This is a genomic window from Sedimentitalea sp. (assembly GCF_039973035.1).
GTDB lineage: Bacteria > Pseudomonadota > Alphaproteobacteria > Rhodobacterales > Rhodobacteraceae > Sedimentitalea.
On sequence record NZ_JBDWLR010000007.1, the window covers coordinates 1 to 56,415 of the forward strand.

General features: G+C 53.9%; 54 protein-coding genes and 5 pseudogenes (1 of these 59 only partly in view). 32 read left to right on the top strand and 27 right to left on the bottom strand.

Going from position 1 to position 56,415, the window contains the following annotated elements:
• The 3 genes and pseudogenes from ABJO75_RS00775 to ABJO75_RS00785 form a co-directional block, all read right to left on the bottom strand.
• Positions 1–664, bottom strand: a pseudogene (locus tag ABJO75_RS00775) (transposase); the annotation flags it as partial.
• A 976-nt stretch (positions 665–1,640) separates the two neighbouring features.
• On the bottom strand, positions 1,641–2,333 hold the full coding sequence (locus ABJO75_RS00780; protein WP_348432289.1) for an MOSC domain-containing protein: 693 nt from the start codon (positions 2,331–2,333) through the stop codon (positions 1,641–1,643).
• A complete protein-coding gene (locus ABJO75_RS00785) occupies positions 2,330–2,872 on the bottom strand; it encodes a MarR family transcriptional regulator (protein WP_348432290.1) in 543 nt (180 codons plus the stop codon). The genes ABJO75_RS00780 and ABJO75_RS00785 overlap by 4 nt, the downstream gene beginning before the upstream one ends.
• Before the next feature lie 85 nt (positions 2,873–2,957).
• Between ABJO75_RS00785 and ABJO75_RS00790 the strand changes: the two genes are divergently transcribed.
• Together ABJO75_RS00790 and ABJO75_RS00795 are read left to right on the top strand one after the other, a co-directional pair.
• Positions 2,958–3,719: a hypothetical protein gene (locus ABJO75_RS00790; protein WP_348432291.1), complete on the top strand. Its 762-nt coding sequence runs from the start codon at positions 2,958–2,960 to the stop codon at positions 3,717–3,719.
• Between the two features lie 88 nt (positions 3,720–3,807).
• Positions 3,808–4,338, top strand: a complete 531-nt coding sequence (locus ABJO75_RS00795) for a redoxin domain-containing protein (RefSeq protein ID WP_348432292.1) — start codon at positions 3,808–3,810, stop codon at positions 4,336–4,338.
• Here the strand turns inward: ABJO75_RS00795 and ABJO75_RS00800 are convergent.
• A complete protein-coding gene (locus ABJO75_RS00800; RefSeq protein WP_348432293.1) occupies positions 4,335–5,279 on the bottom strand; it encodes a LysR substrate-binding domain-containing protein in 945 nt (314 codons plus the stop codon). The genes ABJO75_RS00795 and ABJO75_RS00800 overlap by 4 nt on opposite strands.
• Positions 5,280–5,376: 97 nt before the next feature.
• Here ABJO75_RS00800 and ABJO75_RS00805 point away from each other — a divergent pair, with 97 nt between their 5' ends.
• Positions 5,377–6,834, top strand: coding sequence for a catalase (locus ABJO75_RS00805; protein WP_348432294.1), 1,458 nt, complete (start codon positions 5,377–5,379; stop codon positions 6,832–6,834).
• Between the two features lie 52 nt (positions 6,835–6,886).
• On the opposite strand, the gene ABJO75_RS00810 is transcribed toward ABJO75_RS00805, so the two are convergent.
• Positions 6,887–7,540 carry a GntR family transcriptional regulator gene (locus ABJO75_RS00810; protein ID WP_348286151.1) on the bottom strand — a complete coding sequence of 218 codons (654 nt, stop codon included), beginning with the start codon at positions 7,538–7,540 and terminating at the stop codon, positions 6,887–6,889.
• 142 nt (positions 7,541–7,682) lie between these two features.
• Here ABJO75_RS00810 and dctP point away from each other — a divergent pair, with 142 nt between their 5' ends.
• The 7 genes from dctP to ABJO75_RS00845 all read left to right on the top strand — a co-directional run bounded on the left by dctP (position 7,683) and on the right by ABJO75_RS00845 (position 15,408).
• On the top strand, positions 7,683–8,816 hold the full coding sequence (dctP, locus tag ABJO75_RS00815) for a TRAP transporter substrate-binding protein DctP (RefSeq protein ID WP_348432295.1): 1,134 nt from the start codon (positions 7,683–7,685) through the stop codon (positions 8,814–8,816).
• Between the two features lie 66 nt (positions 8,817–8,882).
• Positions 8,883–9,422 carry a TRAP transporter small permease subunit gene (locus tag ABJO75_RS00820; protein ID WP_348432296.1) on the top strand — a complete coding sequence of 180 codons (540 nt, stop codon included), beginning with the start codon at positions 8,883–8,885 and terminating at the stop codon, positions 9,420–9,422.
• Positions 9,419–10,729 carry a TRAP transporter large permease subunit gene (locus ABJO75_RS00825; RefSeq protein WP_348286145.1) on the top strand — a complete coding sequence of 437 codons (1,311 nt, stop codon included), beginning with the start codon at positions 9,419–9,421 and terminating at the stop codon, positions 10,727–10,729. Before ABJO75_RS00820 ends, ABJO75_RS00825 begins: the two co-directional genes overlap by 4 nt.
• Before the next feature lie 61 nt (positions 10,730–10,790).
• Positions 10,791–11,750, top strand: a complete 960-nt coding sequence (locus ABJO75_RS00830; RefSeq protein ID WP_348432297.1) for a dihydrodipicolinate synthase family protein — start codon at positions 10,791–10,793, stop codon at positions 11,748–11,750.
• Positions 11,741–12,661, top strand: coding sequence for a proline racemase family protein (locus ABJO75_RS00835; RefSeq protein WP_348432298.1), 921 nt, complete (start codon positions 11,741–11,743; stop codon positions 12,659–12,661). The genes ABJO75_RS00830 and ABJO75_RS00835 overlap by 10 nt, the downstream gene beginning before the upstream one ends.
• A 3-nt stretch (positions 12,662–12,664) precedes the next feature.
• Positions 12,665–13,936, top strand: a complete 1,272-nt coding sequence (locus ABJO75_RS00840) for an FAD-dependent oxidoreductase (RefSeq protein WP_348432299.1) — start codon at positions 12,665–12,667, stop codon at positions 13,934–13,936.
• A gap of 38 nt (positions 13,937–13,974) precedes the next feature.
• Positions 13,975–15,408 (top strand): aldehyde dehydrogenase (NADP(+)), encoded by a 1,434-nt coding sequence (locus ABJO75_RS00845; protein ID WP_348432300.1) that lies wholly within the window; start codon positions 13,975–13,977, stop codon positions 15,406–15,408.
• A gap of 250 nt (positions 15,409–15,658) precedes the next feature.
• On the opposite strand, the gene ABJO75_RS00850 is transcribed toward ABJO75_RS00845, so the two are convergent.
• The gene (locus tag ABJO75_RS00850) at positions 15,659–16,603 is read right to left on the bottom strand and encodes an alpha/beta hydrolase (RefSeq protein WP_348432301.1); all 945 of its coding nucleotides are present in this window, start codon (positions 16,601–16,603) and stop codon (positions 15,659–15,661) included.
• Positions 16,604–16,687: 84 nt separating this feature from the next.
• Between ABJO75_RS00850 and ABJO75_RS00855 the strand changes: the two genes are divergently transcribed.
• On the top strand, positions 16,688–17,401 hold the full coding sequence (locus ABJO75_RS00855) for a WYL domain-containing protein (protein WP_348432302.1): 714 nt from the start codon (positions 16,688–16,690) through the stop codon (positions 17,399–17,401).
• A gap of 295 nt (positions 17,402–17,696) precedes the next feature.
• Here the strand turns inward: ABJO75_RS00855 and ABJO75_RS00860 are convergent, their stop codons facing one another.
• Both ABJO75_RS00860 and ABJO75_RS00865 read right to left on the bottom strand, forming a co-directional pair.
• Complete coding sequence (locus tag ABJO75_RS00860) at positions 17,697–18,053, bottom strand: hypothetical protein (protein ID WP_348432303.1); 357 nt, start codon at positions 18,051–18,053, stop codon at positions 17,697–17,699.
• Positions 18,054–18,256: 203 nt separating this feature from the next.
• Positions 18,257–19,156 carry a LysR family transcriptional regulator gene (locus tag ABJO75_RS00865; RefSeq protein ID WP_348432355.1) on the bottom strand — a complete coding sequence of 300 codons (900 nt, stop codon included), beginning with the start codon at positions 19,154–19,156 and terminating at the stop codon, positions 18,257–18,259.
• Positions 19,157–19,245: 89 nt separating this feature from the next.
• Between ABJO75_RS00865 and ABJO75_RS00870 the strand changes: the two genes are divergently transcribed.
• The 4 genes and pseudogenes from ABJO75_RS00870 to ABJO75_RS00885 form a co-directional block, all read left to right on the top strand.
• A complete protein-coding gene (locus ABJO75_RS00870; RefSeq protein WP_348432304.1) occupies positions 19,246–19,962 on the top strand; it encodes a DUF4386 domain-containing protein in 717 nt (238 codons plus the stop codon).
• Between the two features lie 12 nt (positions 19,963–19,974).
• Positions 19,975–21,012: an NAD(P)-dependent alcohol dehydrogenase gene (locus ABJO75_RS00875; RefSeq protein WP_348432305.1), complete on the top strand. Its 1,038-nt coding sequence runs from the start codon at positions 19,975–19,977 to the stop codon at positions 21,010–21,012.
• Complete coding sequence (locus ABJO75_RS00880; RefSeq protein ID WP_348432306.1) at positions 21,005–21,442, top strand: ABA4-like family protein; 438 nt, start codon at positions 21,005–21,007, stop codon at positions 21,440–21,442. The genes ABJO75_RS00875 and ABJO75_RS00880 overlap by 8 nt, the downstream gene beginning before the upstream one ends.
• Before the next feature lie 166 nt (positions 21,443–21,608).
• Positions 21,609–21,746, top strand: a pseudogene (locus tag ABJO75_RS00885) (IS6 family transposase); the annotation flags it as partial.
• A gap of 167 nt (positions 21,747–21,913) precedes the next feature.
• Here ABJO75_RS00885 and ABJO75_RS00890 read toward each other — a convergent pair.
• Complete coding sequence (locus tag ABJO75_RS00890; protein WP_348432307.1) at positions 21,914–23,395, bottom strand: PLP-dependent aminotransferase family protein; 1,482 nt, start codon at positions 23,393–23,395, stop codon at positions 21,914–21,916.
• A gap of 158 nt (positions 23,396–23,553) precedes the next feature.
• Here ABJO75_RS00890 and ABJO75_RS00895 point away from each other — a divergent pair, with 158 nt between their 5' ends.
• The 11 genes and pseudogenes from ABJO75_RS00895 to ABJO75_RS00945 all read left to right on the top strand — a co-directional run.
• Positions 23,554–24,570 (top strand): TRAP transporter substrate-binding protein, encoded by a 1,017-nt coding sequence (locus ABJO75_RS00895; protein WP_348286121.1) that lies wholly within the window; start codon positions 23,554–23,556, stop codon positions 24,568–24,570.
• 63 nt (positions 24,571–24,633) lie between these two features.
• Entirely contained in the window at positions 24,634–25,200 is a 567-nt protein-coding gene (locus ABJO75_RS00900; RefSeq protein WP_348432308.1) for a TRAP transporter small permease, read from the top strand.
• Positions 25,200–26,540 (top strand): TRAP transporter large permease, encoded by a 1,341-nt coding sequence (locus ABJO75_RS00905; RefSeq protein ID WP_348286117.1) that lies wholly within the window; start codon positions 25,200–25,202, stop codon positions 26,538–26,540. Before ABJO75_RS00900 ends, ABJO75_RS00905 begins: the two co-directional genes overlap by 1 nt.
• Positions 26,541–26,564: 24 nt before the next feature.
• A complete protein-coding gene (locus tag ABJO75_RS00910) occupies positions 26,565–27,068 on the top strand; it encodes a universal stress protein (protein ID WP_348412861.1) in 504 nt (167 codons plus the stop codon).
• Positions 27,069–27,094: 26 nt separating this feature from the next.
• Entirely contained in the window at positions 27,095–27,481 is a 387-nt protein-coding gene (locus ABJO75_RS00915) for a nuclear transport factor 2 family protein (RefSeq protein WP_348286114.1), read from the top strand.
• 27 nt (positions 27,482–27,508) lie between these two features.
• The gene (locus tag ABJO75_RS00920) at positions 27,509–28,903 is read left to right on the top strand and encodes an FAD-binding oxidoreductase (protein ID WP_348432309.1); all 1,395 of its coding nucleotides are present in this window, start codon (positions 27,509–27,511) and stop codon (positions 28,901–28,903) included.
• Positions 28,904–28,927: 24 nt separating this feature from the next.
• Positions 28,928–30,709: a sulfoacetaldehyde acetyltransferase gene (gene xsc / locus ABJO75_RS00925; RefSeq protein ID WP_348432310.1), complete on the top strand. Its 1,782-nt coding sequence runs from the start codon at positions 28,928–28,930 to the stop codon at positions 30,707–30,709.
• 171 nt (positions 30,710–30,880) lie between these two features.
• Positions 30,881–31,888: a YeiH family protein gene (locus ABJO75_RS00930; RefSeq protein ID WP_348286232.1), complete on the top strand. Its 1,008-nt coding sequence runs from the start codon at positions 30,881–30,883 to the stop codon at positions 31,886–31,888.
• 18 nt (positions 31,889–31,906) lie between these two features.
• A complete protein-coding gene (locus ABJO75_RS00935) occupies positions 31,907–32,266 on the top strand; it encodes a cupin domain-containing protein (RefSeq protein WP_348432312.1) in 360 nt (119 codons plus the stop codon).
• Between the two features lie 30 nt (positions 32,267–32,296).
• A complete protein-coding gene (gene pta, locus ABJO75_RS00940; protein WP_348432313.1) occupies positions 32,297–33,295 on the top strand; it encodes a phosphate acetyltransferase in 999 nt (332 codons plus the stop codon).
• Between the two features lie 64 nt (positions 33,296–33,359).
• Positions 33,360–33,551 (top strand): annotated as a pseudogene (locus ABJO75_RS00945) (integrase core domain-containing protein); the annotation flags it as partial.
• 89 nt (positions 33,552–33,640) lie between these two features.
• Here the strand turns inward: ABJO75_RS00945 and ABJO75_RS00950 are convergent.
• The 5 genes from ABJO75_RS00950 to ABJO75_RS00970 all read right to left on the bottom strand — a co-directional run bounded on the left by ABJO75_RS00950 (position 33,641) and on the right by ABJO75_RS00970 (position 38,562).
• A complete protein-coding gene (locus ABJO75_RS00950) occupies positions 33,641–34,450 on the bottom strand; it encodes an ABC transporter permease (RefSeq protein ID WP_348432314.1) in 810 nt (269 codons plus the stop codon).
• Positions 34,447–35,268 carry an ABC transporter permease gene (locus tag ABJO75_RS00955; RefSeq protein ID WP_348432315.1) on the bottom strand — a complete coding sequence of 274 codons (822 nt, stop codon included), beginning with the start codon at positions 35,266–35,268 and terminating at the stop codon, positions 34,447–34,449. Before ABJO75_RS00955 ends, ABJO75_RS00950 begins: the two co-directional genes overlap by 4 nt.
• Positions 35,269–35,325: 57 nt before the next feature.
• Positions 35,326–36,441 (bottom strand): ABC transporter substrate-binding protein, encoded by a 1,116-nt coding sequence (locus tag ABJO75_RS00960; RefSeq protein ID WP_348432316.1) that lies wholly within the window; start codon positions 36,439–36,441, stop codon positions 35,326–35,328.
• Positions 36,442–36,498: 57 nt separating this feature from the next.
• On the bottom strand, positions 36,499–37,572 hold the full coding sequence (locus tag ABJO75_RS00965; RefSeq protein ID WP_348432317.1) for an ABC transporter ATP-binding protein: 1,074 nt from the start codon (positions 37,570–37,572) through the stop codon (positions 36,499–36,501).
• A gap of 99 nt (positions 37,573–37,671) precedes the next feature.
• Positions 37,672–38,562: a LysR substrate-binding domain-containing protein gene (locus ABJO75_RS00970; protein ID WP_348432319.1), complete on the bottom strand. Its 891-nt coding sequence runs from the start codon at positions 38,560–38,562 to the stop codon at positions 37,672–37,674.
• 144 nt (positions 38,563–38,706) lie between these two features.
• Here ABJO75_RS00970 and ABJO75_RS00975 point away from each other — a divergent pair, with 144 nt between their 5' ends.
• Positions 38,707–40,290: an amidohydrolase gene (locus ABJO75_RS00975; RefSeq protein ID WP_348412852.1), complete on the top strand. Its 1,584-nt coding sequence runs from the start codon at positions 38,707–38,709 to the stop codon at positions 40,288–40,290.
• A 17-nt stretch (positions 40,291–40,307) separates the two neighbouring features.
• Positions 40,308–41,231, top strand: a complete 924-nt coding sequence (locus ABJO75_RS00980; protein WP_348286092.1) for a dimethylarginine dimethylaminohydrolase family protein — start codon at positions 40,308–40,310, stop codon at positions 41,229–41,231.
• A 157-nt stretch (positions 41,232–41,388) separates the two neighbouring features.
• Here the strand turns inward: ABJO75_RS00980 and ABJO75_RS00985 are convergent, their stop codons facing one another.
• Positions 41,389–41,907, bottom strand: a complete 519-nt coding sequence (locus ABJO75_RS00985; protein WP_348432322.1) for a DDE-type integrase/transposase/recombinase — start codon at positions 41,905–41,907, stop codon at positions 41,389–41,391.
• On the opposite strand from ABJO75_RS00985, the pseudogene ABJO75_RS00990 reads away from it, so the two are divergent.
• Positions 41,855–42,144, top strand: a pseudogene (locus tag ABJO75_RS00990) (IS3 family transposase); the annotation flags it as partial. The gene ABJO75_RS00985 and the pseudogene ABJO75_RS00990 overlap by 53 nt on opposite strands.
• A gap of 45 nt (positions 42,145–42,189) precedes the next feature.
• On the opposite strand, the gene ABJO75_RS00995 reads toward ABJO75_RS00990, so the two are convergent.
• Together ABJO75_RS00995 and ABJO75_RS01000 are read right to left on the bottom strand one after the other, a co-directional pair.
• Positions 42,190–42,822 (bottom strand): SMC-Scp complex subunit ScpB, encoded by a 633-nt coding sequence (locus ABJO75_RS00995; RefSeq protein WP_348432323.1) that lies wholly within the window; start codon positions 42,820–42,822, stop codon positions 42,190–42,192.
• Complete coding sequence (locus ABJO75_RS01000) at positions 42,819–43,772, bottom strand: DUF1403 family protein (protein WP_348432324.1); 954 nt, start codon at positions 43,770–43,772, stop codon at positions 42,819–42,821. Before ABJO75_RS01000 ends, ABJO75_RS00995 begins: the two co-directional genes overlap by 4 nt.
• Positions 43,773–43,928: 156 nt before the next feature.
• Here ABJO75_RS01000 and ABJO75_RS01005 point away from each other — a divergent pair, with 156 nt between their 5' ends.
• The gene (locus ABJO75_RS01005) at positions 43,929–45,026 is read left to right on the top strand and encodes a tyrosine-type recombinase/integrase (protein ID WP_348432325.1); all 1,098 of its coding nucleotides are present in this window, start codon (positions 43,929–43,931) and stop codon (positions 45,024–45,026) included.
• 13 nt (positions 45,027–45,039) lie between these two features.
• On the opposite strand, the gene ABJO75_RS01010 is transcribed toward ABJO75_RS01005, so the two are convergent.
• The 5 genes from ABJO75_RS01010 to ABJO75_RS01030 form a co-directional block, all read right to left on the bottom strand.
• Positions 45,040–45,342 carry a HigA family addiction module antitoxin gene (locus ABJO75_RS01010; protein WP_348286084.1) on the bottom strand — a complete coding sequence of 101 codons (303 nt, stop codon included), beginning with the start codon at positions 45,340–45,342 and terminating at the stop codon, positions 45,040–45,042.
• Positions 45,332–45,622 (bottom strand): type II toxin-antitoxin system RelE/ParE family toxin, encoded by a 291-nt coding sequence (locus tag ABJO75_RS01015; protein WP_348286082.1) that lies wholly within the window; start codon positions 45,620–45,622, stop codon positions 45,332–45,334. Before ABJO75_RS01015 ends, ABJO75_RS01010 begins: the two co-directional genes overlap by 11 nt.
• Before the next feature lie 51 nt (positions 45,623–45,673).
• A complete protein-coding gene (repC, locus tag ABJO75_RS01020) occupies positions 45,674–46,984 on the bottom strand; it encodes a plasmid replication protein RepC (RefSeq protein ID WP_348432326.1) in 1,311 nt (436 codons plus the stop codon).
• A gap of 240 nt (positions 46,985–47,224) precedes the next feature.
• Positions 47,225–48,268, bottom strand: a complete 1,044-nt coding sequence (locus ABJO75_RS01025; RefSeq protein WP_348432327.1) for a replication protein — start codon at positions 48,266–48,268, stop codon at positions 47,225–47,227.
• The gene (locus ABJO75_RS01030; protein ID WP_348286076.1) at positions 48,265–49,620 is read right to left on the bottom strand and encodes an AAA family ATPase; all 1,356 of its coding nucleotides are present in this window, start codon (positions 49,618–49,620) and stop codon (positions 48,265–48,267) included. The genes ABJO75_RS01025 and ABJO75_RS01030 overlap by 4 nt, the downstream gene beginning before the upstream one ends.
• Before the next feature lie 528 nt (positions 49,621–50,148).
• On the opposite strand from ABJO75_RS01030, the pseudogene ABJO75_RS01035 reads away from it, so the two are divergent.
• Positions 50,149–50,296: pseudogene (locus tag ABJO75_RS01035) on the top strand (IS481 family transposase); the annotation flags it as partial.
• On the opposite strand, the gene ABJO75_RS01040 reads toward ABJO75_RS01035, so the two are convergent.
• From ABJO75_RS01040 to ABJO75_RS01060, 5 genes are read right to left on the bottom strand one after another with little or no spacing between them, the layout of a single operon-like run.
• A complete protein-coding gene (locus ABJO75_RS01040; protein ID WP_348286074.1) occupies positions 50,293–51,330 on the bottom strand; it encodes an aromatic ring-hydroxylating dioxygenase subunit alpha in 1,038 nt (345 codons plus the stop codon). The pseudogene ABJO75_RS01035 and the gene ABJO75_RS01040 overlap by 4 nt on opposite strands.
• Positions 51,331–51,333: 3 nt before the next feature.
• Entirely contained in the window at positions 51,334–51,885 is a 552-nt protein-coding gene (locus ABJO75_RS01045) for a hypothetical protein (protein WP_348412839.1), read from the bottom strand.
• Positions 51,878–54,766: an FAD-dependent oxidoreductase gene (locus tag ABJO75_RS01050; protein WP_348432328.1), complete on the bottom strand. Its 2,889-nt coding sequence runs from the start codon at positions 54,764–54,766 to the stop codon at positions 51,878–51,880. The genes ABJO75_RS01045 and ABJO75_RS01050 overlap by 8 nt, the downstream gene beginning before the upstream one ends.
• Positions 54,763–55,053, bottom strand: coding sequence for a sarcosine oxidase subunit delta (locus tag ABJO75_RS01055; protein WP_348432329.1), 291 nt, complete (start codon positions 55,051–55,053; stop codon positions 54,763–54,765). Before ABJO75_RS01055 ends, ABJO75_RS01050 begins: the two co-directional genes overlap by 4 nt.
• A complete protein-coding gene (locus ABJO75_RS01060) occupies positions 55,019–56,191 on the bottom strand; it encodes an FAD-dependent oxidoreductase (protein ID WP_348432330.1) in 1,173 nt (390 codons plus the stop codon). The genes ABJO75_RS01055 and ABJO75_RS01060 overlap by 35 nt, the downstream gene beginning before the upstream one ends.
• A 212-nt stretch (positions 56,192–56,403) precedes the next feature.
• Here ABJO75_RS01060 and ABJO75_RS01065 point away from each other — a divergent pair, with 212 nt between their 5' ends.
• On the top strand, positions 56,404–56,415 hold the 5' end (the start) of the coding sequence (locus ABJO75_RS01065; protein WP_348432331.1) for a hypothetical protein. It continues 1,071 nt past the right edge of the window; 12 of the gene's 1,083 nt are visible here — the first part of the coding sequence; it begins with the start codon at positions 56,404–56,406; its stop codon lies off the right edge, out of view.

The following is a 56,415-nucleotide window of genomic DNA, read 5'->3' on the forward strand; positions in this document are numbered from 1 at the left end:
CGGCAACCAAGCGTGGCTTCTTTTTCAGCATATTCGCAAGCCAAGGATCATCGCAACGACCTTTTCGCTCCGATGCACTGATCACCGACATGGCGCCGGTGACGAGTAACCGGCGTACGTCGCGCTGCCCCATTTTGGTGATCCTGCCAAAACGGTCTTTGCCACCCGTCGAATTTTGCCGGGGTACCAACCCGAGCCAGGCTGCAAAACCGCGGCCACTATCAAAATTATCTGCTGCCGGACAGAACGCCTGGATCGCAACTGCCGTTTGACGCAGATAGAGATCACGGCTCCGGAACATAACAGCCTGCGCCTGCTGTTCTTTTGTTTTTACGGCGACAAAGCTCATCGATGGACGGAGTGCGGCCTCAACGATCGCTTCGGCGTCCACAGCATCGTTCTTATGTCGCTTCACGAAAGGCTTCACATAATTTGGCGGGATCAAACGAACGATGTGACCTGCTTCTTGCGCCTCGCGCCCCCAATTGTGGGACGTCGCGCAAGCCTCCATGGCAATGGTGCAGCTCGGGATCTCAAACAGAAATTTTTTGAACTACAGGCGGCTGAGTTTCTTGCGAAACAAGACGTGCCCCGCCCTGTCCGATCCATGTACTTGGAAAACCCGCTTGGCCAGGTCCACGCCGATGATATGAAGTTCTTCCATTTCGCCCTCCTTTGTTTCCTGACTAGTCTTGGCCAGATCGGTTCAATTGTGAATCGACAGGAGGGGCATCCAATCCATCACTTATCGTTCGTTGGCTTGTGAAATTCGCGCGCGCACGAAAACGCAACAGTATTGCTCTTCAGGGCTGTTAGTGACTTTTTCCAGTCCCTAGAGCCTAAGTAGCCTGGCTAACGTTGATATCTACACGCCTGCCGCTTTTCCACCTCGGAACACGCTCGCCAGTATTCCATTCGTACATCCACCCAACGACTTCCTGTGTTTGTGGGTCACGGATGCTACCTATCATCTGCGCCTCAAGCCGCACGTAGGCCTCACAAATTGCTGGGATCGTTAGGTTCTGTTTCGCGCCGTCCGCCACATCAATGACCTCCTCTTGCTCACTCAGTTCACAGTTTTGGGAAGAATACCGCTCGTTTTCCGGCAAACTACCCGCTTTAGTTGAAACTGGGCCTTCGGAAAATGCACGATAAGGAACGAAGCCTAACGAAATACAACGCAACGAAAGAACTTAGATCGTTGATAAAGGAGGGAAAATACTTCCTGCATCCAAAAAGAGACGATCATGATTTCAAAGAACTGTTCAAGAAGTTAACGTCTGCTGGAGCGGGGCGACCTGTTGACAAAGATGGGTTCCCCCAAGGTGCATGGACGGCTGATCTTTTGGCTGAAGCGATAACGCGGATATTGTGATTTTGAGCCTGCAATGGTGCGGATTGTGCAATTGATCCATACAGGGAAAACGCTTGGCTTTAAGTATTGAGAGCGGGACAATATCGCCCTCGCTGTATCGGATACAGGGCTTAGCGCGGATCAAACGGCGGATCTTTTACGCGAGAAGCTGCAAGAGGTTGATCACCGGATGTCAGAGCTTACCCAACTCAGGGTGTTGCTGTCGGATATGTTGGATCAAGCTTGCCCCTTGCAAGGGTAGAACCCGCGCCGTCCTGCTGATTTTCTAACCCTTCAGCCGCGCATCGGTGTTTTCCTTTGTGTTACCTTCCGCCATGCGGGCAAACGCGTCACGCCACCCCTGCGCCAAGAGAGGCAACTCCGCCAAGATCGCAGCGTCTTCCCGTGAAACCCGGCGGGTCAAACGCGCCCGCGTCACCGTCTCAACGGTCCATTCCGGGCAAGGTCGCTCAAACAAAACAATCGGATCATCCGCCGAGACATGGCCGCCTTGCAGTACACGATAATACCACCCCGTTCGCCCCGTTTTTTGGAACAGATAGGCCATCTTCTCGTTTTCGGTATGCTCGCTTACCTTCCAACAGGGCTGTCTGCCTTGACTAACTTCAACCACAGCAGTCCCAAGGCGCAGTTTGTCACCAATACAAATATTGGTTTCTGTCATCCCTAACGTGGCAAGGTTTTCGCCAAAGGCCGCTGGGATTGTCCCTGTCGGAATATGCCCTTCGGCGATCCAATTGGGATAATGATCTGAGGGATAATGATGAATGGCCTTATCGCGCCCACCATGGTGTTCAAGGTCCGCCTGTGCATCTCCAAGGAAACCCATCTCGCCAATTTCCTGACGACCCAAGACAAGAGTTTTGCCAATGGCGGAGGGCGCTTTGCCCGCCCAACGATCCACGATTTCCCCAAAAAAGATGCCGTTAAGTGTGGTCGAAATGTCTGGTGCGCTCATGCTGGGTCCTGTTCATGGCAAATAAGATCTGTTTCTTGCGGGGTCAGGTGCTCTGACAGAAGTTGGCAAAATGATTGGCCTTCATTCTTTTGGAAATGTCGACAATCACGACACAGCCCAAAGGGCTTGCCGTCGTTTTGGTCCAAAATTGAGCGAAGTGTCTGCCTCAATGTGGTTTCAAGGCTGGTCAATTGCTGTCCGTCCAGGCCTTCGATCCCCCCTATCAGCCGAAGCGGTTGCGCGACCAAAGCCTCGCCCTTTTCGGTGATCTGATACTGAACAACCCGCTTGTCGGTCGAAGACCTTCGTTCGGTTACATAGCCCTTTGCCGACAACGACTTAAGCGTTTGGGACACGGTGCCACGGGTGCTGCCCAGATAATCAGCCACATGGGACGGGCTGCGCGAGAAGCGATTTGCTTGTGTCAGGTAATCCAACACGGATCGTTGGGCCGGGTTCACATCATCAGACCAGCTTTCGGTCGCATCAAGCCGCGCCAAGCGGGTCAGAAGTTCTCGGATACGGAGTTCTTGTGTCATGTTGATAAAGTAGCGAGTCGAAATAAAACTTGCAATAGTTTCGACTCGCTATTATTTGAATCACATCAAAAAGAAAGGATGAACCATGAACTATTCAATACCCCTCGTGCCCCTCGCACTGGTATTCACCGCGTCGGTTGCGGGTGCTGATGGCAACCACGCCTCCCACGCGGTCAATCAAGCAGGGGCAATCCTGTCCGAGGAGAGCGTGGACACAATTGCCGCCTTTGACATTTTAGCGGCCCATGCACACGGCACTGGAAACATCGTGACCTTTCATATGACGACCAATGGTTTGGCCGGTGACACCGTCCCGGCCGCCACGGGCGAGGTCGGCGGATCCGATGTTCTGTCCTACGTTTGGCCCACATCGCTGGACCCTTCCACTGTGGGTTTCGAAGGTGGCACAGGTATTCTCGCGCTGGCCGCAACCAGCCACCCCGACTTTGACGACACTCCGCTTTATGATGAAAACAACGATGGTGATCCGGCAAACGACGGGATCGTCTGGCATAGCCACTGGGTTGTGTTGACCCCAACCGAAACCTGTGGGCCCGGCGCATTGGCCGTCCGTGACATTCCCGAAGGTAGCACCCCACAACTGCCCGCGACGTGGCCTGGATTTCCAATCTTCCTCGACAGCCCCGGCTTTTCTCCGCTGTTTGACGGCCCCGAGATTTCCGTCACCGTAGCCTTTGACCGGGCGGTGCAGCTAGATGGGTTGTCTTACGACGGCGTCACCTCGGCTTTGAAAGTAAACGCCAATATCCACGCACCATTGCTGTGTGTTGTGGATGTCTTTGACGTGGCATCGGGCGACCTAAGCCTGCCGGGTACGCTTAACTAAATCGGGATGCGGCGGTTAGCGCCGCATTGTCCTGCCATTTCTCAATGACTGATCACAAAATGTAACCGATCATAGAAAGGACCGCGTAATGAAAGCCCCCGAACTACAGATTCAACAATGGTTCAACACCAAAGACAGCCCAACACTTGCAGCATTACGCGGCAAGGTTGTCGTGATCGAAGCTTTTCAAATGTTGTGTCCGGGCTGCGTGTCGCATGGGCTGCCGCTGGCCCAAAAAATCCACAACATGTTCCCTAAAGATAAAGTCGCCGTACTGGGTCTGCATACGGTGTTTGAACATCATGATGCGATGCAACCTGTATCCCTCGCCGCGTTCTTGCATGAATACCAGATCACATTTCCAGTCGCCGTCGATTTGCCCGGTACCGGAGCGATGCCAGAAACCATGCAGTCCTATCAAATGCGGGGCACTCCAAGCCTTATCCTGATCGACAAAGCAGGGGATATACGCGCCAATCACTTTGGTAACGTATCAGAGCTGATGCTGGGCGCTGAAATCGCAACTTTGATAGGCGCAGTCGCCCCTGATGACATTGAGCCGTCCACAGAAGGGTCTGCCCAACCAGGCTGCAACGAAGAAGGTTGTTCTTTGCCTTAAGGCAGCAGGGTCAAATGATCTTTCATCGGGGAGTTGGCCATTTTCTCTCCGATGAAAGCCCCAAAATCGGCGATGTACTCAGTCCGTGGATCGCTTTTGCGCCATACGAGACGAACCTGTCTGCCGATATTTTTTTCGCTGATGGGATGTAGCGTTGCTAGACCACCAAAACGATCTGGTGTTCCAACAGACAACACTGGAAACAACGCAGCCCCCTCCCCCAGCGCAACAAAGTGGCGCAACATTTCTAGACTGCTTGCCACCCTTTGCCCTTGCAAACCGGGTAGATTGCAAAGCGCAACGGTTTGGTCAGTCAAACAATGTTCTTGCGACAGTAAAACGAGCTTGGATTGCATTACCTCCACCATCTCAATGGGGCTGTCAGGTACTCGGTTCAGCTCAATCGGGCTTGCAAAGACGAAAGGTTCAAAGAACAAATCTGTGCAAGCGAGGTGTTCCTGTTTCGGAGCCGTCGCAATGAACGCAACATCCAATTCCCGATCCGCCAACATCTGTTCAAGTGTTTGTGTGGGTTCTTCAAACAGGTTCCACTGAACATTCGGGTAGTCTGTTCTTAGCGATTTGAGGATAAGTGGCAGCAAGTACGGCCCCAGCGTCGGGATCACCCCAACTTTCAATTCCCCATCAAATCTATTGTTCAGGCTTACAGATAGATCCAGGAATTCGCGCGCCTCGTTCAAAAGAAGATCGGCCTTTCGCAAAACAATCCGGCCATTGGGCGTCAACGCAACATGCTTGCCTTGACGTTCAAAAATAGAGAATCCCAATCGGGCCTCAAGCTTCATGATCTGTTGGCTAATCGCGGGTTGCGACACACCGCAAACAGATGCTGCCATACCAAAATTGCCGTGCTGCGCTACGCTCTGCACATATTCAAGATCCCGCAGTGATAGACCCGAAACTGACGTTGTTTTCTTCATGTATTACCTTTGATTATCGGTGCAATAACGTACATGACTTGGACCGTTTCTAGCTCTTCTGATCTTTTGCAACCAGACAGAAAGAATGGAGACGACTATGACCAAGACACCTAAGTTGACCACAGCGTTTGGTGCGCCAGTACCTGACAATCAAAACATCATGACAGCAGGGCCCCGCGGCCCGGCTTTGCTGCAAGACGTTTGGTTCCTCGAAAAGATGGCGCATTTTGACCGGGAGGTCATCCCCGAACGCCGCATGCATGCCAAAGGATCTGCCGCATTCGGTAAATTCACCGTGACCCACGACATCACCAAATACACGCGGGCCAAGCTGTTCTCAGATGTTGGCAAACAAACCGATCTGTTTTTGCGGTTCTCAACGGTCGCAGGCGAACGTGGCGCCGCCGATGCTGAACGGGATATTCGCGGATTTGCCGTCAAGTTCTATACCGAAGAAGGTAATTGGGATTTGGTTGGCAACAACACGCCTGTCTTCTTTTTGCGTGACCCTATGAAGTTCCCTGACCTGAACCATGCGGTCAAACGTGATCCGCGCACTAACATGCGCAGCGCGGACAACAACTGGGATTTCTGGACAAACCTACCCGAGGCTTTGCATCAAGTGACCATTGTCATGTCGGATCGCGGCCTGCCTGCCACCTATCGACATATGGATGGTTTTGGCAGCCACACTTACAGCTTCATCAACGCTGATAACGAACGGTTCTGGGTGAAATTCCACTTCAAGACACAGCAAGGCATCAAAAACCTGACAGATGAGGAAGCCGCACAAATTGTGGCAGGTGATCGCGAAAGCCATCAACGCGATCTGTTTGACAGCATCGAGGGTAATGATTTCCCAAAATGGACCCTGTCAGTACAAATCATGCCTGAGGCCGACGCAGGATCGTATCATGTTAACCCATTTGATCTGACCAAGGTTTGGCCTCATGCGGATTATCCACTCATCGAAGTGGGTGAGCTTGAGCTGAACCGTAACCCAGACAATTATCATGCCGAGGTTGAACAATCCGCCTTTGCACCATCCACCATTGTACCCGGTATCGGATTTTCTCCTGACAAAATGTTGCAAGGCCGCTTGTTTTCTTACGGTGACACACAACGATATCGTTTGGGCGTGAACCACGCGCAAATTCCGGTGAATGCGCCACGTTGCCCCTACCATTCTTATCACCGTGATGGCGCAATGCGGGTGGACAGCAACGCTGGATCACGCATCGGATATGAACCGAACATGTTCGGTGAATGGCAGGAACAACCCGATTTCTCTGAGCCACCGTTGAGTGTTGAAGGTGCGGCGGATCACTGGAACCATCGAGAGGACGAAGATTACTACTCGCAACCAGGTGATCTATTTCGTTTGATGTCTGCAGCCCAACAACAAGTTTTGTTTGAAAATACGGCGCGGGCGATTGGGCCTGCTCGGCTTGAAATTCAGCATCGTCATATCCGCAACTGCACAAAGGCTGACCCAGCTTATGGTGCGGGGATCGCAGCTGCGCTTGGCTTGGAAATAGCAGATATCGCAGATTAAGACATGGGCCCGCGCGGACGACGTTTGCGCGGGCGACCTTACTGTTTTTGGTTTATTTCAACACCTCAAGCAAAGTGTCTCTCGCCCCTAAGATATGGGCTTTTGTGAGGTCGCTTGCGAGGCTGGCTTGGCCTTTTTCACAGGCTTCAAGGATGGCTGCATGTTCTTCGTTCGCCCGCGCTTTGCCGTCAGTCATTGTGATTTGTGCCCGTAGATAGCGATCTACACGATCCAGCGAATTGTTAATGATCTTGAGGTGATATTTTAGTTCGCTCGCATTATATAGTTCATAGTGGAATTCGCGGTTTAGGTCGCCCCATTCCATCGGATCTGTTGATGTCGAAAACGCTTCGAAAAATCCGCGTGCCCGCGCCAATGCTTCCGGTGAAATATCAGACACGGCACGTTCAATCACTGCGCCTTCAACCAATGCTCGGAATTCGAAAATCTCGCTGGCGTCACTTCGTGATAGCCCAGCGACAACCGCTCCCTTAAATCGCTGTGTCGAAACAAAACCCTGCACTTCCAACATTGTGATCGCTTCACGTACAGGAATACGACTGGTGTTGAACGTTTTGGCAATTTCGTCCTGCCGCAGCGGCATGCCGTCCTCCAACTCACCATCAATGATTGCCTGTCTCAGCGCCTCAAATACGATGGTCGCCGCCGAGGCAGATTTCGAAATATCAACGGCATAGGACTTCATTCAATTACTCCCAATATGCCTTTTCCTAGAGGCTCTTCAGACTATAGCGCAAGTTTTTATATTGTATATTGGATCCAATATGCATTATGCAGTATCCATAACGCAGACTCCCGCGCTCTTGGCGAGGCGAGCCCGCAACAAGATGAGAAAACTCATCAATGCGCATCACGCGCAAATCAAAGGGGCAATTGCCCTCAACGGGAGGACTTTTATGAGACATACGATAACAATCGCGGCACTAACGCTGGCAAGCACGCTGGGGGTGACGGCCTACGCAGACACCATTGAATGGAAAATGACTGCCGCGATTGGCGAGGGATCGTTTTTCTACCAGAACTTCATGGAACGCTTTGCTGCCAATGTTGGTTCAATGACCGCTGGCGGCATGGAAATTCAGCCCTTTGGTGCTGGCGTTCTGGCCCCAGCCTTCAAGGCGTTTGAGGTCGTGCAGGACGGTATTGTCGAAGCTGGCCACTCAACCCCATCTTATCTGGTGAACCAAGACCCAACCAATGCAATTTTTGCCAGCTTCCCTGGCGGCATGTCCGGCGAGGCAACATTGCACTGGATCTACGAAGGTGGCGGCGAAGAAATGCTGCAAGAATTCCGTCGCGAGGAGATGGGCCTGCACTCTATGGTTGTGGGTATCGGCACGTCCGAGATCATGGCGCATTCAAACGTCAAAATTGAAACAACGGCCGACCTCGAAGGCGTGAAATATCGCACATCCGGCGCTTGGGCCGCTGTTTTGAAGGACTCTTTTGGTGGCGTTCCCACCGTTGTTCCAGGCAACGAGATTTATACGTTACTCCAACGTGGAGGCGTAGACGCGGTTGAATGGTCCACGCCTGGCGGCAATATCTCTGAAGGTTTCCACGAGGTGGCCCCCTATATGATCATGCCTGGGGTGCACCAACCGTCATTCTTGTGGGAGGTTTTCGTCAAACAGGAAACATGGGATGCCCTGCCGGAAGACATTCAAGCGCAGGTGACGGCGGCAGCAAAGCTTACGACATATGAAAGCTTCACCCACTTTGGTCACGAAGACGTACTGGCGATGGCCGCGTTCCGCGACACCAATGTAGAGATCATCAATATGGATCCTGCTGAATCAGAAAAAATCCGCGCCGCAGGCCGTGATTGGGCCAGTGCTCAAGCTGCAGAACTGGCTGAAGGCGGCAACGCGCGGATGCAAGAGGTCTTGGACAGCTACATCGCATATCAAGCGAATTGGGCAGAAAACTCTGGCTACCTTGTTCGCGACAGCGCGAACTAAGTCGGCACCAAAAACGTGTTGATGGCTGGCCCCTAAGGGTCGGCCATCACAAGTCAGGGGGGTCCAATGACGCACTTTCTAAACATTATTGACGCAATTGCAGAGGGTCTAGCCGCGTGTGGACGGCTTGTGATTTTCGTCTTAATCATTGCCATGCTTTACGAAGTAGTCGCGCGCTATGGTTTTGGTGCGCCGACCCTTTGGGCCTTCGACATCTCTTACATGCTGAACGGATCAATCTTTCTGCTTGGTGCCGCGTATGCGTTGCGCAGCGATGTTCATGTGCGGATCGACTTTTTGTCGCAGCGCTTACCGATGCGGGTGCAGCAGTTGTTAAATGGCATCGTTTTCCTTTTCATCATGATGCCCATCACATCGGTTTTCGCATTCGTTGCTGGGAAGAAAGCTCTCAAAGCTTTCACCTCCGGCGAAGTCGAAGCGGTGAGCCCATGGGCCCCGGTTGTCTGGCCATTCTACTCAATCATCGCCATCGGTCTTGCTGCGTTTGCTCTGCAATTTCTTGGTGAGGCAATCAAACTTTTGAGCGGACGCAAGAATCCCGGTGAAGCCCCCGGAGAGCTTGACGAAATGGGACAAGCACAATGACCCCCCTTTTGATGTTTGCCGCTCTTTTCGTGCTGGTTTTCGCAGGCGTGCCTGTGGCGTTTTCCCTGATCATCATCGCGATTGCGTTCGGGTTTAGCGTTTTCGGGGAACTGATTTTCTTGCAGCTTTACGGTCCACTGTTGCACACGGCCTCGAACTTCGTTCTGGCCGCGATCCCATTGTTTATCTTCATGGGTGCAATCTTGGAGCGCTCTGGAATTGCCAAACGTTTGTTCTACGCTTTGCAATTGTGGCTTGGTGGGCTGCCCGGTGGATTGGCTTTATCTACCATCGCAATGTGCGCGATCTTTGCGGCCGCCTCTGGCGTCGTTGGCGCAGTTGAGATTGTCGTCGGGTTGATGGCTATCCCAGCCATGACAAAGGCGGGTTATCGAAATGACCTGATCGCGGGCACAATATGTGCGGGCGGCTCGCTTGGCACGATTATTCCCCCTTCGGTGATTGTTGTGGTCTATGCCTCGATTGCGCAGCTTTCCATCGGCAAACTCTTTGCTGCGTCCATCCTGCCTGGATTGCTAATGGTTGCGTTTTTCGTGGGTTACATAGTGATCCGCAGTCTTTTGCATCCGACCGACGCACCTGCTCTTCCCAAAGAAGAACGCGATGTGCCGCTCCCTGAAAAGTGGAAAATCACACTGACTGCGATGCTGCCGCCATTGGCTTTGATTGTGCTCGTTTTGGGGTCGCTGTTGGCTGGGGCGGCCTCTGCCACCGAAGCCGCCGCCGTCGGTGCTGCCGGCACAATTGTTCTGGCGTTTCTGTTCCGCGAACTAAACCTTAAGCTGCTTAAGGAAGCGCTGAATGTAACATTGCGAATTACGACTATGATCATGTTGATCGTTGCTGGCGGTACAATGTTCACGAGCATCTTTGCGGTCACGGGTGGCGGTCAACTGGTCCGAGAAACTGTCGCAAGCATCGGTTTTGGCAATGCGGGCATTATTGCGTTCTTTCTTGTGGTGGTCTTTTTCGCAGGCTTCGTGCTGGACTGGGTTTCGATCGTTTTGATCTTTATCCCGATCTTTGCGCCAATCGTGAAGTCCGCTGGGATCGACCCGATCTGGTTTGCGATGCTGGTGCTTGTCGTCATTCAAACCTCATACCTGACACCGCCCATGGCACCGTCGATCTTCTACCTGCGATCTATCGCCCCGCGCGATATGACCTATGGCCAGATGTATCGCGGAGTCTTGCCGTTTGTTGGGGCACAAATGCTAGTGCTGATTGTCATCATCGCCTTCCCCGCCGTTGCAACTTGGTTGCCCGATCTTTTGGTCGGCCTTTAACGGAACGCCCCTGTCCCCTTCACATCTCGTCTTATCGGCGTGATCAAATTCGGAGATTTTTATGTCTACTAATATCTTTACGGGCACCATGCCCGCCCTAATGACCCCTTGCGATGCGCAGGGCACTCCAAACTTTGACGCTCTTGTGAGCAAGGGCAAAGACATGATCGCAGCAGGCATGTCAGCTGTCGTCTATTGCGGCTCTATGGGTGATTGGCCCCTGTTGACCGACGCACAACGCATGGAAGGCGTCGAACGCCTCGTCAATGCTGATCTGCCTGTCATTGTGGGCACCGGTGCAATCAATCCACAATCTGCCGTGGCCCACGCGGCCCACGCCCAGAAAGTTGGAGCCGCCGGTTTGATGGTTATTCCACGAGTGCTGTCGCGTGGTGCATCATCCGCAGCACAAAAGCAGCACTTCAAAGCGATCCTTGATGTGTCACCTGACATTCCTTCGATCATCTACAACAGCCCAGTCTACGGTTTCGCCACCAAAGCCGAGTTGTTCTTTGAGCTGCGCGCCGAATACGCCAACTTGATCGGCTTCAAAGAATTCGGCGGCAAAGATGATCTGCGCTATGCAGCCGAGCATATCACCAGTCGAGATGATCAGGTTACTTTGATGGTAGGCGTCGATACCGAAGTCTACCACGGCTATGTCAACTGTGGTGCGACCGGTTCGATCACGGGGATTGGAACGGCGTTGCCAAAAGAAGCACTGCTTTTGGCGAACCTCTCCAAAAAAGCGGCCGCTGGATCAGCAGAGGCACGCCAACGGGCGTTGGAACTGGAAGAAGCATTCGGTGTTTTGGCTAGCTTTGACGAAGGCACAGATCTTGTTCTGTATTACAAATACCTTCTCGTCCTGAATGGCGAGGAAGAATACCGCCATCACTTCGTGCCCACCGATGCTTTGTCAGATGCGCAGCGCCACTACTGTGAAACGCAATATGAGTTGTTCAAAACGTGGTTCGCGGATTGGTCAGCTCAGGGCGGGATCATCGCTGAATGCGCGTAATCGACAGTCATACCGGTGGTGAACCAACCCGGGTCATCTTGAACGGTGGTCCTGACCTTGGGTCAGGTCCGCTGTCAGAACGGGCACGACGTCTATCACAAGATCATATGGAGTTTTGCCATACCCTTCTACGCGAGCCGCGTGGTCAGGTTGCGATGGTGGGCGCTTTGCTTGTGGAACCGGTTGATCCGCGGTGTCTAACTGGTGTGATCTTCTTTGATGTCGCAGCCGTCTTGGACATGTGCGGCCATGGCACAATTGGGTTGGCGGTCACACTGGCGCATCTGGGCATGGCGACGCCGGGTTCTCATCTGATCGAAACACCGGCAGGTGTCATCAAGGTGCATCTACAAGACAATAGTACCGTCTCTGTGACCAATATAGAAAGCCGAGTGATCCAGTCGGATGTCACCGTCGAAATCGCGGATCAGGGGCCTGTGACGGGAACAATCGCCTATGGCGGAAACTGGTTTTACATCGTCGAAACATATCCAGTACCCGTGCTTCCCGAAAATATTGCGGGCCTAACACAGGCTGGCGTGGCTATCCGAACCCAGCTTAACGCCACACTGCACGGCGCAAAGGTTGACCATGTCATCTTTCAAGGGCACCCAGTCAGCGCCGATAATTTCAGCCGAAATTACGTGCTGTGCCCGGACGATACCTACGACAGATCCCCATGCGGAACCGGCAGTTCGGCCTTTCTCGCTTGCTTGGCCGATCAAGGGCGATTGCCCCCAGACCAACAAATTACCCAAGAGAGCATCATAGGCAGCGAGTATCAATTGTCATACCAACACGGACCCACTGGCGGAATTATCCCCACCATCACCGGGAACGCCTATGTCTTGGCCGACACTACAATGATCTTTTCGGCCAATGATCCGTTTCCCAACGGTATCGCGGTCTGACCAATGGCAGGAGCAACCGACATCATTGTCATCGGTGCTGGTGTGATCGGCATCAGCATCGCGCTTGAAATTCAGGCACGAGGCCGGCAGGTTCATGTGATTGACGCCCTAGGCGTTTGCGCCGGTGCATCGCAAGGCAATGCTGGGGCTTTCGCCTTCTCCGACGTTTTGCCTTTGGCCACGCCCCGGATCATGCGTCAGGCACCGTATTGGTTGCTTAATCCGATGGGGCCCCTGTCCATTCCACTTTCTTATGTGCCTCAGATCTCACCTTGGCTTTGGAAGTTTTGGAGGGCCAGCCGACCGTCGAAATTCGCTCAGGCCGTATCGGCGCAATCAGAATTGATGAACCTATCGCGGGCTGCGCTTGAACGTCAGATCAAGCGCGTTGATGGGGAACATCTGATGCGTCGTGAAGGTCAACTACAGCTTTATGATACCAAGCGCAGTTTTGATAACAGCCTGACCGACTGGGAATTACGAAAATCCCATGGCATCGCCTTTGATCTCGTTCAAAGTGCAGGAGCTTTGGCAGATATCCAACCTGGTTTGGCCGCACAGTTCAAATACGGCGTCTACACGCCTGATTGGATGAATACCGTTAATCCAAAATCATGGGTCGCGCATCTGGCTGATCGTTTTATTCAAGGTGGCGGCACACTCTCTATCGGCAAAGTAAACTCGATCGCATTCGGTGAAACGGGTGTTTCGGTGGAAACAGACACATATACGATAGGCGTGCGCCAGATTGTTGTGGCCGCAGGCGCGCATTCCCATCAGTTGGCGCGAACCCTCGGGGACATCATCCCGCTTGAAACCGAACGCGGTTACAACACAACTTTGCCCAAAGGCGCATTTGAATTGAACACGCATTTAACTTTTGCGGACCACGGGTTTGTGGTGAGCAAAATCGATGATGGTGTACGGGTCGGAGGCTCGGTCGAATTGGGTGGCTTGAAGATGCAACCCAACTACCGGCGCGCCACACATCTGTTGAACAAGGCAGCCGGTTTCCTGCCGGCATTAAATACACATGGCGGAAAACAATGGATGGGCTTTCGCCCGTCTCTTCCTGACAGCCTACCTGTGATCAGCTGTTCCAAGAAATCCCGAAACGTAATCTATGCGTTTGGGCACGGCCACTTGGGCCTGACCCAAGCGGCTGCCACAGCCGAAATCGCTGCTGATTTAGCGACGGATACCCCAACTCCAATTGGCATCGCGCCGTTCGCTGCGAGCCGTTTCGAGCGGATCAAACACGCCTACCCAACCTAATCCATACTAGACTCATAACTGTAGAAAAGGGCCTGCACATGTCAGAAGGCAGTACATCCATCAGCCAAGATTATCGTGACCAAGTTAACTGCCGCGTAGAAGCTGCAGAAGACGCATTCTGGAGCTTCGGATACAGCGACCGTGCAGTACGTGGCAAATTCTTATCTGCAATTGCCAATCACATCGATGCCAACGCGGACGCGATTGTTGCAGTGTCCCAAAAGGAAAGCGCCCTGCCCGAGGCCCGGATGCGTGGGGAACTTGGACGCACCACGGGGCAATTGCGTATGTTTGCCGATCACATTCAGAGTAACGATTATCTGGATATTCGCCACGATGCTGCCCTGCCAGATCGTGCGCCATTACCTCGGCCTGAGATGTTCCTGATGCAACGCCCTATCGGTCCAGTTGCTGTCTTTGGCGCGTCCAATTTTCCATTGGCATTCTCAACTGCGGGTGGCGATACGGCATCCGCACTTGCTGCTGGTTGCCCTGTCGTTGTGAAAGGACACGAGGCACACCCCGAAACGACAGCGCTTGTGGCTTCTGCTGTTCAAAATGCAATCAAAGAATGTGATCTTCACCACGGTGTCTTTTCTGTTGTCCAAGGACAGGGAAATGAAATCGGGGCCGCTCTTGTGCAACATCCGCTGATCAAAGCTGTTGGTTTTACCGGATCGTTGCGCGGTGGCCGCGCCTTGTTTGATCTATGTGCATGGCGCCCGGAACCTATTCCCTTCTTTGGTGAACTTGGATCCATCAATCCGGTGTTCGTTTTGGATCATGCATTGGCGGATCGTGGCGCGGCGATTGCAAATGGTTGGGCTGCATCATTGACGATGGGTGCCGGGCAGTTTTGCACAAACCCCGGTGTTGTTTTCTTGCCAGCAGGCGAAGCCGCCAATGCTTTTATAGAAACAGCCAAGGCCGCACTTGATCAAAGCGAGCCTCAGACGATGCTGACTGACGGTATTGCGGCTGCTTATTGTAAAGGCCGAGATCGGGTTGCTGGAACATCCGGTGTGGTAACCCAACTGGCAACCCGCACGTCTGGTCGCAATGCGGACCCGTCTTTGTTTGTGACAGACGGGCAAACATGGCTGTCTAATCCGTCGCTCGAAGATGAGGTTTTCGGCCCACTCGGCATTGTTGTTACCGTATCGTCCGCCGGCGAAATGCTAAAAATCGCCCACGGACTGCAAGGCCAACTGACGTGTACATTAATGGTTGATGACGCGGATGTTTCGGCTGCCACCACTTTGATGCCTGTTCTTGAACGCAAAGCAGGTCGAATTCTGGCAAACGGTTTTCCGACCGGCGTCGAAGTTTGCGACGCAATGGTTCACGGTGGTCCCTACCCCGCGTCCACAAACTTTGGGGCAACCTCAGTTGGCAGTATGGCGATCCGCCGGTTCTTGCGGCCAGTAAGTTATCAAAACCTTCCACACAGCTTGCATCCGACCGATCTTTGATCGGCCTCTAAGGGCCGCATCAACATGCGATGATCAACGATCCACAGACCGTCCGCATTGCGTTAAAATTCGAACCGGTCGACGCCTGGGCGCAATTCCACATCGCCCAGAATACGTCCTGACCCAGTTCTTTAGCAACCGAAACGGATGCGATCGACGCCGTACTGCGAAGCTGGTGTGTACTCGCTCAGCCGTTCTGGTGGCGAATTTGGCGACCCGAGCGATCAGGCTTACAGAGTGGCGCAGGGCCCTAAGTGCCGCCGCTCTCTGCCAACCATTCCAAAATTGTCCGGGTCGTTTCTTTCGGTTTTTCCTGCTGAATCCAATGCCCGCAATCAAGGCTGACCACATCCACGTTTTGCACGAAATCCGCCAGATTTTCCGATTTCGGGATCATGTCCTGTTCGCCGTAGATCATAAGCGCAGGCTGATGGATGATCGGGTCCACGTCTGCGAGTATCTGCCAATTGCGGTCCATGTTCCGATACCAGTTGATACTGCTGGTGAAACCAGCGTTCTCGAAGGCTGCGACGTAAACCGCAAGTTCTTCGTCGCTGAGGATAGGCTCACCCAAGGGTGCTGCGGCCTGCGCGAGGTTGATCATCGTCATGCCGGGCTCGGGCGGAGATAGCGGGACGTTTTTGCGATATAAATTGCTTAGAAATCGAGAGGTGTTCTGGTCAAGCACTGCATCAGCAACGCCCGGTTGCCGGTTGAAGTGGACGAAGTAGTTATCGGCACCAAAGAACTCTTCCATGAACGCGATCCAAGGCTTTGGGGTGCGTGCCTGATAAGGCAATGCGAGGTTTATGATTTTGGACACCCGATCTGGATGCAGCTGTGCCAAGCTCCATACGACATTCGCGCCCCAATCATGGCCGACAAAAACGGAATCGTCATACCCAAAGTGATCAAGCAATGCGGCAAGATCACCTGTCAGATAAGATATATCATAATCCGTGACCTGATCGGGACGTGATGATTTGCCATAACCCCGCTGGTTCGGGGCGATGACATGGAAACCCGCGTCGGCAAGAGCAGGCATCTGGTGACGCCATGAATAGGCGTGCTCTGGCCAACCATGGCAAAGGACAATCGGGTTGCCCACATTTTCCTGACCGGCTTCAAATATTTCAAGTTCGACGCCGTTCACTGAAATGAGTGTGGGCGTTGGTAAATTCGTAATCTTAGACATTTTCAGGTTCCCTTTCAGATGCATCCTGATTGCCTAAGATGAAAACATTCCAGAATTTGATACCTTTTGTGCTATGTTCCCTGTATGAAAACACGCAGCCGACAAGACGCCATTGTGCGCAACCTCCGCCGCAACGGCACCTCAACAATCGAGGTGCTTGCATCAACGGTCGGCGCGTCCCGCAGCACGATCATTCGCGACATTGCAGCGCTGCGTGACGAAGGGTTCCTCATTCAGACCGAACCGGGGCGCGGCGGCGGGATCAGCCTGGATGCGTCTTCCATCCAGACCACTGCGCGGCTGTCTGTGGCAGAGGTGTTCGCGTTGATCATTGGTGTCTCAGCAATGCGTGCGGCCGGAAACCTGCCGTTTTCGCGCCTTGCCGACGCGGGGCTATCCAAAATTGAGAAGGCCCTTCCATCTGACAAGATCCGCGATCTACGCCGCTTGCTGGAATGCCTTTATGTCGGGCCTCTCGCGCCGCAAGTAAACACATCTAATCTCGCAGACATGGCGCCTGATTTGCTACCCGCATTTGAGACAGCATTTCTCAAGGGGTTTTTCTTGCAGTTCCGATATCGCGACGCCAAAGGTGTGGAGACCGAACGGCATGTCGAACCGCAAGCGATGCTGATCCTGCCGCCGCTTTGGTATCTGGTCGCTTGGGACCCTTCACGCGAAGATTTTCGCCACTTCCGCATGGACCGAATTCGGGAACCCGTTTGTGATGAGGGTCACTCATTTCGCCGGCGCATCGTTCCCTTTGATGATGGGGTCCGGCCCATTCGGATCGTGTAGCACCAATTTACGCAATGCGCTGAGCCCGTTGCGCCGCCGCACGACCTCTAATCAAGAAGGCCACCATCACCGCGGCTGTCGTCAGACCAGATTTTCCAACCGTCGCAATACTGCAGGTATAGACAAGCGGTGCAGAGAGGTCGAACCAACTCAAAATCATTGCACTAATGCCAAGCATCTTCATTAGAAAAGACACCTGTAATATTGCTTCGGGGTGCGCAAGTTATTGGGGCTGTTTTGTTTTCTAGTCTAGGCATGATGGCCCTGTGGATGTGTCGATTTACGGATGACGAATTCAGCGACCGCCAAGTTGGGCACCCAACAAAGCCAAGCAACAACTGGATAAGCGACGTCTATTGAAATGCCTCCCAAAAGCTGAACAGGCAATATTACCCTCAAAGTCACACCTGCAAACGTCAATGCGATTGAGCGGATCAGCCATTCTTGATGAAGCGCGATCTGACCGCGCATGACGATTTGCATCGCGCGGAACATTGCAAGCAAACAAAGCACTACCAGCAATGATATGCAAGTAGAACGCTTCTTCAGATGTCAGAAGCTGATGGGCCGTACCTGCATATGCCTGATCCATCCCCTGCACGACAAATCGATAGGAAACAAGAGCGACAACAATAGATAAGAACCAGAACATGACTTGTCTGAGGCCAATGGTGCCTTACGGGACGCATTAAACTAGAAAGCGGATCTTGAATGATGTCTTGCGGCCCTTGGTGGGGCAGATCAACTAAGTTGGTTTCGCGAAACCTATCCGGGTTTTGAGGACATCTTCAATCACGCGCTTATCGCGTCGCTTTTGGGTATCACGCCAGTGACACTCAGCCGGTTGCGCAATAGCTAGCGCTTCAACTCTTCGATCAGAAAATCATAGACCCGCCGGATGCGGCGGCTTGTCGTCAATTCGCGGTGGGCGACCAGCCAGATCGGGAAAGACAGCGGTTCCAGATCAGGCAGGACTCTCACCACATCAGGTTCGGCGTCCCCAATGTAGGCATCCAGAATACCGATGGCAGCCCCCTGCTTTACCAACTCCCACATCACCAGATAGCTTTCCGTCAGCAGCGGGAAATTCGCCTCCGTCAGGCCCAGCCCAAGGCTATTGAGGCCCTTCAGCATCATGCCATTGCGATCCATGTTCACGAAGTCAGCGTGGCGCAAATCATATGGCTTGGTCGGGTGGCCCAGTTTTTCGATATAGCTAGGCGCGGCATATAAGATCGCGTCCGCCATGCCGATCTTCTTTGCGATCAGGTCAGGTTCAGTTGGGCGAAAATGGCGGATTGCAATGTCCGCCTCGCGGCGTAGCAAATCACTCGCATGATTAGAAACGACGATCTCGACCTGAATACCCGGTTCTTCAACGCGCAGCTTGGCAACAATCGGCGACAACAGAACAGTGGCATAAATTTCACTCGCGGATATGCTGATCGACCCTTCCAGCGCTTGGCTTTGGCCAAGGGCAGTTAGCGATACACGGCCCGCAGCTTCGCCCATGCCGCGCACATGGTCCAATAACTCCATGCCACTTGGCGTTAAAGTCAGGCCGCGACCCACACGTTCAAATAGGACGACACCAAGCTCCTGTTCCAATCCTTCAACCTGACGCCCAAGCGTCGGTTGTGCCATGCCCAAAGCACGAGCTGCGGCAGACAAGGATCCTTCTTCCGCCGTCACCAAAAAGGCCCGGGCTTTGTTCCAGTCGAATTTTACAGCACGCCAATCCATGCAGATATGCATATCAAAAATGGAAATCTGGTCAATTCGCATAGCTGGTTTTGAGTCGTAGACCTTTCGCAACGCCAACTGGAAACAAGAAAGGAAAGACCATGACGACTATTCCACATACAAACTGGGATCCTGTCGCTGCGCGCACTGCTGGCGCTCTCTACCTCGCCATCGCCGTCTGCGGCGGTTTCAGCGTCGGCTTTGTTCCAATGCAAATCGTTGCCACTGATGCGGCTACGTCAGCCGCGAACCTTATGGCCAATCAAGGGCTGTTCAAAATTGGCATCATCGCAGACGGCTTGGTGATCCTGTTTGAACTGGCGATCACCGCGATTCTTTATCAGATGTTCCGGAACGTTGGGCCAAAGATGGCGATGGTCGCGCTGATCTCTCGTGCGGGCATGATTTCCGTCATGGGGATTAACATCCTGCTTTGGGTGATGCCTTACATGTTGCTGACCCGTGACACCGGCTGGGACACAGCGCAACAGCACGACCTTGTTCAAATATTTTTTGATGCGCATGCGACGGGCGTCTTTGTCTGGCAGCTGTTCTTTGGGGCGCACCTGCTAGCGCTTGGCTGGCTGGCGATGAAATCCGATGTCGTTCCACAAATTCTGGGTCGGGGTCTGTTCATCGGTGCTTTTGGCTATCTGTTGCAAGGTATCGTCGAGTTGACGTTCACGGATGTCGCCGCACTCGACTACACCTACATCGCGCTACTGGTCATCGTCACGATTTCCGAAATCAGCTTTGGCCTTTGGCTGCTGATCCGCGGTGGCCGGACTTCCCCCCAATTCTCAACTGCACCCGCATAAAGGAGACTTTCAATGCTGGCCTATTCATACAAACAATACGGATCACCCGACGTGATCAAACAAGTCACACTGCCCCAACCAACACCAAAACCAAATGAGGTTTTGATCCGCATCTTCACTACGACTGTCAGCGCGGGTGACTGGCGGGCGCGCAGCCTGACAATGCCGAAGGGTCTTGGCCTGATGGGGCGTGTGGTGTTTGGCCTACGCGGGCCGCGCAAGCCGATCCTCGGCACTGAATTTTCGGGTGTGATCGAGGCGGTTGGCGCAAATGTCACCCATTACCTAACCAGCGACGCCGTGATTGGATTTCCGGGTGCTGCATTTGGGGCACATGCAGAATTCATCACGATGCCTGCGAACGGAAAGCTGACCCTGAAGCCGGACAACATCGGCTTTATACACGCAGCAGCGATCCCGTTTGGTGCAACCACGGCTTACGACTTTTTGGTCAATAAGGCGAAACTACAACGGGGTGAGACTGTGCTGATCAACGGGGCCTCTGGGTCGGTTGGGTCGGCCTGTGTGCAAATCGCCAAACATCTCGGCGCGCATGTGACCGCTGTCTGTAGCGGTGGTAACGCGGAAATGGTGCGCACTTTGGGTGCAGATCACGTGATCAATTATCGTGCGCAAAACGTCGTTGAGAAGGGCACCCAATACGACATGGTTGTCGACACGGTCGGAACGCTGCCTTGGGCCAAGGCCAAGCACGCCATCAAACGCGGCGGAAAAATGGTCCTGATCGCGGGTATAACATCGGACATGTTCTTTGGCAGTCTCAAGGCGCGCCTTGCGGGCAAGAAAATGGTGGGCGGCGTCGCGTCTGAGGATCGGGATATCTTGGAGGCGGTCGTAATACTCGCCCATCAAGGTGTTTTTCAGCCCGTCATTGACAGAAGCTACGCGTTTGAGGATATGAAAGCTGCACATGCCCATGTCGATACGGGGCGTAAGAAGGGGAACGTGGTCGTCACTGTGACATCTCAAGACAGGACGCGTTCGCCCATTGAAATGGAACTTCAGTCAAAGGATGTGGTCTATGCCTGATCCAAACATGAATTTTGAACTTCTATTCTCATTGGCTGGCGTTCTGGCGATGGCAGGCTGGTTAGTCTTGCTTGTATCGCCTCTTATTCCACTGTGGTCTGATCGGATTTCGGGGCTCCTCATTCCGTCGGTGCTATCGGCTGGCTATGTGGTGCTAGCGGTTTTCTTTCCTTCAGGTGGGGACGGCGGGTTTGGCAGCCTCGACGCTGTTATGACTCTCTTTTCGCAGCCGAGTGCGATGTTGGCTGGTTGGATCCACTACCTTGCATTTGACCTTCTGATCGGAGCTTGGATATGCCGGACAGCGAGACACGATGGTTTGACCTTCTGGTTGGTTGCGCCGTGCCTTCCACTGACCTTTCTTCTTGGCCCAGCAGGTTTCCTCGCCTTCTTATTCGTCCGCACAATTGCGAAGCCCAAAGCGGCTTAGACCTCAGTGAAATGAAGAAAGGTGTCTCCTAATGACATACAATGAAACACAGCTTGCTCATCTGATCTGCGGTTCAACGGGCGCCGGCAAAACGATTTATGCGCAAGAGTTGGCAAAGGCGTATTGCCAAGTTGTTGACTGGGTTTGATAAAGCTATGTTGGCCCCATGAATATTCCAATTGAATTGCCACGCTTGAAGGGCTTTCGTTATCCTTGTGGGATTATTGCGTAGGCTGTTTGGGCGTACCATCGGTTAGCTCTGAGCACAGCTGATGTTGAAGACCTGTTGGCCGCGCGGGGCGTGATCGACGCCAGCAAAGGCGCGGCAATCCTCCCAAACCCCATGCCCGTCGATGTCTGAAACATTGCGGCGAGAACGACGATGCAGTTCGCGACCAAGAGGGAGGAAAACGGCTGTGGGGACTTTATGTTGTCCTTTCTTGACCTCAAAAATTCATTGCGGCAGCCGTATTACGGCGTTGAAGCGCCCGTGAACTTGTCCGCAATAATCCGAATACCTTTGGCTATGCGATTGACGGGAATGGAAGAATACCCAAGTCTGAAATACTCGTTCGGTTGGTTATCGCCACTAAAGAACGGTGCCCCCGGTTCGATCACAACACCATCGCTCAAAAGCTCTTGCGCTAAAATTTCAGTATCTGTCCCATCCGGCACTTTGATCCAAAGACTTGTTCCACCGAATTTGGCAGCACCTGCCGTTTCCAAAACAGTGTCCTTCAAAGCATCAACTGCCGCCGTACGCCGTTTTGCAAATTCCCGCCGCATATCCCGGATCAGCAGGTCATAATGCCCTTGTGCCAGGAAATACGCAGCCGTCCGTTGTAGATGCCCGGGAGGATGGCGGAGCATCATCGATCGTAGTTCTTTGGCCTCAGCGATAACTCTTTCTGGTCCAACGAGATAGCCTAACCTTAAGCCAGGGAACAGCGCTTTGGAAAAGCTGCCCGCGTAAAGGACACACTCGTCCTTGTCGATCGCCTTAAGTGCAGGGCTTGGTGGTTCGATAAAGCTCATTTCGAACTCGTAGTCATCTTCAACGATCACAAAATCATTGTCGCGTGCCTGCTCAAGAAGACGGATGCGCCTCTCTCGGGACAAGGTCGCTCCTGTCGGTGCGTGGTGGCTGGGTGTCACAAAGACAGCTTGCGTTCCAGCGGGTATCTTATTCGGGGGAAGGCCATATTGATCGACATCTACGGTTGTCACTTCTGCACCGCACCACCGCAAAGTCTGTGCTGTATCCGGGTAGCCGGGATTCTCACAGACGGCTTTCAAAGGGTTGCGGGTCAAAAGTTCCGTTGCAAGCCAAAGCGCGTTTTGCGCGCCAACGGTAATCAGGATTTGTTCGCGCCTAGCGGTAATGCCGCGACGCGGTAGCATACGTGCCAAGATATAGTCCACGAGCAGCGGATCATCGGTCGCCTCATTGCTTGCCATAAGCTCAAAGTCGCGTTTCCCCATTGCTTGGCGCGCACATTCACGCCAAGCGGTGTGTTTGAACAAGCTGCTGTCCATCTCGCCGAACACAAAAGGGTAGGGCATAGACCGCCAGTCGGCAGGTTTGATAATCCGGCGCCGCTTTGCGAGGTTTTCTGACAAAACGTTTTTCCAGACGGTGCTAGTATTGGCTACGTCTGCTACGTTGCCTTTCGGAAGCTGTGGAACCGCACCGTTATCGACAACAAGATACCCACTGCGATCTTTAGTTTCGAGGAATCCCTGATCGACTAAGTCCTGAAAAGCCAGCGTCACAGTCATGCGGGCCACTCCTAGGTGGTCTGCAAGCTTGCGTGAAGAGGGCATCAAAGAGCCAGGCATGGCTTGCTTTGATAGAATCGACGCGATGACGGTTTCGCGTATCTGTGTTTGCAGCGGTCTTTTGGATTTTCGATCCAAAAAGAAGACATCTGCTGCGATGCGTGGTTTGGCCATGATTCAGTGTGTTAGCTGATCTGGTCTAAGTCAATAAAATTTCTGGCCCTAACGCTAGGTTAATGATTCCCCCTAGGCGATGCGTAGCTTGGGGGTGGGCGATGCAAATTCTCCGCAATCTGAGCAATTCTTGCTTAAGCAACAATGGAGGACACTCAATGACACTTCTTTCACGGATGACGTCAACTGCGGCAGTCGCACTAACGGCAACTTTCCTAAGCATCGGCGCTGCTGATGCGAAAAACTTCAAAATCGCAGTTGGAGACAGCGGCGGCAGCAGCCAGGAAGCAACTGGTTTGGCATTTGTTGAAGCTCTCGAAGAGCTTTCAGATGGCAACCACACCGCGACCTTGTTCCTCAACGGCCAGCTTGGCTCCGAGCAGGACACAGTCAACGAAGCGGCCATCGGCACGCTCGACATGTCGATCCTCGCGATCAACAACGTTACACCATTCTCACCAACTGTTGGCGTGTTCTCACTGCCTTACGTTATTCTGAGCTTGGAAGATGCTGAAAAACTGACACAAGGCCCAATCGGTCAGGAACTGACGGAAAACACAATCAACGACGCCGGCGTGCGCGTTATTGCATGGACTTACACAGGCTTCCGTCGCCTGACCAACTCCAAAAAGCCGGTGAAATCCGTTGCTGATTTGCAGGGTCTGGTGATCCGCGTTCCCAAGAACGAAATCATGATCGACACGTACAAAGCCTGGGGCATCAGCCCGACACCAATGGCATGGTCAGAGACTTTCGCTGGTTTGCAGACCAAAGTTGTTGACGGTCAGGACAACCCATACACAACCATCAACGCGATGAAGTTCTATGAAGTGCAAAAGTACGTCACGAACATCCGCTACATCTTCTCGATTGAGCCGCTGATCGTGTCCGAGCAAGTCTTCCAAGGCCTGTCCGCTGCCGATCAGGAGATCATCCTTGAAGCAGGCAAAAAAGCCACTGCGGCATCTGCACAGTTCCTGCGCGACAAGGAAGCCGAGATCAAGCAGATCCTGTTGGACCAAGGCATGCAGATTGATGACCCAGAAAACAATGAGCAAGAGTTCATTGACCTGGCGACAGCTGCTGTTTGGCCAAAATTCTACGAGAGCATCGGCGGCATTGAAAAGCTGAACGCTGTTTTGGCTGAAATCGGCCGTGATCCCGTCTCTGAATAAGTCTGACTTAAAGCGAACGACAAGCGCTCATGAGCGCTTGTCTCATCTCAGTGGGAGGGGACAATGGCTAAACTTTGGTACATCGTAGACAATATCGAAAGCTACATCTGTCGTACGCTTTTGGCGATTTTCGTGTGCTTGCTGTTCTTGCAGGTTATCGTGCGCACGTTGTTCGATTTTTCATTCTCGTGGGTCGAAGAACTGTCGATCTACATGTTCGTCTGGTTCGTCTTCTTTGGGGCGAGCTATGCGGCCAAGATGGGTGCCCACAACCGCGTCACCTTCCAATTCAAGTTTTTGCCACCTTCGAAAATCAAATACATTGCGGCCTTTGCCGATCTGTTCTGGATCTTCTTCAACGTCTACTTTGTCTACCTCTCGATAGATTTCATCTTCAACAAGATGAACCGTTTTCAGTCGTCCCAAACCATGGGGTTCCACCTGAGCTGGGTCTACATCGTGCTGCCGATTGCGTTCACTTTGATGACCATCCGGGTCATTCAGGTGAATTACAAAAAAATCATTCTGGGCGAAGATTTGCGCGACCCTGATGCAATCGACCTCGAAGAAGTGCGCGCAGAAATTACCGAAGATTCTGGCAAGCCAGATCTTGATGGGGAGCAAAGATAATGGAAAGCCAAATCATCCTGGTCCTCTTTGGAGGGTTCTTGCTGTTGTTGTTCATGGGCGCGCCGATCACGGTTGCCTTGGGTGTCTCAACACTTATCTCATTTCTCTATCTGGACGAAAACCCGATCAAATTTGTGCAGATCGCCTTTACCTCGGTGGGCTCGTTCCCATTGATGGCCTTGCCTGCCTTCATCCTTGCAGGGGCGCTGATGGAAGCGTCCGGCCTATCGAGGCGTCTCATCAACGTAGCCGAGAGTTTCGCGGGCCCTTTCACTGGCGGCATGTCTGCAGCTACTGTTTTTGCCTGTTTGTTTTTTGGAGCGATCTCGGGCTCTGGCCCGGCAACGACGGCGGCCGTTGGCATGCTGATGATCCCAGCGATGATTGAACGCGGATATGGGCGCAGTTACGCATCCGCAATCACTGCGTCGTCTGGTGGCCTCGGTATCGTTATTCCGCCATCCATCCCGTTGATCATTTTCGGTATTGCAGCCCTTGGTATGCCTGCCCCACCTGAAGCGGTTGAAAAATTCGGTCAATTCCAGACTGTTTCGATCCCAAAGCTGTTTATCGCCGGATTCATGCCAGCGTTTCTGATCGCAGGCAGCCTTTTGATCATGAACTATATTCTTGCCAAAAAGCACGGCTACAAAGGCTCTGCTGAAGGTTGGTCTGCACGTCAGATCTGGTGTGAATTGTATCGTGGCTTCTGGGCGCTGATGGCTCCTGTTGTGATCCTTGGTGGCATCTATTCCGGCTTCTTTACGCCGACCGAGGCAGCCATCGTAGCAATCTTTTACACGCTTATCATTGGTACGTTTATTTATCGCGAACTCAGCTGGACAAAACTGTTTACCGCTCTTGAAACGACAACCTGGCTAACGGGCCGAGTTCTGTTGATCATGTTCACCGCAACTGTTTTTGGTCGCCTTCTCGTGGAAAACCAAATCCCGGCAGTCATTGCTGACAGCATGCTGTCTGTGACTGACAACATCTACATCATCTGGGCGCTGGTGATCTTTTTCCTGCTGTTCGTCGGCATGTTCATGGAGACGCTTGCCACCATTTTGATCTTGGTGCCGGTTATGTTGCCTGTAGCGTACAGCGTCGGGATTGATCCAATCCACTTTGGCGTGGTCATGGTCTGCTGCCTTGGCATCGGGTTCCAAACACCTCCGTTGGGAGAGAACCTCTTCATTGCTTCGGGCATCTCAAACATCTCGATCGAAAAGATCTCGGTCGCGGCGCTGCCGTTCGCGTTCATCAACACGATCGCGATTTTTATCATCGCATTTGTTCCCGAAATCTCGCTCTGGCTGCCACGGTTCTTTGGCTATTGATCCGCGATTGGAAAGGAGTTCCCTATGAAACAGACGATTACACATATCCTTTGTGCGACGGACTTGTCCAAGCATTCCGCATACACGATGTGTCATGCGGCCAGCCTTGCGGCATCAACCGGAGCCAAGCTGCATCTGGTGCATGCGGTCCAGCCTATGAGTGACGAAACAAGGACCGCACTGCAAATGTACATGCAGACAACGGGGTCAAGTGAAACCGCGCAAAAAGCGCGGCATGAGCACGTGCGCACGATCATGGCAGAGCGGCAGAAAGAGTTCTGGCAGCATGTCAGCGAGGAAAACAAGGATGTCCAGAAGCAGGTTGCGTCCATCGAGCTTGTCGATGGCTACCCAGCAGAAGTGATCCTGCGTCGTGCCTCCGAGCTCGGATGCGATTTGATCGTGATTGGCGCGCATGAACACGGGTTCTCGCAAACCTTTCTAGGGACCGTCGCGAAACGAGTGCTGCGACGATCCCCCATACCAACACTGGTCGTCCCGTATCGGGACACCGACCCAAGCACCTAAATTCACTTAAAAATCAGGAGACTACCATGACCAAGACACTGACAGTTCAAGACTTGTCCGATACCTTTGATGCCTTCAACCGTCACGATGTTGATGGCGTCATGACCCACTTCGCCGACGATTGCGTATTCTACACTGTTGGCGGTGACGAAGTGTATGGCGGCAAAGTTGAAGGCGCAGACGCTATTGCGACAGCTTTCTCTGGCGTTTGGGCCGGTATGAAAGACGCGCATTGGGACCACCACAGCCACTTTGTTCACGGTGATCGCGCGGTATCTGAATGGACATTCTCAGGCACGGGCGCTGATGGCATGCGCGTCGAAGCACAGGGTGCTGATCTGTTCACCCTGCGCGATGGCATGATCATCGTAAAGCAAGCCCTGCGCAAATCCCGCCCGCCTTTCAAAGCGTAATTTTCATCTCGCTCAAGGAGTTGCAAAATGCCGAACAGACCCAAGCACTGGCCCAAGGCCAGCTACGATCCTAGATACGATCCGATTGTCGATTCTGGTCCCGGGCACAACCGGGATCATGCGCCGACGTATTGGATCGGCACGGCGGGCACTCCGCCTGAAGACGATGGCCCTGTGACTGGTGATATCGACGTGGATGTTGTTGTCATCGGCTCCGGCTACACAGGTCTGTCGACCGCAATTCATCTGGCCAAAGAACACGGTATCAAAGCGCATGTTCTTGAAGCCAACACAGTCGCTTGGGGCTGTTCCACCCGCAATGGTGGTCAGGCGCAGATTTCGTCTGGCCGCCTGAAGCGATCCGAGTGGATCAAGCGTTGGGGTGTTGATGTTGCGAAGGGCATGCATGCAGAAGTCACCGAAGCATTTGAGCTATTCAACGACCTGATTGGGTCGGACGACATTGATTGCGACCCTCAGACTGGTGGTCATTTCTATTTGGCGCACCGCGAAAAGGTGATGTCAAAGCTGGAAAAGGAATGCGGACTGCTGAACGATGTGTTCGGTTACGGTTCGCGCATGGTTTCAAAAGGCGAGTTGCACGAGAAATACGTGCGCGACCAAGAAGCAAACGGTGCGATGTGGGAGCCTGATGGTACCTCCATCCATGCCGCGAAGCTGGCGTTCAGCTATGTGCGTCTTGCGCGCAAACTCGGCGCGAAAATCCACACCGCAAGCCCTGTGATGGGTTGGAAAACCGTGGACGGGGTGCATCATCTCACTACGCCCGGCGGCACTGTGCGCGCGCGCGCAGTTGCGTTGGCAACCGCTGGCTACACACCGCCCGGCCTGAACGAAAAAACCAAACATCGCCTTATGCCGATTTTGTCGAACTCTATCGTGACGCGCCCGCTGACCGAAGAAGAGAAAGCAGAATGCGGGTTTAAGGTGAAATCCCCACTGACAGACACGCGCACCTTGCGGCACTACTATCGCTTTCTGCCCGACGACCGTGTTCAGATCGGAAGCCGCAGCGCCATCACTGGAACGGATGCGGAAAATCCCAAGCACCTCGCGCTGTTGCAAAAGGGCCTTTATCGCAAGTTCCCTGTACTGGAAGGGATCGAGCTTGATTACTCTTGGTGGGGATGGGTGGATGTCAGTCATGACATGATGCCACGCATTTTCCAGCCAAATCCAAAACAAACGATCTTTTATGCGATGGGCTATGGCGGCAACGGTGTGATGTATTCTGCACAAGCTGGTAAGCGCATGGCGCAGATGGTGGCAGGTGAAGGCAAAGACCTCAAGCTTCCCATCTTTACGTCACAACTGCCAAGCCATGGCATTTTGACTCCGTTCCGTCGGTTGGGTCAGCGAATGGCCTATCCTTATTACTATCTTCAAGACGAAATTCTCTAACGCCCTGACACAAGGATTACAGACATGAAAATGACCACCGAAGAGGCCTTTGTTAAGGTTCTGCAAATGCACGGTATCGACAACGCCTTTGGCATTATCGGTTCCGCAATGATGCCGATTTCGAATATCTTTCCTGATGCAGGAATCAAATTCTGGGACTGCGCACATGAAACATCTGGCGGTATGATCGCGGATGGTTACACACGCGCGTCCGGCAAGATGTCCATGGCAATTGCGCAAAACGGCCCTGGCATCACCAACTTCGTTACGCCGATCAAAACAGCCTATTGGAACCACACGCCGCTGTTGTTGGTGACACCGCAGGCCGCAAACAAGACCATCGGTCAGGGCGGCTTTCAGGAAATCGAGCAGATGAAATTGTTCGAAGACATGGTTTGCTATCAGGAAGAAGTGCGCGATCCGTCTCGCATGGCCGAAGTCTTGAACCGCGTGATTGAAAAAGCGTGGCGCGGTTCTGCCCCTGCGCAGATCAACATCCCGCGCGACTACTGGACGCAAGTCATCGACATCGAGCTGCCCCAGATCATCCGTCTGGAGCGCCCGCAAGGGGGCGAGCAAGCGGTCAAAGACGCGGCCAAGCTGCTGTCAGAGGCTGAATTCCCCGTTATCCTGAACGGTGCAGGTGTGGTTCTGTCCGGTGGGATCGATGCAAGTGCCAAACTGGCAGAAGCATTGGATGCGCCCGTTGCTTGTAACTATCAGCACAACGATGCGTTCCCGGGTTCGCACCCGCTGGGCGTTGGACCTTTGGGCTACAATGGCTCGAAAGCGGCGATGGAGTTGATCCAGAAGGCAGACGTGGTCCTTGCCCTTGGCAACCGTCTGAACCCGTTTTCCACGCTGCCCGGGTACGGCATTGATTACTGGCCTACGGATGCAAAGGTCATTCAGGTCGACATCAACTCTGACCGCATCGGCTTAACCAAAAAGGTTGACGTGGCCATTCAGGGTGACGCCAAGCGTGTGGCCGAGCAACTGTTGGAAAACCTTGCGGATGGCGCAGGCGACAAGGGCCGCAAAGAGCGTACCGAGCTGGTGGCGCTGACAAAATCCCGCTGGGCGCAAGAACTGTCGTCTATGGTTCACGAAGACGATGCGGACGAAGGCATCGACTGGAACGAGCGTGCGCGCAAGGCCAAGCCAGAACACATGGCACCGCGTCAGGCCTGGCTTGCAATCATGTCAGCGCTGCCAAAGGATGCGATCATCTCGTCCGACATCGGCAACAATTGCGCGATTGGCAACGCCTATCCGTCTTTTGATCAAGGCCGCAAATATTTGGCACCTGGTCTATTTGGCCCATGTGGGTATGGCTTGCCTGCGATCCTCGGCGCGAAAATCGGCTGCCCGGATGTTCCGGTTGTCGGCTTTGCCGGTGACGGAGCATTTGGCATCTCAATGAACGAGATGACAGCCTGTGGCCGCGGCGATTGGCCTGCGATCACCATGATCATCTTCCGCAACTACCAGTGGGGCGCTGAAAAGCGGAACACAACACTGTGGTTTGACGATAACTTTGTCGGCACGGAGCTGAACGAAGGTGTGAACTATGCAGAGATTGCAAAGGGTTGTGGCCTTAAAGGCGTGCAGGTCACTGGTATGGATCAACTGACAGACGCGCTTAACACAGCCGTCAAAGAGCAGATGAAAGACAACGTCACGACGTTCATCGAAGTTGTCCTGAACCAAGAGCTAGGTGAACCTTTCCGCCGCGACGCGATGAAAAAGCCGGTTTCGGTGGCAGGCATCAACAAAGGCGACATGCAAAAGCAGCAGTTCGTCTAAGCCCATTACAAAACGGAGAGGCGGCCGCTTGGGTGCCTCTCCGACAATATTCTGTGAGTGACGCGATCACTCTTTCTTACCACTTAACATATGTTGACGTGCCGGACTGATCTGGTGCGGTCACGGAAAGCATGTCTGATGACATCGATTGCAAGTTCCTCCCAGACCTTCATGAACCGCGTCCCTGCGTTTTTCTCAACCAACGGGCCGGGGTTTGCCGTTTCGGTTGTGATCGCAGTTTGTGCGCAGTTCTTGTCAGAGCACTACGGCGCGCCCGCGATGCTTATGGCTTTGCTGTTGGGGATTGCTTTCCATTTCTTGGCTGAAGAAGGGCGTTGCGTTCCGGGCATCGCTTTTACGTCCAAAACAGTGTTGCGAATTGGCGTGGCTTTGTTGGGTGCGCGCATCAGCGTTGAGCTGCTCATTGGGCTGGGGCCAAAGCTGATTGGGCTTGTCGTTGCAGGTGTCATTCTGACTATTCTGTTTGGCCTTCTGGGCGCAAAACTGCTGGGGCGGGGGTGGCGTTTTGCGCTGCTGACGGGCGGATCTGTGGCCATCTGTGGCGCATCAGCTGCGATGGCGATTGCAGCCGTTCTGCCCAAGAACGAGCATTCTGAACGAAATCTGATTTTTACCGTGTTGAGTGTCACGATCTTGTCCACCATCGCGATGATCGCCTATCCAATCATCACGGATTGGCTTGAGTTGGATGATCTTGCCGCTGGTGTTTTCCTTGGTGGAACGATCCACGATGTGGCGCAAGTCGTTGGTGCTGGCTTCTCGGTCAGCAATGAGACCGGAGAAACCGCGACGCTTGTGAAATTGATCCGCGTGACCATGCTTGCGCCGGTCGTGCTGGTGTTCGCACTTATCATCCGCACCTATGCTGACGATGATCCTCAGGCAGACGGCAAACGTCCGCCGCTTATGCCATTTTTTGTCATCATGTTTTTGATCCTCGCCGCAATCAATTCTTTCGGTCTGATCCCAGCATTCATGCAAGGTTTCCTTGCTGATATGTCAAAGTGGGCACTGCTGGTGTCTATTGCCGCCGTCGGCATGAAGACCTCACTCAAGACAATTTTCGATGTCGGCGGGCAGGCAATCATTCTTATCGTGGCCCAGACAATCTTCATCGCAGGCTTCATCCTTTATGGCATTACCCATTTCGCCAACTAAACAGAAAAGAACACCGTTATGCGTATTGTAGACTTTCAAGAAGACGTATCGATCACAAAGCGGCGTCTCGCCGATTTGCCTGACCGCGTTGTCGAAGGTGACCCACATCACGAAACACAGATGCGATTTACAAGCGCTGATGGCACTTTGCTGGCGGGGACGTGGACCAGTACGCCGGGTAAATGGCATGCCTTCGCCGACCGAGACGAGTTTTGCTATTTCCTTTCAGGCCACGCACAGCTGATTTCCGAAGACGGCACGGTGCAGGATTTTCGCGCGGGCGACAGTTTTCTGATCCCAAACGGCTTCGTTGGATACTGGAATGTGTTGGAAACAACTACCAAGCATTTCGTAATTCGCGACTACAGCGCCGATTGACCCACACGACTGGCATTTGAGGACATGACAATGAACCCGATGACGCGCATTCTGAATACAGCTGTTCGGCTGAACCGCAAAATTGTTTTGAGCGAGGGTGAAGATCCTCGGGTCATCGCAGCGGCAATAGAGGCGCGCAAGCAGGGCCTTGCGCAAGTGGTGCTGGTCGGGAACAAAAGCGCCATTGATGCAGCTCTCTCCACCAAAGGCGGGCAAGAACTCGACGGGATTGAAATCCATGATCCAACGGACAGCGATCTCAGAACTCCCATGGCAGACTATTTCCACAATTTGCGCAAACACAAAGGTGTCACAATCGATCTTGCTGCAAAAGCTGTGGAAAACCCGCACGTTTACGCGGCACTTCTGGTAAAACTGGGCCATGCTGACGGTACATTAGGTGGTGCCGCAACATCCACCGCCGAGATCGTTCGTACAGCCATTCAGGTCATAGGCACAGCGGCGGATGCCAAAATGGTTTCCAGCTTCTTCCTGATGATCCTAGATCAGGACCATCATCCCAAACAAGGCGTGCATGTCTTTTCCGATGCGGGACTTGTGATCGACCCCGACGCAGACGAGTTGGCGCAGATTGCAATGGCGTCTGCAACGTCGTTTGCTCAATTAACCCAAGATGCGCCTCGCGTGGCGATGCTGTCCTTTTCGACAAAAGGCAGTGCTAGAGGGGAAAGAGTTTCGAAAGTCGTAAAAGCAACACGACTTGTACGCGATACCGCCCCAGATTTGATGGTCGATGGCGAGTTACAGTTCGATGCAGCTTTTATGCCGGCCGTCGCTGCATCAAAGGCTCCCGACTCTGTTCTGGGTGGTGGTGCCAATGTATTCGTTTTTCCAAATCTGGACGCAGGCAACATCGCCTACAAAGTGGCACAACGTATTGGCGGCGCCACTGCCGTGGGGCCAGTTCTTCAAGGGCTATCGCAGCCCGCGAACGATCTTTCACGGGGATGCAGCACTGAGGATATTGTACTGATGGTCGCTGTAACCGCAGCACAGTGCGCTGGATAATATTCTGACTTGAGTAGGTATCTGGTGTCATTTCAAGTTTAGGTATTGCCTGCCGAAGAACCGGTATCTGCACGCCTGAGAAACCGGATCGGAAGCCAAGCCCAGCGTCAGAGAATGGATCGAGTTCTACAATCACAAACGCCCACATTCTGCACTTGGCGGCAAACCACCTGCCGTGGACTATTGGCAGACAAATGTAACAACAAACCCCGATCAGCAGGTGCAAAGAGTAGCTCAGATCCTGTCCAACAAATAGGGAGTAGCTCAGTCCCGACAACCTCTGGGGCTTAGACCTCTTAGTCGCCATCTGGGTCTTCCGCTTTCATAACCATGGCACATCTCAAGTTATTGGCGCGACGAAACCCAACTGGAAAAGAGCGATCTGGTGATAGCGATCAGGGCGACGATAACAATCAGAACAACGGATATTGCTGCAATCGCCGGGTCGATGTTGTCACGCAATCCCATCCACATCAGGCGCGGCAATGTCACTGCATCCACTGAGGTGATAAAGATGGTGACAGCAATTTCCTCCCACGACAAAACGAAGGTCAGGAAGAAGGATACAATCAGACCAAAACGGATGTTGGGGATGATCACTCTGAGGATGCGGGTCGCTAAACCTGCACCCATGGCACGGGCCGCCAGATCAATGCGCCGGTCAACCTGGGCCAGTGAGACGGAAATCATCACAACCGCAAAAGGGGCGATCATCACCGAATGCGCCAACACGACGCCTGCCAAGGTGTCATAGGCGATAATGCCATTGTATTGGCTCAGAGTGATCAGAAAGAAATAGAGCGTCAACGCCGAGACAACAGGTGGGGCCACCATCGGCAGCAACGCAATGCCCATCAAAAGTCCCGCAAATCGCGGCCGCATCATCCAGATACCAAGCGCGAAAAACAGCCCCAACAAGGTAGACACGGCAGCGCTGAGCAGTCCAACGCGGACAGAAAGCCAGATGCCATTCACCCATGCCGGATTTTCGATCAGGGTGCGGTAATGTCGCCACGACCATTCATCCGTGGGGATCGACAAAAACCGCTTTGGCGTGAATGAAACGGGCACAACTGCGAGCAAAGGCATCATCAGAAAAATGGCAACAACAGCGGCAAGAAGCGCTGCTATCAGACCGGGGCGCAGGGTTGTCATTTCGCGCCCCCCGGTTGCAGCTGTCGCAGCAGCAGCGCCAGCAATGCGGCAATTGACAGCATCAGAACAACGCTGATGGCCGCCGCAAGACCCCAGTTCGGGCTTTGAAAGATACGCAGGTAGATGAGCTCAGCAATCATCACGCTGCGCCCGCCGCCTAGGATTGCCGGCGTCACAAAGAACCCAATGGCAAAAACAAAGACCAACAGCGCCCCGCCAAGGATGCCCGGCGCAGTCATCGGTACAAAGACTTGCCAGAAAATGCGCGCACGGCCAGCCCCCATCCCACGCGCGGCCATCACGGCGCGTTCATCGACATTTCGCATCGCGGTGGCAATTGGAAAGACGGCAAAGGGGATCAGGAAATGCACCATTCCGATGACCACGCCGATCTCATTTCGTACCAGTGCCAGCGGGCCATCCAGTAGACCGATAGATTGCAGCCAACTGTTGATCAGGCCGCGATTTGACAGCAGCGCAAGCCAACCAAAAGCGCGGGTTAGAACCGATATCCAGAATGGAATGAAGATACATAATTCACACAAAAGCCGGGCCAGCGTGCCACCCCGCACCCAAAGCAAGGCAATCATGTAGCCCGCCGTCACACTGATCAGCGTGACCATCGCGCAAATCCGCAAGGTGCGCCAAAACACCGAAAGAATGAGCGGATCGCTCAGTGCGGTTGCATATTGATCAACCCCGACCTCGGGGAGCGTCACGCTCCAGCTGATCACGCCAAGAAACGGCAGGATGTACGTCAGAGCCAGGAACAACAGGAGCGGGCCCAGCAGAACAGCAGATTTTGACAATCTCGGCATATCAGTCCTCAGATGGACGCTGCATTTTGTGGGAGAGCCAAGTGCAGCGCCCTTTGGTTAGGCAGAGACAATACCGAGATACTCATCAAGCGCCGCACCATAATTGGCCTCGTACCATTCCATTTGTAACGGAACCTGCACGGAAAAATTGGCCGGATCGACTGGGTTGAACCTTTTGCGGTCCGCCGGGATCAACGCATCAGCTGCTGGGTTCGCCGGACCATTTGACAGGATGTCAAACAAGGCAATCTGACGCGCGGGATCCTGCGCCGAGGCAATGAAATTCATCGCCGTCTCAGCGCCACCCGGGTTGCCCTTTAACACGGCCATGGACCCGGGGGCCAACAACCCATCCACCCAGATGAACTTGATATCGCCTTCGCTATCCTCTTCCAGCAGCTTGGCCCGTGTTGACCAGACCAACGCCATTGAGGCTTCGCCCTCCAACATCAGCGTCTGGCTTTCAGCACCACCGCCCCAGAAGGCCACGACATTGTCCTTGAATGCGCGCAGCTTGTCGTGGGCGCGGGCAATGTCCAATGGATAGAGATCCCCCTGTGCCACACCGTCGCCCATCAGCAAGGCTTCCCAAACGCCAACACCCCATTTGTACATGGCGCGCTTGCCTGGGAAATTTTCAACGTCAAAGAAATCGGCCATACCGGTTGGGGGATTGTCACCGAATTTGGTCGCGTCATAGGCGATGACATATGAATAGAAATAGGATGATGCGGCGTAATCCCAGCCAAAGCCTTCGCGCATTTTGCCACGATCAACCACGTTGTAGTCAATCGGTTCCATCATGCCCTTGCGACCCAATGCCTGCGCCGAGAATGGATCAGCATCAACAATATCCCAGGTTGGATTGCCGCTTTCGATCTGGGCTTGGATAGCGCCTTCAGTTGGGCCGGATCCATCCTGTTTTACGACCACGCCGCCGTCTTCCTGAAATGGCTGACCAAAGGCGGTGTCAAAGGCCGTAATGGCATCCCCACCCCAGTTGACGAACACCAGCTCACCACTATCAGCCAGTACCGGCGTGCCCTGCAGTCCAAGAGCCGTTGTGCCCAAAAGGGCAGTTGCCAGCGTGGTAAAGCTGCGTCGCGAAATATCACCTTTCTGGGTTTTGGTAGCCAGAATATCAAGGCAGTCCTTCTGAAAATTTCCGTCCATGTGTCTTTCTCCCTATTGAAAATTGGTCGTCTTTCGCAGTCCGGGCGGCCCCTCGCGCTATAGTAGAATGCCCTTGTCTTCGGACCAGCCTGCCCACACCTCAGATCCGGGGCCAAACCCTTGAGGCAAGTCGGCCGTGACCTGAGACAGTATCAAATGCGTGCCACCACGGGTTGTGAGATCAAGCCGGGTTTCCGCGCCCAGATACGTCAGGCCGGTGATCGTTGCCGCGATGGAATTGCCGTTTGACTGCTGTTTGTTCGTCAGATGCATGTACTCGGGCCGCACGGCCAAGGTTTGACCGAACGACTGTGCCGGGCGCACAATGCGCAGGGCCTGATCTTCGAACAGCCCTTCTGTAAACCTGCCGTGGCTTTTGACGTCACTCATTGGCAGGATGTTGATATCCCCCAAAAATTCCGCAACAAATCGGTTTTGGGGTTGTTCGTAAACATCACGTGGCGTGCCGATCTGTTGCAGCTTGCCCTGTTCAAATATCGCAACCTTGTTAGACAACGCCAAGGCTTCTGACTGATCATGGGTGACGAAAATGAAGGTGGTACCGGTTTCCTGATGTAACCTGCGCACCTCGTCCTGCATCTGGTTGCGCAGGTTCTTGTCCAAAGCTGAAAACGGCTCGTCCAGTAAAAGCACCGATGGCTCACAGGCCAAAGCCCGCGCAAGGGCCACGCGTTGTTGCTGGCCACCCGACAGGGCGGATGGGCGTTTTTGGCCGTGGCCCCCAAGACCCACCATTTCAATCATCTCTGCGACGCGGCGCTTAGTGTCGGATGCACTGCGGCGCTGGACCTTGAGGGGGAATGCAATGTTCTGCGCGACGCTCATATGCGGGAACAGGGCATAGCCCTGAAACACCATGCCAAATCCGCGATCTTCGGGTGGGACATGCGTGACATCACGCCCATCCAGCGTCATCCGCCCACGGGTCGCCGCCTCAAAGCCGGCCAAAACCATCAGGAAGGTTGTCTTGCCGGACCCCGACGGCCCCAGCAGGGTCAGAAACTCACCGCAGCCAACAGTCAAGGAGATATCATCAAGCGCTGTAAAGCTGCCAAAATCCTTGCCGACGTTTTGGGCGTCAATCTCAGCTGCGCGTGTTTTAGCAAGCATGGCTTCCTCCGTGTGGCCTAAGCTAGAAGGAGGAAATACTTCCTGACAAACGAATTGTTTTTACATCATTGGCAAATAGAATTTGCCAAAGGCAGATATTTAGGTGTTCGAACGTGATAATTCATCCAAGATCCAATCTCGGAATGCGACCACGCTGGCAAAGTCGGATTTCGCGGATGGGATTGCCAGATAATATGCCTTGGGTGACTTGATGGACAAATCAAACAACCGCACCAGGTGGCCGGTCTCCATCGCCTCGCGGCAGATGAATTCATCCCCCATCGCCAAACCCTGAGCGTTCATTGCAGCCCCATAAACCAGATTCATGTCTGCAAAAAAGACACCGGAATTTGTCAAATCAGGAGAGCAACCAGCAGCTTGGAACCACGCTTTCCAGTCTTCCTGATCGGCTAGATGCAAAAGATCGCCCCGCAAAACGTCACCTGGTTCCTGAAACGCGCCCAACCTATTCAGCAGAACCGGGCTGATCAAAGGGGTGAACTCAACTTCCTTTAATAACTCGACTTCTACATCTTTCATGGTGCTTTCACCAAAGGCTATAAACACATCCACATCGGGGTTTGTAACATCTTCAAGCAGTTTTGGTGTGATTATAGAAAGGGCTATTTCGGGAAAGTTCCGCCTGAACTTTCCGATTTTTGTGCTAAGCCAGGTCGCGGCAAAACCGGGGGTACAGCTGATACATAATTGGCCGGACAATTCCTGCCCGGCATTGCGCGCAGCGGACAAGCTGATCAATGACAGAGCAGCGGATACGTCATTGGCGTAGGTGCTCCCACGAGTGGTAAGTTCGATCCGGGTTCCCACGCGATTAAACAGCGCGAACCCAAGATCGCGTTCCAGCAAACGCAGTTGATGGCTAACTGCGCTGCGGGTGAGGTTCAGTTCATCCGCAGCTTTCCAAACCGCCCCGTGCCGCAAAAAACTCTCAAGAGCGCGCAGCGCTTGAGTTGAAGGTAGCCGTTTCATATCACATCTCTCACTTTAGGGTAGGTATACAACATGCGTTTGGTGAAACCAGCCACGAGGTGAACCAAATTTGCAGGTTGATTGAAATGATTTCACTTTTCTATCTGCTGTAGCGCTGCGTTACTTGGCACCATGAAAAATCCGATGCCCCTGTCGAATGCACAATCAAGCGCACTGGCTGTTGTCGACTCTCGGCAAGCCGAGCTGTCGGATTGGTGCGCGACAATATTCAATTTCGCTGAACCGGCCTGGCGCGAGTACCGCTCGGCAGAATGGTATGTGAAACGGCTGCGCGCCGAAGGTTTTAGGGTTGAAGAAGGTTCTGGCGGTATGCCTACGGCCTTTTGCGCGGAATGGTCAAACGGCGCTGGTCCGGTAATCGGCATGTATGCAGAGTACGACGCTGTTCCGGGCAATTGTCAGGCGGCATCGACCCGTCGAGAACCGCGCGAAGGGTTGGGATTTCAAGCAGGCGGGCATACCGACCCGCACTCGGGGCTTGGCATTGCGACGCTGGGTGGGCTGCTGGCCGCCAAAGCGGCGATGGAAAAACACGGCATCAAGGGCGGTCTGCGTTATACCGGAGAGCCGGCGGAAAAGGTGCGGGGATCAAAGCCGATCCATGCGGCCAAAGGATACTACGACGGGCTGGCAGCGATGCTGTCGTTCCATCCGTTCTACATGCTGCCAATGTGCAATACGGTGCGTTGGGATACGCATTGTGGCGCTGCTTATGCGATGGTTTACCGCTTTATCTGTGATGCTCCTGAGAGCTGGGGCAGCAGCGATGGTGCGCCCATTCCCCAATCTCATTCCGCCGTGCGTGCCCCTGGCGCGAATGACGCGTTGATGACAATGTATCAGTCTTCAAAGGCGCTGCGCGAGGCGATGCTGCCCCATCAAGGCGGCTGGTCAGTATCCGAAGCGATCCTGACCGCCGGGCAGGCCACCGCAGACAACCTGCCAGCAGGTCTGGCAGAGATCCAATATATGATGCGCGTGCCAACTGTGGCGATGGCCGAACAGATCACCGCCGTTCTGGACCGCAACGCCGCCGCCAGTGCTGCAATGACCGGCTGTAGATGGGAGCGCCACTGGGTCAGCAAATCCCGCCCTGGTTTGGCAAATCATGCGATGGCAAATGTCGTGTGGGGCGCCTTGCAACAGGTCGGGGCTCCGGTTTGGGACGAAGCGGCTAAAGGTGTAGCGCGCGACATTCAGCGCAATCTGGGGATGGTCCCGATGGAGGAACCATTCATCAACGCTCTGACGCAGTTGGTTGAACCACAGCAGGCCGAAGCGATCCTACGTCGGGATTTGCCACCCTCTCAGCTGAATTCAACATCTGATGATTATACCGATATGACCTGGCACACGCCAACTGCACGGTTCTATATCGCCCGCCCGGCGCTAAAGGCACCAGAAACGGGCGCCTATCCGCCTTGGGTAATGAACGCGCTTGGCGGCATACCCGCCACAATTGATCCAATGGTGCAAACCGCCGCCAAGGTACTGGCTTGCGTAGCAATCCGGTTGCTCGAAGACGAAGGCGCACGCGATGCGGCTATGGAAGAGTTCCAGACACGAACGGGTGGCGGCATTGGCGGCACCACGTGGCACCCACCACTTTGTGATTATGATCCACCGATCCATTTTCGCTGGCCCGAATATATCAACACCCCGCGCGGACAAGATTGGTGGATCCCCTCCACCGTGCCCGACGCTTGATTTAGCAGGAGAACACAATGGCCCTTGATAAACACTCAGACACCTTCAGCCTTCAGCGCCGCAATCAAAACGGAAGCACGGCACCCCTAACAAACTGGGGGTTTCGCAACGAGACGGATCCGCTCACCGACGTTCTGCTTGGCTCGCCTGCGCATTTGTTTCACCGCGCAACGTCCAGTTTGTCGCGCAAGCATCTGCGCGAAGCGCCTTGCAACATTCAGGTGGCTCAGGCCCAACATGCCGAACTTGTCTCGGCCTATAAACACTTCAACGTGAATGTTCATATGCTTGAGCCTGAACCAGAACTGACCATGCAGGTCTATTCACGCGATTCCAGCGTGATGACGCCTTACGGGGCCTTCATCACGGCCATGTCACAATGGTGGCGACGCGGTGAAAACTATGCGGCCATCCGTGCCTATGAAAAGCTGGGTATCCCGATCTACGACATGGTGACAGCCGGTACTTTCGAGGGCGGCGATTTCAATGTGATCGAAGAGGGCTGCGTGCTGATCGGCTGCGGGGATGCCCGGACCAATGAGCCGGGGGCGCGTCAGGTGGCAGGGTGGTTCGAGGCTGAAGGCTGGGAAGTGCGTCTTGCCTTCATCGACGAATACTACGTCCATATTGATCTGATGGTCGTACCCATTGCCGAAAAACTGACCGCCGTGTGCCTTGCGTGTACGGAACCGGGCATCGTGGAATGGCTTGAGGCGAAGGGACATGAGATTATCGACGTGCCATTTCCACAGACTATGGCCTTGGGCTGCAACCTGATGTCGCTGGGCAATGATAAAGTGATCGCGCCAACGTCATCCACCTATCTGATTGACCAGCTGCGCGCACGCGGTTTTGAGGTCGCTGCGGTCGAAACAGCGGAGATTTCAAAAACCGGTGGTGGCATTCACTGTATGGCGCAGGCGCTTAGACGCGGTGATTGATTTGCGAACCCCAAACCAAAACAGCTGAGAACATCACATGTCGATAGCGGCTGGCGACGTATCGTCCTTCCGCTATCTGGCACACCATCAAGTGAGGTCTTGTGCTGGGTATTGCCAAGTTGTTGGCGTCAGTTTGTGAAGCTTGGCAAAGGCAGGATCATGCCACCATTTCCGCGGCGTAATCTGCCCTGAGGCTGAATGCATCGGAGCGGGCGTGGCGGTATGAAGTTGCATTCAGTTGAGAGCAACGAGGACGCAAGAGCAGGTTGATCTGGTCATGTGCGGCCAAAAACCTCTGAGCCTGCCGGTGGGATTTGAATCTGCCGAAGATCTTCTCTCGTTTACGTGTCGGCCGGTGCGACACTTCAATCGCGTTGTTCAAGCCCTTGTGCGCGCGATGGTCAGCGTTCGGGGTCAGTGTTTTGACCGGCTTGATATAGCTGCGCAGTTTGTCGGTTATGATCACCCTCGGCTCGCCAAACTGTGAAATCAATCTTTGGAAGAGGTGCTTTGCTGCTTTGGCACTGCGGCGTGTTTGCAGGAGAATATCGAGGATGTCTCCATCCGCGTCGATCGCGCCTCGCGCGGCCAACAGGTCTTCAACATCAGCCGTGCTCAGAGCTAAAGCAATGAGATCTAGATTTGTCGAAGAACACAGGTCCAGCTTTCCAGCCAATCGGTTGCGTAAGGTTCGTGGCGTCAGTACACGTGGTTTGCGTGCGTTCCGCAGCCGTCCAGCCAGCCGCAGACAGCGATCTGATTTGATCACGTTGGCCGTCTGATGCGTCAGAACGGCATATCCGTTGTGCGAACGCGCAAACACAAGGTCACAACCGATAGCGATTACAAGTTCAACATCGCGCCTAATCTGTTGGATCGTGACTTCGTGGCGGATGCACCAAACCAGAAATACACGTAAAGTCTGCTTCCACCTCCGACCAATTGAAAGCGAAGAGCCTCAGACCTGAACTGTCTGTGTCTCCTCACCCGCCTTTCCAACAGCCAATTCAAGCTCTGGAAGATCCCGCAATGTCTGCAGATCAAACGTTGCCAAAAACGTTTCCGTGGTCACGAAAGTATGCGGCGCCCCGGGCCGAGGTGACCGCGGACCTGACGCTATTAGATCCTTGAAGCGCAATCGCGCCAGTAGGTCGCGGCTGACATCTTTGCCAAAAATGTCCTTCAACCCTGCCCGGTCAATCGGTTGGTGATAGGCGATGGCGCAAAGCACGCCCATTTCTATATCAGTGAACCCGAGGGATTGATCGTCAAGATCAGCTGCCGCCTTGATTGCCTCGGCGAACTGGATCCTCGTGCGGAACATCCAGCCATGGGCGACTTGAGCCAACTCGTAGGGTCTACCGGTGAGTTCGGACTGGATGTCATCGATCAGCATCTCGACCGAGACCCCCTGCCCCACCACACGGGCGAGGTCGTGGCGGTCGACCGGCGACGCGCTGGCAAACAGCACCGCTTCGATCCGCCCCATCCACTCGCGCCAGCGTAGCTCTTGAGGCAAATCGTCGAGCTCACGATCAAAGACGGCTTCACCTTCATCCGCGGGTTTCCGTTTCCTGGTCGCCAGCGTCATGATGCGATCCCGTAAAGCCGGAAGGTCGGGCGTCCGGTCAGTTCCCGCGCCACACCAAGTTCGACAAGCCGATCGCAGAACCGCCGTGCCGCCCGGTCGGTCATCGGGAAATTCGTCCCTTGGATCATTGGGGACAGCATCGTTGAGGGCGCCACGGCATCCTCGGCGAGGAAGAGATCGACCGCTGCGTCCGATCCTTTTGCGCGGAGCCTCGGGGCGACGCTGCGAAGCGTTTCGGCACGACGGGCCAGATCCCGGGCTAGCCGTATTGTGCTCTCGATGGACTCGAGGATCCGCACTTGGACTGCCAGTTCGGCCCCCTGCCCTTCTCCGTTCAGGTTGCGCAGCGTCGCCTTTGTCAGCCGCTGCGCAGTTATCGGCAGCACCATTTTCCAGTTCAGAACCCGCGCTAAATCGATATCAGAGAGCAGACACGCCGCACGCTCCGCTCGGTCGTCGGCATCCAGAACGGAACGAAGAACAGCCACGCATCCGGCCAATGGCCCATGGGTTCGGGCCTGATCCTGTCCTGCCTTCAGCCCTGCGCCCACCTCGCCCGCGAAGCCCGCACCAGCCAAGTCGAAAATCTCGCCAGTCCCGTTCGCACGAAATCGCCCCGCATCGCGCCAAAAGGCCAAAAGATCGCCATCGGGACCCCGCGCTTCGCCTGGGGGCGTCAGGTGGTAGGCGTCGCGGATATCAGCTTCTCGCGCCAACCGCCCCTCCAGTTTCGAGGTCGCTGTGGCGGCTGTCAGGGCAAGGCGATTGGCCAGCAGTTTCACCGGCACACCATGGTTGGGGTCCGAGACCAATGTATCCAGCACGGTCAGGGCCGCCCCTGACCGAAATGCCACAGTTTCAAGGGTTTCTGCCCGCCCGGTGGTGACCCATGCGGGCAGTTTCGGTAGGGTGATCGGGTCGTCAGAGCTCACGGTTGGCTGATAGGTCATACCACAAGACTATCGCAAGGCGGCGCTTACGTCCACAATATGATGTGCAAACCGCCCCACCTTGCACCTCTTTTCTATGTCCAATAAGTTTGCATTATCGGACACTAAAATATAGACTGGGAAGCACTTCAATTTCATCGCTGAGTTCACTGGAAAATGACCATAGAGGACGAGAAACCGACGTCGTCACACTCTGATGCAGGTGATACTTCTCGGGGCGACGAGAGAGATCAAGAAAAAGGCGATGGCATCGCCCTGCCCTCTCATGTTGCAGGCTCGGGCACCCTCGATCGCCTTGCCGATACCGCGCGCGATTACGCCAAGGCCGCCACAGCCGAAAACACCAACAAGGCTTACGCGGCCGACTGGAAACACTTTGGGCGATGGTGCCGGATCAAGGGTTTGGATCTCCTGCCCCCCTCTCCCGAAATGGTTGGTCTCTATCTGGCGGACTTGGCAGCACCCGTTGGCAAGGCTCCGGCAATCACCGTCTCGACAATTGAGCGCCGCCTGTCTGGCCTTGCCTGGCACTACCAGCAGCGCGGTTTCACACTTGACCGCAAGAACCGCCACATCGTCACCGTGCTGGCCGGGATCAAACGCAAACATGGCAAGCCGCCGGTGCAGAAGGAAGCGATTCTGCGCGACGATATCCTCGCCATGGTGGCCACCCTGCCCCAAGACCTACGGGGGCTAAGAGATCGGGCAATCCTGCTCATCGGATACGCGGGAGGGTTGCGGCGTTCCGAGATCGTCAGCCTGGATGTCTACAAAGACGACACTCCGGATTCAGGCGGCTGGGTAGATATTACCGACGAAGGGGCCCTGCTGACGCTGAATGCCAAGACCGGCTGGCGCGAGGTTGAGATTGGCCGGGGATCAAGCAACCAAACCTGCCCCGTTCATGCCCTTGAGAGGTGGTTGCATTTTGCCAGGATCGATTTTGGGCCTCTGTTCGTACGCACCTCTCGTGATGGCAAGAAAGCCCTTCCCGCAAGGCTATCGGATAAGCACGTCGTGCGCCTCATTAAGCAAACCGTGTTAGACGCCGGTATCCGCTCAGACCTGCCTGAAAAAAGACGATTGGCGCTATTCTCGGGTCACTCGTTGCGCGCCGGCCTCGCGAGTTCTGCCGAAGTTGACGAACGCTATGTCCAGAAACACCTCGGCCATGCTTCAGCCGAGATGACACGCAAATATCAGCGCCGTCGGGATCGGTTCCGGATCAATCTGACCAAGGCGGCAGGTCTCTGACGCTCTTGCCCTATCAAGCCACCGCTTTCAGTTTTTGAACCTTGATGTCATCTTCATACTGCCGCGCTTGCGCCAATTCATAACTCGTCTGCATGCGAAGAAGAGTATCCGCCTTGACACCAAAGGCCTTCTCGAAGCGGATCGCCATCTCTGCGGACAATCCCGCATTGCCATTGAGCAAGCTGCTCACAGCCTGCCGGGATACACCGAAATGATCGGCCAGATCCTTGACACTGATCGACGCCGGTTCGACAATTTCTGTCTTAAGCCAGTCGCCAACATGGACCGTCAAAGACGGGTGCATCTCAAGAGCCATGATAATCCTCCAGTTCCATGTCTGTCAGAGCACCTTCGTCGTTCAACCGAAACGTCATCCGCCAGTTCTTTGTTACAGTCATCGACCAGGTTCCCTTCCGATCACCGGTCAATTGGTGAAGGCCGTAGTTTGGCGGCGTTCCGAGTTCTTCAAGGTCGGCTGCCGCGTCAATGAACGCGAGCATCTTTCCAAGCCTGCCCGTGTCACCCACCAGACCTTTCGGATTCCCTGTTTCAAAGAACCGCCGTAGACCCTTGTGGCCGATGTTCTCAATTTTCATCGTCTTACCTATCTTGCCAAACAGCGAGTGTCAAGCGTCACGTGTCGCATGTCACGCCCTGACTTCGCTCAATCGACCATAGAAACTGCGATCAAGGTGCAACTCACCGGCCTGAGCCTTTTGAATCATACCCCGCAGATATCCGCCCGGCGAGGAAACCTCCCCCAACGCATGCTTATCGTAGATCAGAGCGACCGCGGCGGCCGCAACTTCAGCCCCAAGTGCCCTCTGCGCTGTGTTCCAAGCGTGTTCTGAGATGCCGACCATCGGTCTGATCTTGGCTGCAGCCCTGTGCACGCCATTCCAATCACGGATGTAACCCTCCATACCCCGCGCCATCTCGCCAAAATGTGGACAGGTCAGCATCAGCATCGGAATATCGATGTCAGATCGCCGCCTGTTTGTGTGAGTGCTCCAATCGCCATCAAGATCCACGTCTTCCGGTTTCTCTACCTGCTCTACCGGTGGACTTTCTGGCCCAACGCCCGCCGCGTGCTGTTTTTCTGAGCTATTACTAATTACAGGTTTAGGTTCAATAGTAGTTAGTATGTGGGGTTCACCAGTGAACTCCCTGGGGTTCATATTTTGGGAATATGTGACAGCAATAGTTTCTGTTGAACCCTCCTGTGGATGCGATCTTGCGTCCGTTTCTTGCGGCCAGTCAAACGCTGCCTCGAAAGCCGCTTCTACGCGCTCTTGTAGCGCTTTGAACCAATCAACGATGTTGACCAGCTTATCAGGGCCTGTAGCGCGTTTAGGGAGTCGCTCCAGCATCAGAACAAATTCAGCCTGTAGCTCTCGCCACGGGCCTTTGAGATGGCTCTCCAGGGCTTTCTCGATCTTCGCGCGGATCACACGGCGCGTCACGGTGATTGTGTTGCGAAGTGACTTGCAGACCTGGCGCTCTTCGAGGATCTGAACGTGAAGCGCTTCGAACTCTGCTGTGCGCGCCGCCATAGGGGCGAGATCAAAGCCGTAGGCTTCCACGATGACCCCCTCATGATCCCTGTATCCATAACGTTTGCCATTCGGACTGTCTTTAAACGCGATGAGGCCCGCTTCGCAAAGCCGGCGTGCATGGCGTTTCAATGTCGCAAGGGAAAACCCTGTCTGCTCCATCAGGAAGTTGTTGGAGGCCCATACGATCGGCCGCCTGCCCTGCTCCCAGTCCTGTGGCTGCGTGACAGCTCCGAATGTATCCAAAAGCAGCAGGTCCTGAGACTTCAGTCCGATCGCAGCCGCGATCTTCTTTGCGGCAACAATAGCCTGTGATTTGGGTATAGATAGCCGTTCACCGGCTTGTGCGTGCTTTTCAGCGGCGACAAGGCCCGGTGTTGGCTTGCGCCAACCTGTATGTTTCATGAGTGTTGTTAAACCTCCATCAGTTGAATGAAGGCAAAAGGGTCCCGTTCACCAAATCGGTGTTGTTTCGTTGACTTCGTTTCGCGGGAGAGTTATCTAAGTCTTGCAACAGAAATTAGACGAGCTCTCAGGCCGCGAGGTTTGGGGGCTTTTCTTTTGCCGTTAGATCACGTGATGTTCCTTTCTGCTCTTACCTCAATAAAGGTCGAGCGCCCTTTCCTATCGTTGCAGGTGAGCGTTTCATTTCTTCGACCCATGTTCTTGTAGATAAGCTGCGATCATGTCGCCTAAGCCCTCTAGGCTGTGCTTATCCAAATCTATTCCCGCAGCGCTGACCGATAGCTTTCCACCTTGTGATGAAACAGAAAGCTTCTCTCGTCCGAACTTGCGTATGATTGTTAACTTCTTCGTCTTGGCGGTACCTTTAGCCGTCTTAACCGGACCCTTTATGAGTTCAGCAACAACTTTCTCAAGCTCTCGATGACTAAGCGCATACACATTCTTGCACGCGTGCAAGATTTCATCGCGTGCCTTAAACACCGCCTTCCCTCTCGAAACGTGGCTTTCGTGCACACCGATGATGCTCGCAAAACTAACAGCGGTTACTTTCTTGTCAGGGTTCGAAGCTTCATAACGATCAAACATCTGGCCAACTGATAGAAGGCGCTCGAAAGCACCGAGGTTTTCGCGCTCTTCATTTTCTCGGAAGCGCATAAACAGCATCTCAAACTGATCGTCTGAAACCCCTCTCTTCTCCGGCGACGCCAAAATGGCCCTGACAGGCCGACCGAGCTTCTGAGCAATGGCATGCCGTCTGCGTCCAGTGATTAGAAAAAATGGAACGCCAGCACAGTTCTCTGGATCTAGCGGATCGGGTTGCCAGTTTGGATCGACGGGCCAGATCTGAATTGGTGTGTCTTGACCATTTTGTTCAATGCTCTCGAGCAGAGAGTTGAAAGCATCCTGATCTATCCAATCATCTCGTCTATCCGTCCCAATCTCATCTTTGATTTGGGTAGGATCAAGTTCCAGCTCATGCTTTCCTTGTAGAATATGACCTACGATCTGCGCACGTTTCTCATTCAGAAGGACCTGAGTGTCACTGAGTGCTCCCGCTTTCCAAGCGCTGCCTGAGCCGCCCATCCTAGGTTTCAAACCAGTGGAAGGCGCAGGCGAGATGGTCCTAGCGTCCTGCGTAGGCTCACTTACGACGTCTTTAGGTGGGGCGTCAGCGGTTTCAGATGATTTCTTGCGTAAAACAGAGCTGCTGATCGAACGCTTCATTCTGCATCCTCTCCAAAGTCATAAAAGTCTTCCATCCAAGCGTCTGCATAACCTCTTTCCAAACCGGGCCACAGACGTGAAACCAACGCATCGTTCACAGCATCAGCGTTGTCGATAAAACGATTGATGCCTTTCTTCTTGCCGGGGGTATCTGGCTCATACTCATAGACTGATTGGTAGACGTCAGAGGCATTAGAGATGGCGTCTGAACGCAAATAGAATACGGGAAGCACTTCGTCCGGACAGTTTTCCAGCAGGTTGCTCACCTGTTTTAAATCCTGCTCATTCGTTCTTTGGACTATGGTTGGCAGCAACATGTTTGCACCTGCGCCGATATCTAATCGCTCATTCGCGAATATGTGACGCAACATAGTCAGCAGTCCCGTGACAAATGTTGAAAGGGTTGCGATGTCGAACCCCTTCATCGTTTGAGGAATGATAAGCGAAGAAGACGCTATGACGTTATTGAGTTGGAAAAGAGTAAGAGCAGGCTGATAGTCAATGATGATGCAATCAAGCGTCTCGACGAGGGCTGCATCGAGTTTTGATTTATCTACTTTCCCACCACTCAATAGCTCGTTGGGTTTAGTGACTGGGACATGCCCCACACGCCAACGATCAATTGCATCTTTCAGAAATCGATAAAACCGTTTACCTGGAATATCCGCGCGCAGAATTCTTGCAATCTGGATTTCGCCCTCAGACGTTTCACCGTGAGCTGGCAGCAATCGCACGCCCGGCCACGAAGTCTTCTTGAAGAATGTGTCAAGCGTCGGCGCATCGTAGTCCGTGAACGGTTGCTCTTCGGTTGTCTGAAACAGGCCCGCAAAATCCACCATGGTTGGAGTGTTCTCATCCGGCATGGTCGGCATCTCTTCGCCACCTACAAAATACAGCGTTATTGTACTTTGGGGGTCTGCATCCATGATACCCACACGCATGCCGTAATGCAGGCTGAGATACTGTGCGAAGTGCGCTGCTGAAAGTGACTTGGCAGTGCCACCTTTCTGGCTGGCAAAAGAAATAACCGGCAGAGGATCTTCGGGCTTGCGCCATGCGAGATACTCGTAAGGGCGTTTACCCGTACCTGCCAATAGCGCGCGAATGTGCATCAGCTCCTTAAGAGTGAAGACCCGCTCTCTACCCACGTATTGTCCAGCCGGGAAATCTTCATGATCTTTCGCCAGCTTTGTGAGATGCTGATGACTAACATTGAGAAACCGTGCACACTGACGCATTGACCAAGAGCGCTTGATGCGATCTCGCATCGTGAGCTCTTTGTTGACAGACACCATGGTCTTATCGAGCCCTCTGGAGAGCTCTTGCAAAAACTGTTCTAGATTACCGCTCATGTCGTATTCCGCTTTTCCGATTCTCTTATGGATTCGGCTCGCACATGAACTAGCACGTTTTTCGGTGATTTGTACAGATACCGTACGCACATCGTAATTTCGCGCACGTTTTGAAGCTGTATACGACGCCATCGACCATCTTGCACGCGTGCAAGATTTCGAAATTCCTAACCTTCCACTGACGTCAGATCACTTCAAACGATAACAGTGCCACTCACGAATGGAAGTATTTTTCATGCAGAACAAACGATGTTCAATGCGAATTGCCGTCCGGCATTATTGCTGATGCACCGTCAATCTTGCACGCGTGCAAGAAACTAAGATTATACATTGTTCGCCTTGCTGGCTGTTGGGGTGATTGAAATCACCTTGCAAGGCAACAGACCCATGGTCCACCACCGGGCGCAGTCGGGTATAAGACACAGCCAGACGAAACGCTTCAGCCAGCTTTGACCTGAACAAGCGCGCAACGTTCTCCAACGAGGCTGAGCCTCCCCCTTTGAAGTGGTCAGCCGCATACATCGCGGCGACATCCTTGACGCCTACACTTACGCGCACCGTCTCAAAAAAACTCAGCGGTCTCACGCCTTACGCATACATTTGCAAAAACTGGACTTCCGAGCAGGATCGATTCATCTTAAATCCGATCCACCAGATGCCGGGGCTGAACACCTAGGCTTCCTGATTTGAGTTTTCTTCTGCTGCAATCAGTTTTTGCAACCGCCTGCGGAACAGCAACGGTCCTGCATCAATTGCGATATCTACGTTTCGGGTGATCTTATCTCTCATGCCCTTTTGGACTTCGACCAAAATCTCGCGATCTTCGTTGAAGGCGTGCATGACCGACTCGCTCATGTAATTGGACACTTCCTCATCATTGGGGCTCACATTGCGAACCTGAAACCAAAAATAGCGCGTGGTATCCTCATCGATAGGGGTCATGAAGTTATAACTGTCCATCTGGAAATACTGACCTTCGGGCAGGTTATTTGCATCGCCGCCCGATCCAGCGGGGACAAAGATCGCCTTGATGTAGGCCAGTGAAGGATAGCGGACTTCGTAGTGCTGTTCGCGGTCACAATTGCCCTCGAACGGGACCAGGCGTTTATAAAACGGGGCTACCTCAGTGTCATACATCCAGCGCGATACGATCACCCCGTTGTCGGTTCCGGTGATGGTGAGCGGTTCCTCTTCGCAAGCGGCGGTGCCGAACGAGGACTGGTGAACCCATGCAACATGGCTGGGATCAAGAAGGTTGTCGGTAATATAAAGGTAGTTACAAGCGAACGGAATTGCGTCACCTCGATTGATGCCCCATTCAGGATCATCAAAATGTTCGATATGGAAAATCTTGTCAGGGTCAGCCAAGGCAGGATCGCCCATCCATATCCATACGAGATCGTAGCGGCTTACCACAGGGTATGAATGTACATTTGTCGCGGCCGGAATGCGATCCTGGCCGGGAACGCGTACGCATGTTCCCGTGCAATCAAACGTCAGGCCGTGATAGCCACATTCGATGTGGTCACCTTTGATGCGACCTTTGGAAAGGGGCAATTTGCGATGAGGGCAGGCGTCCATCAGGGCGATGGGTTCACCAGCTTGGCTGCGGAAAACGACAATCTTCTCACCAAGGACTTTGATCTGTTTTGGCTCACGGGTGACTTCGGTATCCCATGCAGCGACATACCATGTGTTTCTGAGATACATTTTCTATCCTCTTCTGTTGGGGGCAGTGGGGGCCACCGAACGTAGATTTTGCGTTGAATTTGTCGGGTCATGGCGCAGCGCTAAACTGCGCATGTGGTCGCAGAACGATTGCGCCAAACTGCGGGCCACCACGATATGGATGTCGCGTGTACTTTCCCACCACAAGACCGCAGAATAATGCCCAATTTGAGTGCGCACGACACGGGCACTGCGCACGGCGGCATCATGCAGATCGGTCGTACAATAGTTCGCCAGAAAATGCAGGGCCTCGACGCCTCTAAGGCGCATGTGCGTTTGCGCATCACTGATATCGACGCAACTGTGCCCGCTTTGCGGAGGTGTGCCCGAGACCCAAAGGGTTTCAGGCCATAACCGCAGCCAGATACCCTGAGGCCCGGAAATGCGTTGGCCAAATGGAACCAATTCATCAAGGTCCGATGAAGGGATATGCACAGCACTTAAAGGGATGAATTCTTCGTCTAACCGGAGCCCTAGAGGGCCAGTCAGGTAACCATCAGCATCAGTTGCAGATGTGCGGCGTAAGACATCATGCATGGAGGCGCCCCCCGTTTGGATCATAGGCGCACGAAGGGCTGACACGCACGCGAACAGAGCGGTTTTCGACCGGAGAGTGCGCCCAAAGAATTTCATTCATGCGGTTTGACCCGTTCATTAAGAAAGCCAAAGCAATCGGATGCCCTAGCGTTGATTCGTGAACGGAAGCCGTCAGATAGCCTAACGAAACACCGCTATTATCCTCGAACAGCGGGGCGTCACTCAGATGGGCTGCGAATGGAATGGGCGTGGTCCCGTCTTCGGGAACCAGCCCGACAAGTTCGCCGCGCCCTTCAGCCTGTAGCGCAGAGCGTTGCAGTAAGGCGTGCCCGATAAAATCCTTTTTTGACGAAACCATCCCGCCCATGCCTAAATCCTTAGGCGTGCGTCGGCCGTCGATCTCTGTTCCAACCGAAAGGTGACCTTTTTCAATCCGCAACACGTCGAGGGTTTCAAGGCCGTACGGGGTGATGTCCCAAGCGGCACCTTGCTTCATGACGCGTTCCATCAACGCCTCGGCATATCCAGCAGGAGTGGCGATTTCAAAACTGAGCTCGCCAGAGAAACTGACCGAAAATGTGCGTACGGGCAGGGCACCTTCCAACGTGCCTTCGCGCACGGCCGCGAATGGAAAACTGTCGCTGTCGGTTTTGAAGTCGGGGCTGAGGGCCGCCAGCAACTTGCGCGCGTTTGGCCCTGCAATCGCAAGCGTCGCCCAATGGTCGGTTACGTCCGTCAGATCCACATTCATATCTGGCCAGTCGACCTGCAGCAGCTTTTGCATGTGACGCCAGACAGAAGAGGTATTTGCGGTTGTGGCGGTGACCAGATAGTGATTTTCGCCAAGACGTGTGATGGTGCCGTCGTCAAACACAATCCCGTCTTCACGCAGCATCAAACCATAACGCAGGCGCCCTGTTTTGATCGTTGCGAAGTTGTTGCAGTAGAGGCGTGACAGGAACTCCAGCGCGTCTGGACCCTGAACATCAAATTTTCCCAATGTGGACATGTCCACGCAGCCTAAACTGTTGCGCACCGCGCGGCATTCACGCTTGATTGCTTGAGCCATTGTTTCTGCACCCTGCGGGAAATGGCGCGAATAGAGCCAATCACCGGATGTTTGAAAAACACACCCCAATTTCTCAAAGCTTCGATGAAACGGGGTGCGACGAACAGGCGTCATTTCAACCCCAACATCCGCGCCCACCAACGCCCCAATGGAAACTGGCGAATAGGGGGGCCGGTAGGTTGTGTGCCCAATCGCTTCGGCGGGCTTACCGGTCAATGCGGCAATTTCCAGCAGGCCGTTGGTCCAACTTGTTTTGCCTTGGTCCGTACCCATTCCAAGCGTGGTGTAGCGTTTGGTGAGCTCGATATTGTCATAGCCTTCGCTTTGGGCCTGCCTGATATCCCTGCGTGTGACGTCGTTTTGCAAATCAACAAACGCTTTGCCTTGGTCGGAATTAAACGTTGTTCCGGTATGGGACGTTGGTGTGGGGCGCGGCAGGTCTAAATGCCTGTGCAACTCCAGCTCGGCCATAGCCCGATGCGCGGCCGCTTTGCCGTCCTCGATGCACATTGACAGGTCAAGCACCCCGCGCGCACCGCCAACGGGTTGCATGAGTTTCAGTCCACCGGCATCTGCGGGCAACAAGCTTTGCGTTGCTGCGTTGAACGCCAGGCGCTGATCTTTTTGTGCAAAAAGATGTGCAGTTGGCATCCAGCCTGCTGAAACACAAAGCAGGTCGCAGACGACGCGTCTGCGTTTGCCTATCTTGTTGCGATAGGACACGGTGCGTAAATGCAGCCGGCCTGTGGTGCCAAGCAGCGTTTCACCGTCTTCCAGTACGCCCTGGACCTCGATCCCGGCGGTGTGCAAAGCGGCAACCGTATCTTCACGTTCTTGCGGATCAGCCACTGCCACAACCGCGCTCGCACCCGGTGCGACGCCAAAGCGGCGAATGTAAGTGCGCACAGCATTTGCAAGCATCACACCCGGGCGATCATTTCCGGGGAAAACGACCGGGCGTTCGATTGCACCCGCGGCTAGGATAATCCGGCGTGCGCGAATTTTCCAAAAGATTGCTTTGGTTGCGTTATCGTCTTGGGGTGTTTCAACCGCTTGCACATATTCATGGTCGTATTGACCAAAGGCCAACGTATTTGCCATCACGGTGACATTGGACAATTCCCGCAATGCAGCAACAGCGTCTACGGCCCAATCGGGTGCGGGCTGACCTTGCAGCTGATCGCTGCTCGTCAGCGCCGAACCACCCAATGCCTGATCTTGTTCAACTAAAATGACGGTGGCCCCGGCCTGAGCTGCGGTAGTTGCGGCTGATAATCCTGCGGCACCACTGCCGATGACAAGCACATCACAGAATTTGCGGCGCTTGTCATACTGGGCGGGGTTCGCCGATGTATCTGCCTCGCCATGTCCGGCAGCACGGCGAATGATACGGGCATAGGTTTTGTGCCATGCCTTGCGCGGCCACATGAACGTTTTGTAGTAAAATCCAGGTCCTAACAGCCCACTGAACAACTGCATCAGCGCCCCTGCATCGCGGTCGAGTCGTGGCCAGTTGTTCTGACTGGTGACCTGCAAGCCGTCGCGCAATGGAACTTCTGTTACCTTCAGATTTGGCGTTCGGCCAGAGGTGTCTGTTACAGTAACCAACGCCGAGGGCTCTTCTAGTCCGGCAGACAGAATGCCGCGCGGGCGATGGTATTTGATTGAACGCGCAACCAGATGTTGCCCGTTTGCCAGCAATGCAGACGCAAGCGTATCACCAGGATGGCCCTGCATCGATTGCCCATCAAAGGTAAAGTCTATGATGCGGGTGCGATCAATCTGGCCGCCGATGGATAAACGGTTCGTCATGGCGCATCCGAGAATTGATGTGAAAGGGTGTCTCGAGTAACGGTGATCCAAGTTTCACATCCGCCACTATGAAACCAAAGCTCTTCTATCGGCCCGCGCGGGTTTGTGCGTTGATGCAATGCAATTTGCCAATCTTGGACTGTGGTTTTGCCATCTAGTGCGGGTTGCGCGCGCGTGGCCCCGCCGTAGACAAATTCGCTTTCGTCGCGTGGGCCACAATGAGGGCAGGGGATCAACAGCATAACATCCTCCCTAATGCAGCCAAGGATAGGGGCCGATACCGGCATCGTCTTGCGCCGCGCCTGTTTCAAATCGACTTGGTGCGAAAGGAGCGAGAAGGTCGGGCATATTGCCCGTGGCCAAAAGGTCGGCCATGCACCAACCTACAGCTGGCGTCGCCTTGAAGCCAGCATAGCCCCAGCCGCCGTTGATCATCAGCCCTTCAATAGGTGTGCGCCCGACCAATGCGTTTCCGTCCATCGCGATGTCCGCAGTCCCAGACCAGTGGCGCATCAGACGCAAACGCGACAGGAACGGAAACATTTGAACGGCGCGGGCAAGCACATCTTCAATCCGTTCAAACGAACCGCGCTTCGCAAAGGAATTATACCCATCCGTGGCACCACCCAGTACGAATTCACCTTTGTCTGTTTGACTGATATAGGACAGGCCTGCATTGTAATTCAAAACTGTGTCCAACGCGGGCTTGATAGGTTCTGTGACAAAGGCCTGTACGTTGATTGAATCGATGGGCAGCGTGAGACCTGCCAATTCCGCGACAGCAGAGCTTTGTCCCGCGACCGTGATAAGGGCCTGCTTACAAGCGATGCGGCCTCGGGGCGTTTCTACGCCATGTATTTTGCCACCTGACACATGAATTTCAGTCACAGGACAGTTCTGGAATATGTGAATGCCCGCAGCAGATGCCCGTCGGGCAAAACCCCATGCGACGGCATCATGGCGTACTACGCCGCCAGCCTCTTGAACCAAAGCACCTGAAATTGGGAAACGCTTGCCAGCGCGTAAGTCCAATTCGGGGACGCGCTGTTGAAGCGCATCACAGTCCAAAATTTGGGCATCTCCACCGCCCATAATCATGGCATTCGCGCGCACGGTGAAATGTTCCAACTCGCCATCTGAGTGCGCAAGATCGACGTAGCCGCGCGGCTCATACATGATGTTGAAATTCAGATCCTGACTGAGATCCGACCAAAGCTTTAGCGCGAAATTTTTCAGCGCGAAGCTGGCATTCAGCAAATAATCCGAACGGACAATCGTGGTGTTGCGTGCGGTGTTTCCGCCTCCGATCCAGCCCGCTTCAACCACGGCGATGTTCGTAATCCCATGGTTAGCAGCAAGGTAATGCGCCGTGGCCAACCCATGTCCGCCGCCGCCAATAATCACGATGTCATAGGTCGGACTCATTTCTGGAGTCGCAACAAACGCGGGCCAATTGCGGTTGCGACGTAGCGCTTGTGTAAGGAGGGAAACCCCCGAATAACGCATCTCTGACTCCAAAGCGAAAACTGTGATCACAGTTAGATCAGAAGCATTCCGTTGGCAAGGGTCAGTTTCGCATTGATCTGTGATCACAGTTTAGTCATAGTGAGGTATTGTCTAGATCACAGGAGGCCGGAATGCCCGAATTC

Excerpts from the sequence above, each read along its gene's own strand:
- ABJO75_RS00780 (WP_348432289.1), bottom strand. The coding sequence starts at position 2,333 with ATGAGCGCACCAGACATTTCGACCACACTTAACGGCATCTTTTTTGGG.
- ABJO75_RS00785 (WP_348432290.1), bottom strand. The coding sequence starts at position 2,872 with ATGACACAAGAACTCCGTATCCGAGAACTTCTGACCCGCTTGGCGCGG.
- ABJO75_RS00790 (WP_348432291.1), top strand. The coding sequence starts at position 2,958 with ATGAACTATTCAATACCCCTCGTGCCCCTCGCACTGGTATTCACCGCG.
- ABJO75_RS00795 (WP_348432292.1), top strand. The coding sequence starts at position 3,808 with ATGAAAGCCCCCGAACTACAGATTCAACAATGGTTCAACACCAAAGAC.
- ABJO75_RS00800 (WP_348432293.1), bottom strand. The coding sequence starts at position 5,279 with ATGAAGAAAACAACGTCAGTTTCGGGTCTATCACTGCGGGATCTTGAA.
- ABJO75_RS00805 (WP_348432294.1), top strand. The coding sequence starts at position 5,377 with ATGACCAAGACACCTAAGTTGACCACAGCGTTTGGTGCGCCAGTACCT.
- ABJO75_RS00810 (WP_348286151.1), bottom strand. The coding sequence starts at position 7,540 with ATGAAGTCCTATGCCGTTGATATTTCGAAATCTGCCTCGGCGGCGACC.
- dctP (WP_348432295.1), top strand. The coding sequence starts at position 7,683 with ATGAGAAAACTCATCAATGCGCATCACGCGCAAATCAAAGGGGCAATT.
- ABJO75_RS00820 (WP_348432296.1), top strand. The coding sequence starts at position 8,883 with ATGACGCACTTTCTAAACATTATTGACGCAATTGCAGAGGGTCTAGCC.
- ABJO75_RS00825 (WP_348286145.1), top strand. The coding sequence starts at position 9,419 with ATGACCCCCCTTTTGATGTTTGCCGCTCTTTTCGTGCTGGTTTTCGCA.
- ABJO75_RS00830 (WP_348432297.1), top strand. The coding sequence starts at position 10,791 with ATGTCTACTAATATCTTTACGGGCACCATGCCCGCCCTAATGACCCCT.
- ABJO75_RS00835 (WP_348432298.1), top strand. The coding sequence starts at position 11,741 with ATGCGCGTAATCGACAGTCATACCGGTGGTGAACCAACCCGGGTCATC.
- ABJO75_RS00840 (WP_348432299.1), top strand. The coding sequence starts at position 12,665 with ATGGCAGGAGCAACCGACATCATTGTCATCGGTGCTGGTGTGATCGGC.
- ABJO75_RS00845 (WP_348432300.1), top strand. The coding sequence starts at position 13,975 with ATGTCAGAAGGCAGTACATCCATCAGCCAAGATTATCGTGACCAAGTT.
- ABJO75_RS00850 (WP_348432301.1), bottom strand. The coding sequence starts at position 16,603 with ATGTCTAAGATTACGAATTTACCAACGCCCACACTCATTTCAGTGAAC.
- ABJO75_RS00855 (WP_348432302.1), top strand. The coding sequence starts at position 16,688 with ATGAAAACACGCAGCCGACAAGACGCCATTGTGCGCAACCTCCGCCGC.
- ABJO75_RS00860 (WP_348432303.1), bottom strand. The coding sequence starts at position 18,053 with ATGTTCTGGTTCTTATCTATTGTTGTCGCTCTTGTTTCCTATCGATTT.
- ABJO75_RS00865 (WP_348432355.1), bottom strand. The coding sequence starts at position 19,156 with ATGCATATCTGCATGGATTGGCGTGCTGTAAAATTCGACTGGAACAAA.
- ABJO75_RS00870 (WP_348432304.1), top strand. The coding sequence starts at position 19,246 with ATGACGACTATTCCACATACAAACTGGGATCCTGTCGCTGCGCGCACT.
- ABJO75_RS00875 (WP_348432305.1), top strand. The coding sequence starts at position 19,975 with ATGCTGGCCTATTCATACAAACAATACGGATCACCCGACGTGATCAAA.
- ABJO75_RS00880 (WP_348432306.1), top strand. The coding sequence starts at position 21,005 with ATGCCTGATCCAAACATGAATTTTGAACTTCTATTCTCATTGGCTGGC.
- ABJO75_RS00890 (WP_348432307.1), bottom strand. The coding sequence starts at position 23,395 with ATGGCCAAACCACGCATCGCAGCAGATGTCTTCTTTTTGGATCGAAAA.
- ABJO75_RS00895 (WP_348286121.1), top strand. The coding sequence starts at position 23,554 with ATGACACTTCTTTCACGGATGACGTCAACTGCGGCAGTCGCACTAACG.
- ABJO75_RS00900 (WP_348432308.1), top strand. The coding sequence starts at position 24,634 with ATGGCTAAACTTTGGTACATCGTAGACAATATCGAAAGCTACATCTGT.
- ABJO75_RS00905 (WP_348286117.1), top strand. The coding sequence starts at position 25,200 with ATGGAAAGCCAAATCATCCTGGTCCTCTTTGGAGGGTTCTTGCTGTTG.
- ABJO75_RS00910 (WP_348412861.1), top strand. The coding sequence starts at position 26,565 with ATGAAACAGACGATTACACATATCCTTTGTGCGACGGACTTGTCCAAG.
- ABJO75_RS00915 (WP_348286114.1), top strand. The coding sequence starts at position 27,095 with ATGACCAAGACACTGACAGTTCAAGACTTGTCCGATACCTTTGATGCC.
- ABJO75_RS00920 (WP_348432309.1), top strand. The coding sequence starts at position 27,509 with ATGCCGAACAGACCCAAGCACTGGCCCAAGGCCAGCTACGATCCTAGA.
- xsc (WP_348432310.1), top strand. The coding sequence starts at position 28,928 with ATGAAAATGACCACCGAAGAGGCCTTTGTTAAGGTTCTGCAAATGCAC.
- ABJO75_RS00930 (WP_348286232.1), top strand. The coding sequence starts at position 30,881 with ATGAACCGCGTCCCTGCGTTTTTCTCAACCAACGGGCCGGGGTTTGCC.
- ABJO75_RS00935 (WP_348432312.1), top strand. The coding sequence starts at position 31,907 with ATGCGTATTGTAGACTTTCAAGAAGACGTATCGATCACAAAGCGGCGT.
- pta (WP_348432313.1), top strand. The coding sequence starts at position 32,297 with ATGAACCCGATGACGCGCATTCTGAATACAGCTGTTCGGCTGAACCGC.
- ABJO75_RS00950 (WP_348432314.1), bottom strand. The coding sequence starts at position 34,450 with ATGACAACCCTGCGCCCCGGTCTGATAGCAGCGCTTCTTGCCGCTGTT.
- ABJO75_RS00955 (WP_348432315.1), bottom strand. The coding sequence starts at position 35,268 with ATGCCGAGATTGTCAAAATCTGCTGTTCTGCTGGGCCCGCTCCTGTTG.
- ABJO75_RS00960 (WP_348432316.1), bottom strand. The coding sequence starts at position 36,441 with ATGGACGGAAATTTTCAGAAGGACTGCCTTGATATTCTGGCTACCAAA.
- ABJO75_RS00965 (WP_348432317.1), bottom strand. The coding sequence starts at position 37,572 with ATGCTTGCTAAAACACGCGCAGCTGAGATTGACGCCCAAAACGTCGGC.
- ABJO75_RS00970 (WP_348432319.1), bottom strand. The coding sequence starts at position 38,562 with ATGAAACGGCTACCTTCAACTCAAGCGCTGCGCGCTCTTGAGAGTTTT.
- ABJO75_RS00975 (WP_348412852.1), top strand. The coding sequence starts at position 38,707 with ATGCCCCTGTCGAATGCACAATCAAGCGCACTGGCTGTTGTCGACTCT.
- ABJO75_RS00980 (WP_348286092.1), top strand. The coding sequence starts at position 40,308 with ATGGCCCTTGATAAACACTCAGACACCTTCAGCCTTCAGCGCCGCAAT.
- ABJO75_RS00995 (WP_348432323.1), bottom strand. The coding sequence starts at position 42,822 with ATGACGCTGGCGACCAGGAAACGGAAACCCGCGGATGAAGGTGAAGCC.
- ABJO75_RS01000 (WP_348432324.1), bottom strand. The coding sequence starts at position 43,772 with ATGACCTATCAGCCAACCGTGAGCTCTGACGACCCGATCACCCTACCG.
- ABJO75_RS01005 (WP_348432325.1), top strand. The coding sequence starts at position 43,929 with ATGACCATAGAGGACGAGAAACCGACGTCGTCACACTCTGATGCAGGT.
- ABJO75_RS01010 (WP_348286084.1), bottom strand. The coding sequence starts at position 45,342 with ATGGCTCTTGAGATGCACCCGTCTTTGACGGTCCATGTTGGCGACTGG.
- ABJO75_RS01015 (WP_348286082.1), bottom strand. The coding sequence starts at position 45,622 with ATGAAAATTGAGAACATCGGCCACAAGGGTCTACGGCGGTTCTTTGAA.
- repC (WP_348432326.1), bottom strand. The coding sequence starts at position 46,984 with ATGAAACATACAGGTTGGCGCAAGCCAACACCGGGCCTTGTCGCCGCT.
- ABJO75_RS01025 (WP_348432327.1), bottom strand. The coding sequence starts at position 48,268 with ATGAAGCGTTCGATCAGCAGCTCTGTTTTACGCAAGAAATCATCTGAA.
- ABJO75_RS01030 (WP_348286076.1), bottom strand. The coding sequence starts at position 49,620 with ATGAGCGGTAATCTAGAACAGTTTTTGCAAGAGCTCTCCAGAGGGCTC.
- ABJO75_RS01040 (WP_348286074.1), bottom strand. The coding sequence starts at position 51,330 with ATGTATCTCAGAAACACATGGTATGTCGCTGCATGGGATACCGAAGTC.
- ABJO75_RS01045 (WP_348412839.1), bottom strand. The coding sequence starts at position 51,885 with ATGCATGATGTCTTACGCCGCACATCTGCAACTGATGCTGATGGTTAC.
- ABJO75_RS01050 (WP_348432328.1), bottom strand. The coding sequence starts at position 54,766 with ATGACGAACCGTTTATCCATCGGCGGCCAGATTGATCGCACCCGCATC.
- ABJO75_RS01055 (WP_348432329.1), bottom strand. The coding sequence starts at position 55,053 with ATGCCGGTATCGGCCCCTATCCTTGGCTGCATTAGGGAGGATGTTATG.
- ABJO75_RS01060 (WP_348432330.1), bottom strand. The coding sequence starts at position 56,191 with ATGAGTCCGACCTATGACATCGTGATTATTGGCGGCGGCGGACATGGG.